54 protein-coding genes, 2 tRNA genes and 1 other annotated feature (2 of these 57 running past the window's edge) are annotated in these 57,671 nt (G+C 48.2%); of the genes, 43 read left to right on the top strand and 13 right to left on the bottom strand.

What is annotated here, in order from left to right:
* From LPW40_RS03485 to LPW40_RS03440, 10 genes are all read left to right on the top strand, one after another.
* Positions 1 to 1,302, top strand: the 3' portion of a protein-coding gene (locus tag LPW40_RS03485; RefSeq protein WP_230820830.1) for an endonuclease MutS2. The gene continues 1,029 nt to the left of window position 1, outside the view; the window shows 1,302 of its 2,331 coding nt (coding positions 1,030-2,331); its start codon lies off the left edge, out of view; it ends in the stop codon at positions 1,300 to 1,302.
* Between the two features lie 181 nt (positions 1,303 to 1,483).
* The gene (trxA, locus tag LPW40_RS03480; protein WP_097039168.1) at positions 1,484 to 1,798 is read left to right on the top strand and encodes a thioredoxin; all 315 of its coding nucleotides are present in this window, start codon (positions 1,484 to 1,486) and stop codon (positions 1,796 to 1,798) included.
* 60 nt (positions 1,799 to 1,858) lie between these two features.
* Complete coding sequence (gene uvrC / locus LPW40_RS03475) at positions 1,859 to 3,625, top strand: excinuclease ABC subunit UvrC (RefSeq protein ID WP_230820829.1); 1,767 nt, start codon at positions 1,859 to 1,861, stop codon at positions 3,623 to 3,625.
* 136 nt (positions 3,626 to 3,761) lie between these two features.
* Complete coding sequence (locus tag LPW40_RS03470; protein ID WP_230820828.1) at positions 3,762 to 4,373, top strand: succinate dehydrogenase cytochrome b558 subunit; 612 nt, start codon at positions 3,762 to 3,764, stop codon at positions 4,371 to 4,373.
* A 17-nt stretch (positions 4,374 to 4,390) separates the two neighbouring features.
* The gene (gene sdhA, locus LPW40_RS03465) at positions 4,391 to 6,160 is read left to right on the top strand and encodes a succinate dehydrogenase flavoprotein subunit (protein ID WP_230820827.1); all 1,770 of its coding nucleotides are present in this window, start codon (positions 4,391 to 4,393) and stop codon (positions 6,158 to 6,160) included.
* Entirely contained in the window at positions 6,160 to 6,927 is a 768-nt protein-coding gene (sdhB, locus tag LPW40_RS03460; RefSeq protein WP_230820826.1) for a succinate dehydrogenase iron-sulfur subunit, read from the top strand. The genes sdhA and sdhB overlap by 1 nt, the downstream gene beginning before the upstream one ends.
* A gap of 91 nt (positions 6,928 to 7,018) precedes the next feature.
* Complete coding sequence (locus tag LPW40_RS03455; RefSeq protein WP_230820825.1) at positions 7,019 to 7,462, top strand: MarR family winged helix-turn-helix transcriptional regulator; 444 nt, start codon at positions 7,019 to 7,021, stop codon at positions 7,460 to 7,462.
* On the top strand, positions 7,455 to 8,258 hold the full coding sequence (gene racE, locus LPW40_RS03450) for a glutamate racemase (protein WP_230820824.1): 804 nt from the start codon (positions 7,455 to 7,457) through the stop codon (positions 8,256 to 8,258). Before LPW40_RS03455 ends, racE begins: the two co-directional genes overlap by 8 nt.
* A gap of 2 nt (positions 8,259 to 8,260) precedes the next feature.
* Positions 8,261 to 8,857 carry an XTP/dITP diphosphatase gene (locus LPW40_RS03445; RefSeq protein WP_230820823.1) on the top strand — a complete coding sequence of 199 codons (597 nt, stop codon included), beginning with the start codon at positions 8,261 to 8,263 and terminating at the stop codon, positions 8,855 to 8,857.
* Positions 8,858 to 8,869: 12 nt separating this feature from the next.
* Positions 8,870 to 9,358 carry a YfcE family phosphodiesterase gene (locus LPW40_RS03440; protein WP_230820822.1) on the top strand — a complete coding sequence of 163 codons (489 nt, stop codon included), beginning with the start codon at positions 8,870 to 8,872 and terminating at the stop codon, positions 9,356 to 9,358.
* A gap of 42 nt (positions 9,359 to 9,400) precedes the next feature.
* Here LPW40_RS03440 and LPW40_RS03435 read toward each other — a convergent pair whose 3' ends face one another.
* A complete protein-coding gene (locus LPW40_RS03435) occupies positions 9,401 to 9,634 on the bottom strand; it encodes a hypothetical protein (protein ID WP_230820821.1) in 234 nt (77 codons plus the stop codon).
* 17 nt (positions 9,635 to 9,651) lie between these two features.
* On the opposite strand from LPW40_RS03435, the gene LPW40_RS03430 reads away from it, so the two are divergent.
* The 4 genes from LPW40_RS03430 to LPW40_RS03415 all read left to right on the top strand — a co-directional run bounded on the left by LPW40_RS03430 (position 9,652) and on the right by LPW40_RS03415 (position 11,390).
* Complete coding sequence (locus tag LPW40_RS03430; protein ID WP_330166167.1) at positions 9,652 to 10,032, top strand: thiol-disulfide oxidoreductase DCC family protein; 381 nt, start codon at positions 9,652 to 9,654, stop codon at positions 10,030 to 10,032.
* Positions 10,033 to 10,048: 16 nt separating this feature from the next.
* A complete protein-coding gene (locus LPW40_RS03425; protein WP_230820819.1) occupies positions 10,049 to 10,591 on the top strand; it encodes a GNAT family N-acetyltransferase in 543 nt (180 codons plus the stop codon).
* Positions 10,592 to 10,651: 60 nt separating this feature from the next.
* The gene (locus tag LPW40_RS03420; RefSeq protein WP_230820818.1) at positions 10,652 to 10,846 is read left to right on the top strand and encodes a CsbD family protein; all 195 of its coding nucleotides are present in this window, start codon (positions 10,652 to 10,654) and stop codon (positions 10,844 to 10,846) included.
* A 355-nt stretch (positions 10,847 to 11,201) separates the two neighbouring features.
* Complete coding sequence (locus LPW40_RS03415) at positions 11,202 to 11,390, top strand: hypothetical protein (protein ID WP_230820817.1); 189 nt, start codon at positions 11,202 to 11,204, stop codon at positions 11,388 to 11,390.
* Positions 11,391 to 11,507: 117 nt separating this feature from the next.
* Here LPW40_RS03415 and LPW40_RS03410 read toward each other — a convergent pair whose 3' ends face one another.
* On the bottom strand, positions 11,508 to 11,741 hold the full coding sequence (locus tag LPW40_RS03410; protein WP_230820816.1) for a hypothetical protein: 234 nt from the start codon (positions 11,739 to 11,741) through the stop codon (positions 11,508 to 11,510).
* 403 nt (positions 11,742 to 12,144) lie between these two features.
* Here LPW40_RS03410 and LPW40_RS03405 point away from each other — a divergent pair, with 403 nt between their 5' ends.
* Complete coding sequence (locus LPW40_RS03405; RefSeq protein ID WP_230820815.1) at positions 12,145 to 12,840, top strand: hypothetical protein; 696 nt, start codon at positions 12,145 to 12,147, stop codon at positions 12,838 to 12,840.
* 248 nt (positions 12,841 to 13,088) lie between these two features.
* Here LPW40_RS03405 and LPW40_RS03400 read toward each other — a convergent pair.
* Positions 13,089 to 13,162 (bottom strand) — tRNA-Arg (locus tag LPW40_RS03400).
* Between the two features lie 196 nt (positions 13,163 to 13,358).
* Here LPW40_RS03400 and LPW40_RS03395 point away from each other — a divergent pair.
* The 15 genes from LPW40_RS03395 (at position 13,359) to LPW40_RS03325 (ending at position 30,619) form a co-directional block, all read left to right on the top strand.
* On the top strand, positions 13,359 to 13,979 hold the full coding sequence (locus LPW40_RS03395) for an NUDIX domain-containing protein (protein ID WP_230820814.1): 621 nt from the start codon (positions 13,359 to 13,361) through the stop codon (positions 13,977 to 13,979).
* Complete coding sequence (locus LPW40_RS03390; protein WP_230820813.1) at positions 13,969 to 14,934, top strand: hypothetical protein; 966 nt, start codon at positions 13,969 to 13,971, stop codon at positions 14,932 to 14,934. The genes LPW40_RS03395 and LPW40_RS03390 overlap by 11 nt, the downstream gene beginning before the upstream one ends.
* 85 nt (positions 14,935 to 15,019) lie before the next feature.
* Entirely contained in the window at positions 15,020 to 16,366 is a 1,347-nt protein-coding gene (gene tig / locus LPW40_RS03385) for a trigger factor (protein WP_230820812.1), read from the top strand.
* A gap of 132 nt (positions 16,367 to 16,498) precedes the next feature.
* Complete coding sequence (gene clpX / locus LPW40_RS03380) at positions 16,499 to 17,758, top strand: ATP-dependent Clp protease ATP-binding subunit ClpX (RefSeq protein ID WP_230820811.1); 1,260 nt, start codon at positions 16,499 to 16,501, stop codon at positions 17,756 to 17,758.
* 57 nt (positions 17,759 to 17,815) lie between these two features.
* Positions 17,816 to 18,403 carry a ribosome biogenesis GTP-binding protein YihA/YsxC gene (gene yihA, locus LPW40_RS03375; protein WP_230820810.1) on the top strand — a complete coding sequence of 196 codons (588 nt, stop codon included), beginning with the start codon at positions 17,816 to 17,818 and terminating at the stop codon, positions 18,401 to 18,403.
* Between the two features lie 117 nt (positions 18,404 to 18,520).
* Positions 18,521 to 19,867, top strand: coding sequence for a glutamyl-tRNA reductase (hemA, locus tag LPW40_RS03370; protein ID WP_230820809.1), 1,347 nt, complete (start codon positions 18,521 to 18,523; stop codon positions 19,865 to 19,867).
* A gap of 17 nt (positions 19,868 to 19,884) precedes the next feature.
* Positions 19,885 to 20,706 carry a cytochrome c biogenesis protein CcsA gene (gene ccsA / locus LPW40_RS03365; protein WP_230820808.1) on the top strand — a complete coding sequence of 274 codons (822 nt, stop codon included), beginning with the start codon at positions 19,885 to 19,887 and terminating at the stop codon, positions 20,704 to 20,706.
* 15 nt (positions 20,707 to 20,721) lie between these two features.
* Positions 20,722 to 21,645 carry a hydroxymethylbilane synthase gene (hemC, locus tag LPW40_RS03360; RefSeq protein ID WP_230820807.1) on the top strand — a complete coding sequence of 308 codons (924 nt, stop codon included), beginning with the start codon at positions 20,722 to 20,724 and terminating at the stop codon, positions 21,643 to 21,645.
* Positions 21,632 to 22,336, top strand: coding sequence for a uroporphyrinogen-III synthase (locus LPW40_RS03355; RefSeq protein WP_230820806.1), 705 nt, complete (start codon positions 21,632 to 21,634; stop codon positions 22,334 to 22,336). Before hemC ends, LPW40_RS03355 begins: the two co-directional genes overlap by 14 nt.
* A 2-nt stretch (positions 22,337 to 22,338) precedes the next feature.
* Positions 22,339 to 23,319 carry a porphobilinogen synthase gene (hemB, locus tag LPW40_RS03350; RefSeq protein WP_097039123.1) on the top strand — a complete coding sequence of 327 codons (981 nt, stop codon included), beginning with the start codon at positions 22,339 to 22,341 and terminating at the stop codon, positions 23,317 to 23,319.
* The gene (hemL, locus tag LPW40_RS03345; RefSeq protein ID WP_230821067.1) at positions 23,319 to 24,608 is read left to right on the top strand and encodes a glutamate-1-semialdehyde 2,1-aminomutase; all 1,290 of its coding nucleotides are present in this window, start codon (positions 23,319 to 23,321) and stop codon (positions 24,606 to 24,608) included. Before hemB ends, hemL begins: the two co-directional genes overlap by 1 nt.
* A 73-nt stretch (positions 24,609 to 24,681) precedes the next feature.
* Positions 24,682 to 25,275 (top strand): c-type cytochrome, encoded by a 594-nt coding sequence (locus LPW40_RS03340; protein WP_230820805.1) that lies wholly within the window; start codon positions 24,682 to 24,684, stop codon positions 25,273 to 25,275.
* A 79-nt stretch (positions 25,276 to 25,354) separates the two neighbouring features.
* The gene (locus LPW40_RS03335; RefSeq protein WP_230820804.1) at positions 25,355 to 26,422 is read left to right on the top strand and encodes an AbrB family transcriptional regulator; all 1,068 of its coding nucleotides are present in this window, start codon (positions 25,355 to 25,357) and stop codon (positions 26,420 to 26,422) included.
* Between the two features lie 36 nt (positions 26,423 to 26,458).
* Positions 26,459 to 26,665 (top strand) — a binding site (T-box leader).
* A gap of 41 nt (positions 26,666 to 26,706) precedes the next feature.
* Complete coding sequence (locus tag LPW40_RS03330) at positions 26,707 to 29,328, top strand: valine--tRNA ligase (protein ID WP_230820803.1); 2,622 nt, start codon at positions 26,707 to 26,709, stop codon at positions 29,326 to 29,328.
* 16 nt (positions 29,329 to 29,344) lie between these two features.
* The gene (locus LPW40_RS03325) at positions 29,345 to 30,619 is read left to right on the top strand and encodes a bifunctional folylpolyglutamate synthase/dihydrofolate synthase (RefSeq protein WP_230820802.1); all 1,275 of its coding nucleotides are present in this window, start codon (positions 29,345 to 29,347) and stop codon (positions 30,617 to 30,619) included.
* Positions 30,620 to 30,685: 66 nt separating this feature from the next.
* Here the strand turns inward: LPW40_RS03325 and LPW40_RS03320 are convergent, their stop codons facing one another.
* A complete protein-coding gene (locus tag LPW40_RS03320; RefSeq protein ID WP_230820801.1) occupies positions 30,686 to 32,056 on the bottom strand; it encodes a YfcC family protein in 1,371 nt (456 codons plus the stop codon).
* A 158-nt stretch (positions 32,057 to 32,214) separates the two neighbouring features.
* Here LPW40_RS03320 and LPW40_RS03315 point away from each other — a divergent pair, with 158 nt between their 5' ends.
* A complete protein-coding gene (locus tag LPW40_RS03315) occupies positions 32,215 to 33,627 on the top strand; it encodes a YfcC family protein (protein WP_230820800.1) in 1,413 nt (470 codons plus the stop codon).
* Between the two features lie 35 nt (positions 33,628 to 33,662).
* Here the strand turns inward: LPW40_RS03315 and mscL are convergent, their stop codons facing one another.
* Positions 33,663 to 34,034 (bottom strand): large conductance mechanosensitive channel protein MscL, encoded by a 372-nt coding sequence (gene mscL / locus LPW40_RS03310; RefSeq protein ID WP_230821066.1) that lies wholly within the window; start codon positions 34,032 to 34,034, stop codon positions 33,663 to 33,665.
* 255 nt (positions 34,035 to 34,289) lie between these two features.
* Between mscL and acnA the strand changes: the two genes are divergently transcribed.
* Positions 34,290 to 36,995 carry an aconitate hydratase AcnA gene (gene acnA, locus LPW40_RS03305; RefSeq protein ID WP_230820799.1) on the top strand — a complete coding sequence of 902 codons (2,706 nt, stop codon included), beginning with the start codon at positions 34,290 to 34,292 and terminating at the stop codon, positions 36,993 to 36,995.
* Between the two features lie 73 nt (positions 36,996 to 37,068).
* Here acnA and plsY read toward each other — a convergent pair whose 3' ends face one another.
* A complete protein-coding gene (gene plsY, locus LPW40_RS03300) occupies positions 37,069 to 37,653 on the bottom strand; it encodes a glycerol-3-phosphate 1-O-acyltransferase PlsY (protein ID WP_230820798.1) in 585 nt (194 codons plus the stop codon).
* Positions 37,654 to 37,855: 202 nt separating this feature from the next.
* Here plsY and parE point away from each other — a divergent pair, with 202 nt between their 5' ends.
* From parE to LPW40_RS03285, 3 genes are all read left to right on the top strand, one after another.
* A complete protein-coding gene (parE, locus tag LPW40_RS03295; protein WP_230820797.1) occupies positions 37,856 to 39,841 on the top strand; it encodes a DNA topoisomerase IV subunit B in 1,986 nt (661 codons plus the stop codon).
* A complete protein-coding gene (parC, locus tag LPW40_RS03290) occupies positions 39,834 to 42,248 on the top strand; it encodes a DNA topoisomerase IV subunit A (protein ID WP_230820796.1) in 2,415 nt (804 codons plus the stop codon). Before parE ends, parC begins: the two co-directional genes overlap by 8 nt.
* Positions 42,249 to 42,310: 62 nt before the next feature.
* On the top strand, positions 42,311 to 43,765 hold the full coding sequence (locus tag LPW40_RS03285; protein ID WP_230820795.1) for an alanine/glycine:cation symporter family protein: 1,455 nt from the start codon (positions 42,311 to 42,313) through the stop codon (positions 43,763 to 43,765).
* A 71-nt stretch (positions 43,766 to 43,836) separates the two neighbouring features.
* Here the strand turns inward: LPW40_RS03285 and LPW40_RS03280 are convergent, their stop codons facing one another.
* The gene (locus tag LPW40_RS03280; protein ID WP_230820794.1) at positions 43,837 to 44,799 is read right to left on the bottom strand and encodes a DUF1002 domain-containing protein; all 963 of its coding nucleotides are present in this window, start codon (positions 44,797 to 44,799) and stop codon (positions 43,837 to 43,839) included.
* A gap of 143 nt (positions 44,800 to 44,942) precedes the next feature.
* Here LPW40_RS03280 and LPW40_RS03275 point away from each other — a divergent pair, with 143 nt between their 5' ends.
* From LPW40_RS03275 to LPW40_RS03250, 6 genes are all read left to right on the top strand, one after another.
* Entirely contained in the window at positions 44,943 to 45,968 is a 1,026-nt protein-coding gene (locus LPW40_RS03275) for an LCP family protein (RefSeq protein WP_230820793.1), read from the top strand.
* A gap of 98 nt (positions 45,969 to 46,066) precedes the next feature.
* Entirely contained in the window at positions 46,067 to 47,329 is a 1,263-nt protein-coding gene (locus LPW40_RS03270) for a Y-family DNA polymerase (RefSeq protein ID WP_230820792.1), read from the top strand.
* Between the two features lie 355 nt (positions 47,330 to 47,684).
* Complete coding sequence (locus LPW40_RS03265) at positions 47,685 to 48,704, top strand: TIGR04086 family membrane protein (RefSeq protein WP_230820791.1); 1,020 nt, start codon at positions 47,685 to 47,687, stop codon at positions 48,702 to 48,704.
* A 248-nt stretch (positions 48,705 to 48,952) separates the two neighbouring features.
* Positions 48,953 to 50,212: an aminoacyltransferase gene (locus LPW40_RS03260; RefSeq protein WP_230820790.1), complete on the top strand. Its 1,260-nt coding sequence runs from the start codon at positions 48,953 to 48,955 to the stop codon at positions 50,210 to 50,212.
* Between the two features lie 7 nt (positions 50,213 to 50,219).
* Positions 50,220 to 51,491 (top strand): aminoacyltransferase, encoded by a 1,272-nt coding sequence (locus LPW40_RS03255; protein WP_230820789.1) that lies wholly within the window; start codon positions 50,220 to 50,222, stop codon positions 51,489 to 51,491.
* 21 nt (positions 51,492 to 51,512) lie between these two features.
* Complete coding sequence (locus tag LPW40_RS03250) at positions 51,513 to 52,757, top strand: peptidoglycan bridge formation glycyltransferase FemA/FemB family protein (RefSeq protein WP_230820788.1); 1,245 nt, start codon at positions 51,513 to 51,515, stop codon at positions 52,755 to 52,757.
* Positions 52,758 to 53,087: 330 nt separating this feature from the next.
* On the opposite strand, the gene LPW40_RS03245 is transcribed toward LPW40_RS03250, so the two are convergent.
* Both LPW40_RS03245 and LPW40_RS03240 read right to left on the bottom strand, forming a co-directional pair.
* Complete coding sequence (locus LPW40_RS03245) at positions 53,088 to 53,279, bottom strand: hypothetical protein (RefSeq protein ID WP_230820787.1); 192 nt, start codon at positions 53,277 to 53,279, stop codon at positions 53,088 to 53,090.
* Between the two features lie 92 nt (positions 53,280 to 53,371).
* Positions 53,372 to 53,635 (bottom strand): hypothetical protein, encoded by a 264-nt coding sequence (locus tag LPW40_RS03240; RefSeq protein ID WP_230820786.1) that lies wholly within the window; start codon positions 53,633 to 53,635, stop codon positions 53,372 to 53,374.
* A gap of 214 nt (positions 53,636 to 53,849) precedes the next feature.
* Between LPW40_RS03240 and LPW40_RS03235 the strand changes: the two genes are divergently transcribed.
* Positions 53,850 to 53,921: transfer RNA gene (locus LPW40_RS03235), tRNA-Val, on the top strand.
* 40 nt (positions 53,922 to 53,961) lie between these two features.
* Here the strand turns inward: LPW40_RS03235 and LPW40_RS03230 are convergent.
* Positions 53,962 to 54,420, bottom strand: a complete 459-nt coding sequence (locus LPW40_RS03230; protein ID WP_230820785.1) for a cytidine deaminase family protein — start codon at positions 54,418 to 54,420, stop codon at positions 53,962 to 53,964.
* Positions 54,421 to 54,580: 160 nt separating this feature from the next.
* On the opposite strand from LPW40_RS03230, the gene LPW40_RS03225 reads away from it, so the two are divergent.
* Positions 54,581 to 55,975 carry a sodium:solute symporter family protein gene (locus tag LPW40_RS03225; protein WP_230820784.1) on the top strand — a complete coding sequence of 465 codons (1,395 nt, stop codon included), beginning with the start codon at positions 54,581 to 54,583 and terminating at the stop codon, positions 55,973 to 55,975.
* 93 nt (positions 55,976 to 56,068) lie between these two features.
* Here the strand turns inward: LPW40_RS03225 and LPW40_RS03220 are convergent, their stop codons facing one another.
* The 3 genes from LPW40_RS03220 to LPW40_RS03210 all read right to left on the bottom strand — a co-directional run.
* Positions 56,069 to 57,100, bottom strand: coding sequence for a threonine aldolase family protein (locus tag LPW40_RS03220; protein WP_230820783.1), 1,032 nt, complete (start codon positions 57,098 to 57,100; stop codon positions 56,069 to 56,071).
* Positions 57,101 to 57,259: 159 nt separating this feature from the next.
* Positions 57,260 to 57,454 carry a stress-induced protein, KGG, repeat-containing protein gene (locus LPW40_RS03215; RefSeq protein ID WP_230820782.1) on the bottom strand — a complete coding sequence of 65 codons (195 nt, stop codon included), beginning with the start codon at positions 57,452 to 57,454 and terminating at the stop codon, positions 57,260 to 57,262.
* Between the two features lie 154 nt (positions 57,455 to 57,608).
* On the bottom strand, positions 57,609 to 57,671 hold the 3' end of the coding sequence (locus LPW40_RS03210; protein ID WP_230820781.1) for a hypothetical protein. The gene runs 123 nt beyond the window's last position; only the last 63 of its 186 coding nucleotides appear in the window; its start codon lies off the right edge, out of view — the gene reads right to left on this strand; the stop codon is at positions 57,609 to 57,611.

Genomic DNA, 57,671 nt, shown 5'->3' with positions numbered 1-57,671 from the left:
ACGATCGGGCTGACCCAGCTGATGGCCCAGTCCGGCATCCCGGTCCCGGCAAGGGACGGCAGCATATTGCCGGTCTTCAAGAAGATCTACAGTGATATCGGGGATGAACAGTCGATCGAACAGTCGCTTTCCACATTCTCGAGCCACCTGACGAATACGAAGGTGATCATCGACAATGCAGACGATGAGACGCTCGTACTGCTGGATGAGGTCGGGGCCGGGACGGACCCGGAAGAGGGTGCGGCACTTGCGATCGGAATCATTGAAGATCTGCTCGCAAAGCGCTCGACACTGATTGCGACGACACATTATCCGCAGATCAAATCATTCAGCTACACCCGGGAAGATGTCGTCAACGCGAGTGTGGAGTTCGATGTCAATACACTCTCCCCGACATACCGGCTTCTGATGGGTATACCGGGGCGTTCCAATGCATTCGAGATCTCCAATAAGCTCGGGCTGTCCCCGTCCATCATAGAAAGGGCGAAAGAGCTCGTCAAATCGGATTCAAAAGATGTCAACGATATGATCACTGCGCTTGAAAACCATACGACGAGTGCACGTGAACATGAAGAGGAGACGGAAAAGCTGCTTGAGGATGCTAAGAAACTGCAGAACGAACTGAAGGTGCAGTACGAGCAGTATCAGGAGCATAAGGAGAAACTCTTCAAGGAAGCCCGCCATGAAGCGAACAGGCTCATCAGGCAGAGTGAGATGAAGGCGGAAGAGATCATCGATGACCTCAATAAGATGAAGGCGGACGGTGCAAGAAACTTAGAAGAGCATGAAATCATCGAAAAGCGGAAAGGTCTGCGGGACAGCTACCATCAGGAATCGCTGAAGCAGCAGGTCGAGAATGAAAAGACCGAGAATTTCGAGCCGGGTGACAGCGTCGACGTGCTGTCATACGGTCAGAAAGGTGAAATACTTTCGATCGAAAAAGATGAAGCGATCGTCCAGATGGGCATCCTGAAGATGAACATTCCGCTCAAGGAACTGAAGAAACGGAAAAAAGAGAAAATCACCCGCCCGGTTGCGAGAAGGACTGGCAAGTCAGTCGTGAAAAGCAGCCTCGACCTCAGGGGCAAGCGTTATGAAGAAGCGATGATGGAGCTCGACCGTTATCTGGACCAGGTGCTCCTAAGCAGCTACAGCCAGGTCGAGATCATCCACGGCAAGGGCACGGGCGCACTCCAGAAAGGTGTGCAGCAGCACTTGAAACAGCATCCGAAAGTGAAGTCCTACAGAATGGGGCACCCGAATGAGGGCGGTTTCGGTGTGACGATAGTTGAAATGAAGTAGGTGACGGTTTGGATAACTTTGATATGCTGAAATTGGCAAAGGTGCTGATCGCAGTGGGCATAGTGATGTTTATTGCTGGAATAATCTATTTATTGTTTTTTGCTTAAGCAATTCAATTGTGGAGTGAAGGACAATACGTTATAATCAATTTATAAATTGGAATTAATGGAGGTATATGAACATGGCATTATATGATGTGAACGATCAGAATTTTAAAGACGAAGTTGCTAACGGTGTAACATTAGTGGACTTCTGGGCAACTTGGTGTGGACCATGTAAAATGATTGCTCCAGTACTTGAAGAAGTTGCAGTTGAGGTTGAAGGCAAAGCAGACATCGCTAAGCTCGATGTGGATGCCAACGGTGCCACTGCAAGTGAATATGAAGTTATGAGCATTCCAACTCTGATTCTTTTCAAAGATGGCGAGCCTGTCGATAAAGTCGTCGGTTTCCAGCCGAAAGAACAGTTGGTTGCATTGATTGAAAAACACGCTTAATAATCTGAACCGCCAATATTGGCGGTTTTTTTGTACAGATAAGTTTAAAGAGGGATGAGTATGTCAGAATTAAAATTGAAACTCTCGGTGCTGCCGGCTGAACCGGGCTGCTATCTGATGAAGGACAAATACGGGGAAATCCTCTACGTCGGCAAATCAAAAAACCTGCGTAACCGTGTAAGATCTTATTTTACAGGTGCGCACGATGAAAAGACGATGCGCCTCGTACGGGAGATCACGGACTTCGACTTCATCGTGACCTCGACGGAAGTGGAGTCCCTGCTCCTTGAGCTGAACCTCATCAAGAAGCACTATCCGAGATACAACATTCTGTTAAAAGATGATAAGAGCTACCCGTTCATAAAGATCACGAAGGAAAAACATCCGCGCCTCCTTGTCACAAGGACGGTCAAGCCGTCCACCGGCACTTATTTCGGGCCGTATCCGAACGCCTACAGTGCCTATGAGACGAAGAAGCTGCTCGACCGCATCTATCCGCTCAGGAAATGCAACACGATGCCGGACAAACTGTGCCTGTATTATCATATCGGGCAGTGCCTCGGCCCGTGTGTCTTCAATGTGGAGCAGGAGCAGTATGAAGAGATGAAAAGAGGGATCACGCGCTTTCTGAACGGCGAAACCGATGAAATCATGGACGATTTGAAGTCCAAGATGGAAACAGCAGCCGAAGCGCTCGAGTTCGAGAAAGCGAAGGAATACCGCGACCTTATGGGGCATATAGAAAATACGATGATGAAGCAGAAGATGATGACGGCGGACATGACGGCGCGTGATGTGTTCGGTTACAGCGTATCGAAGGGCTGGATGTCGGTCTCCGTCCTCCTCATCAGGAACGGCAACCTGATAGAGAAGAAGGCGGAACTGTTCCCGATCAATGACGATGTGGAGGAAGAGTTCTACCGTTTCATCGTCCAGTTCTACGACCTGAAATCGAATCTCCTGCCGAAGGAAGTCCACCTGCCGAAAGAGTTCGATAAAGACATTATCTCGGAGATCGTCGATACGAAAATCCTGCAGCCGGTGCGGGGCGCCAAAAAAGAGATGGTGGACCTTGCCAATAAAAATGCACGTATTGCCGTCGAAAATAAATTCGACATCATCGAGCGTGATGAGAGAAGGACGGTCAAAGCGATCGAAGCACTCGGCGAAGCGCTGGATATCGAGACGCCGATACGCATAGAGGCATTCGACAACTCCAACATCCAGGGCGTCGACCCCGTCAGCGTCATGGTCTCTTTCGTCGACGGCAAACCGAGCAAGAAGGACTACAGGAAGTTCAAAATCAGGACCGTCGACAACATTGATGATTATGCATCCATGGCAGAGGCGGTCAGGAGAAGATATACAAGGGTGCTGAAAGAGGGGCTCCCGCTCCCGAACCTCATCATCGTGGATGGCGGCATCGGCCACATGAACACGGTGAAGTCGGTGCTGCTTGATGAGATGTCGCTCGACATCCCGGTTGCCGGCCTGGCAAAGAACGACAAACACCAGACGGCTGAGCTTCTGTTCGGGGAGAATGCCGAAATCGTGCCGCTCAAGAAAAATTCACAAAGCTTTTATCTTCTGCAGCGCATACAGGATGAAGTGCACCGGTTTGCGATCAGTTTCCACAGGAATCTGCGGAGCAAATCACAGTCCATGTCGGTGCTCGATGGTATAGAGGGTGTGGGGCCGAAAAGGAAGCAGAAACTGCTGAAGCATTTCGGTTCGATCAAACGGATGAAAGAAAAAGAAGTCGATGACTTCACTGAAATCGGCATCCCGAAAAAAGTGGCGGAGCACATTATAGAGAGTATTAAGTGACCAACCACGATTAAATTTTCACAATCTTTTAATAACATTGACGATATCCCTTCAAAGTGCCTTGATTTCTACTATCCATAAGCGTAAAATAGAGATTGTGAAAATGTAATGATAGTAGAGTTAGGGGGGAATTCAAGTGTCGAAACAAGATTCAAGTTTTTTAATACGCAGGATCCACTCGTTGCTTGGTGTTATTCCTCTGGGTGTGTTTTTAGTACAACACCTGGTGGTTAACCACTTTGCAACAAGGGGTGAGGAAGCATTCAACCAAGCGGCGGGGTTCATGGGCAACTTACCATTTGTCATATTCCTGGAGATTTTTGTGATTTACATCCCGATATTATTCCATGGAATTTATGGTATTTACATAGCTTTTACAGCCCAGTACAGATACGGTTTTCCAAATACTTACCGTAACATCAACTTCGTGCTGCAAAGGGTGACGGGAGTCTTATCCTTCATATTCATAGCGATCCACGTGTATCAGACGAGGGTGCAGGTGTTCATGGGTGTGGATCTGGACTTCGATCTGGTGGCGGATATCGTCGAGAATCCGTGGTGGCTCGTGTTCTATATCGTGGGTATCCTTGCGACCGTATACCATTTTGCAAACGGTTTATGGACCTTCATGATCACGTGGGGCATCACCCAATCCGACAAATCCCAGAGAATCATGGGTTATGTGTCACTGATTGTATTCGTGATAGTGAGCGTCATCGGCATCCAGGCAATATTAGCGTTTATTTAATTAGAGGAGTGTAAAACATGGCGAACAATAAAATCATCGTCGTTGGCGGCGGTCTCGCCGGCCTTATGGCGACGATTAAAGCGGCAGAAACAGGTGCTGAAGTTGATTTGTTTTCAATTGTACCTGTGAAACGATCTCACTCTGTATGTGCCCAGGGCGGTATAAACGGCGCAGTGAACACAAAAGGTGAGGGCGATTCGACTGCCATACATTTTGACGACACGGTATACGGCGGAGACTTCCTGGCAAACCAGCCGCCTGTACAGGCAATGACAGACGCTGCGCCGGAAATCATCCACCTGCTTGACCGGATGGGTGTTACATTCAACAGGACGCCTGAAGGCCTGCTGGACTTCAGACGTTTCGGCGGAACACTTTACCACAGGACGGCATTTGCCGGCGCCACGACCGGCCAGCAGCTGCTTTACGCACTGGATGAGCAGGTGCGGAGGTACGAAGTGGACGGCCTGGTCACGAAATATGAAGGCTGGGAATTCCTCGGCATCGTCCTTGATGATGAAGGCAAATCACGCGGGGTTTCCGCCCAGAAAATCGACAGCGGCGAAATCGAAACATTCAAATCGGATGCTGTCATCATGGCGACAGGCGGACCGGGAATCATTTTCGGAAAATCAACGAACTCCATGATCAATACAGGTTCGGCCGCTTCCATCGTTTATCAGCAGGGTGCAATCTATGCGAACGGTGAATTCATCCAAATCCACCCGACGGCGATCCCCGGCGACGATAAGCTGCGCCTGATGAGTGAATCTGCGCGTGGTGAAGGCGGAAGGATCTGGACGTACAAAGACGGCAAGCCCTGGTATTTCCTTGAAGAGAAATACCCGGACTACGGTAACCTTGTACCCCGCGATATCGCGACAAGGGAAATCTTCGACGTCTGTGTCAACCAGAAACTCGGCATCAACGGCGAAAACATGGTCTACCTCGACCTGTCACATAAAGATCCAAAAGAGCTTGACATCAAGCTCGGCGGCATCATCGAAATTTACGAGAAGTTCACCGGAGACGATCCGCGTAAAGTGCCTATGAAGATTTTCCCGGCCGTGCATTATTCAATGGGCGGGCTGTACGTGGATTACGACCAGATGACCAATATCCCGGGCTTGTTTGCAGCAGGCGAGTGTGATTACTCACAGCACGGCGCAAACCGCCTCGGTGCGAACTCACTGTTGTCCGCAATCTACGGCGGCATGGTTGCAGGTCCGAAAGCGATCGACTATGTCAAAGGTCTCGAGACCTCATACGAAGATCTTGACGAATCGATTTACGAGAAAGCGAAACAGGCTGAAGTGGAAAGATTCGAAAACATCCTGAACATGGACGGTGAAGAGAACGCCTATGTCATCCATAAGGAACTGGGTGAGCTCATGACCGACAACGTCACTGTTGTACGTTATAACGACCAACTTGAAGCGACAGATAAAAAGATCGTCGAGTTGATGGAACGTTATAAAAACATCAACCTCAACGATACAAGGAAGTGGAGCAACCAGGCAGCGTTCTTTACAAGACAGCTTTGGAACATGCTTGTGCTTGCGCGTGTGATCACGATCGGGGCACTCAACCGTAACGAGTCACGCGGTGCACACTTCAAACCGGATTTCCCTGAACGTAACGACGAAGAATGGCTTAAGACGACAAAAGCCTACTTCCAGGGGGACTTCGAAGCACCAAGATTTGAATATGAAGATGTTGACGTCAGCCTGATCCCGCCTCGTAAACGTGACTATACTTCAAAATCAACTGGAGGTGCCAAAAAATAATGGCTGAAAATAAAACGATAAGATTATCCATAAAAAGGCAGGAGAATCCTGAATCAAGCCCGTACTGGGAAGATTTCGAAGTACCGTACCGCGAGAATATGAACGTGATCAGTGCTTTGATGGAAATCCAGAGGAACCCTGTCAATGCCAAAGGCGATAAAACGACACCGGTGACATGGGACATGAGCTGCCTCGAAGAGGTGTGCGGTGCGTGTTCAATGGTGATCAACGGTACGGCGAGACAATCCTGTACTGCACTGATCGACCAGTACGAGCAGCCGATCAAACTTGAACCGATGTCCACATTCCCGATCGTAAAAGACTTGCAGATCGACCGTTCATTCATGTTCGACAGCCTGAAGCGCGTTCAGGCATGGGTTCCGATCGATGGTACTTACGATCTTGGACCGGGTCCGAGGATGCCTGAGAAAAAGCGCCAGACAGCCTATGAACTGTCAAAATGCATGACATGCGGCGTATGTCTGGAAGTCTGCCCGAACGTCAACGACCGTTCCAAGTTCATCGGTGCTGCACCGATTTCCCAGGTCAGACTGTTCAACCTGCATCCGACAGGCAGCATGAACAAACACGAACGCCTCGAAGCCCTGATGGGTGTCGGCGGAGTTTCCGAGTGCGGCATGGCACAAAACTGTGTTAAAGCTTGTCCGCAGGGCATTCCTTTGACCACTTCTATCGCAGCGATGCAGAGAGAGACGACTTTCCATGCATTCAAATCATTCTTCGGAAGTGACCACCAGGTCGATTGATCATATTTTAGGAAGAGCGTACAGCTCTTCCTATTTTTTTGTGCCCATTTAAGATATAATTAAAAGAAAATCAGAGTGAGGACTGGAATGAATGGCAGATAAAGATTTGATCATTTCCATAGAAAAATCTATCAGGTATATTTCAGTGCACGTGAGAGCTCATGGCCGTGAAATATTGAATGAATACGAAATATCCCCGCCCCAGTTTGTCGCGCTGCAGTGGGTCGGTGACAAGGAAGGCATTACGATCGGGGAACTGTCCAGCAGGATGTATCTGGCCCATTCCACAACCACCGACATCGTTGACAAACTCGAAAACCAGAATCTCGTCAAACGCTATAAATCCGAGAAAGACAAGCGCCTTGTGCTGGTCAAGATGGAGCCGAAAGGCAAAGAGGTCATACGTAAAGTGATCGATAAGCGCATTTCCTATATACGTGATATCACTGCACATCTGGATAAGGATGAGATGGAACTGCTTCCGGAATTGCTCGAGTCCATCCTGCGGGAAAGTGAAAAGAGGACGCATGGATAGGCCGATCGGAGTGATGGATTCAGGGGTCGGGGGAATGACCGTCGTTAGGGAGATCACGCGGCAGCTGCCGAACGAACGGATTTTGTACTTCGGGGACATTTCAAGATGTCCCTATGGCGAAAAGGACCTGGAGACGGTGAGGGCATACACCATCCAGGTGGCGGAATATCTGGTGGCAAAAGACATCAAAATGCTTGTCATCGCCTGTAATACGGCAACGGCAGCCGCCCTGGAGATATTAAGGGAAAGACTGGAAATACCGGTCATCGGCGTGATCGGCCCCGGCGCAAGGAGTGCCATCCAGCACAGCCGCAATGGGAAAGTGCTTGTCCTTGCGACTTCAGGCACCGTCAAATCCAATGCGTATCCGGACGCAATCATGAGGCTGAACCAGAATTTCGAAGTGACCAGCCAGGCATGCCCGGCCTTTGTTCCCCTGGTGGAGGAATTGCGCTACAAGGATGATATCGTCACCGGCATCGTCATCCATCAGGCACTGAAAGCCCATATGCACAGTGATGCGGATACTGTGATATTGGGCTGTACGCATTATCCCCTGCTGAAAGAAAGCATCAGACGGTATTTTGAGGGCAGGAAAGCGGTCATAGATTCCGGGTATGAAACGGCACGTGAGGTGAGTTCGATGCTGAACTACCAGAAGATCCTCAGGCCGCCTGCCGGTGAGGTGACGCATACGATATTGATCAACGGGGACAGCAGCCGTTTCAAGTATATCCTGCGGGACTGGCTGCCTGAATTGAAGTATGACATGAAAGAAATAGAATTGAAGGTGTAGATATGACAGGGAAAATTGTTATCGCAACAGGGAATGCAGGAAAAATCAACGACTTCAAGGCCGTATTCAAAGGTTATGAAGTGGTCGGCATAAAAACACTCATACCGGATTTTGAAGTGGATGAAACGGCGGATACTTTCAGCGGCAATGCCGTTCTGAAATCCGAGGCGGCGTCACAGGCGCTCGGACTGCCCGTCATCAGCGACGACTCCGGCCTGTCGGTTGATGCACTTAACGGGGCACCGGGTATTTATTCGGCAAGGTATGCGGGTGAGTATGCGACGGATGCAGAAAATAATGAAAAGCTGCTTAAAGAGATGGCCGGTGAGACAAACAGGAAAGCACACTTCACATGTGTCATCGCACTCAGCATACCCGGTGAGGAAACAAGGACTTACACGGGTATATTGAGCGGGGAGATCCTCGAAGAACCCCACGGGACGGAAGGTTTCGGCTACGATCCTTTGTTCAGGACGGATGAGGGCATCCACCTCGGAATGATTAACAGTGAGGAAAAAGGGGAAATCAGTCATAGAAGCAAGGCTTTGAAGCAATTGATGAATGATGAGGAAGTCTTTGAAAAATTAACTTCATATTAAAGGAGAATGTCAATGAGAGTCTTAATCGTCAGTGACAATCATGGAGAAGAAGGCATCGTTAAAAGTGCATTGGACCATAATGGCGGCGACTTGAACATCCACCTGGGTGACAGCGAATTCACTTATGAAAATGAAGAACTGAAGGATTTCAATACAGTGCGCGGCAATGTGGACAATGACAGCAGATTCCCCGTCGAGTCCTTTGATGAGGATACGAACATCTTCCTGACCCACGGTCACCTCTACAACATCAAGCCGGACAGGGAAGTGCTGAGCGAGCGTGCGCTGGAATTCAAGGCGAAATATGCTCTTTACGGCCATTCGCATATCGCCCTCGCCGAAAACATCAACGGCGTCTACTGCATCAACCCCGGCAGCATCTCAAAGCCGAAGGGCGAGTGGGAAGCGAGCTACTGCGTACTGGACACTGCTGATGACAGGGTTGAATTCTACAACAGGGAACACGAGAAGTTCGAAGAAGTCAATCTTCTGGAACTGTGAAACCGGGAGGGGAAATAACACCATGTTATTTTCCTTCTTTTATTATACGGCGAGGCTGAGCATCATCAATACCGGCAGGACGACGATGCTCACCGTGAAGATGTCGGGCTCGATTTGACCTTTCACATAAAGTATAATCACTGCAATGATGAGCAGTGAGGCCATGAGTGTATACAGGATCGGGTTCATGCTGAATGTGCTGTAACGCATTGCGAGATAAAGCAGCGCAATGAAAATGAAATATGTCGACAGGAAAATACGGATGGACTGGTTCATGAAATCACCTGCTAACTTTGAGATTGAGGGGTGTTATTATCAATATTTTATATTTTGATGACGACTGCATAATGTGCAACACGTTTGCGAAAACAATCGTCAGGCTTGATAAAAAAGAGCGGATTTATTTTGCGTCCATAAAAGAACTTGATGATATTCTACCAGAAGAAATCGATTCTGTAGTGTATTATTCGGATGATTTATATATGAAAAGCAATGCGGTCATCGAAGTGATGAACGATGCGGTCGGTTTTAAAGCCTTCAGCATCTTCAAAGCCGTGCCGGTCTGCTTCAGGAACCGCCTGTATGATTTCATCGCACGAAACAGGTACCGTGTGAACAGGGGAGATTCCTGCGAAATCAATCCGACGGTGAGAAAAAGAATTATTTCATCATAAGAAAGTAAGTGAGGCAATGATAAGGATAAGAATAGATGATGATCTCGAACTGAGGGAGATTCATCAAAGGGACCGCAAGAAGATATATGATGTGGTGGATGAAAACAGGGTGTTCTTGAAAAGATGGCTGCCGTGGCTGGATTACACGAAATCGCCGCACAGTTACCTGTCAGTGATCAAATCATGGCAGCAGAATATTGAAATGGGGACGGGGATGGAACTCGGGCTGTTTTATCATGACGAGTTCATTGGCATGTGCGGATTCACGACCATCGAACCGAACTCGAGGCGCGCACAAATCGGCTACTGGCTCGCGCAGGAATATGAAGGCAAAGGCCTGATGATGAAGACGGTGAAGGGGCTCACGGACTACGGCTTCAAGGAAGTCGGGCTGAACCGCATTGAAATCATCTGCGGTGAGAAGAACCTGAGGAGCCGGAAACTGCCCGAGGCCCTCGGCTTCACCCCGGAAGGCACCATGAAGGAATACGAATTCCTGTATGATCACTACCACGACTGCATACTGTACCGCATGCTGAAGAGCGAATGGCCGTACTGAATGTTTCATCCCCTCTGATTGGTGGTATTGATACTTAACTTAAACAGAGGGGTGTATAATATGGCAGAAGACAGCAAATTCGATCAGCAAAAAGGCAATATAAAAGAAACGATCGGCAACGCGACAGGTGATAAGGATATGGAATCCGAAGGCAAGAAAGATAAAAACGCCGGTAAAGCGAAAGAATTCGTGGATAAAGCCAAGAACAAGACGAACGAAACAATCGATAAATTCACCAAAGGTGATAAAAAGTAATGGAAATGATTGAAGGCCGCTGGAATGTAAAATTTCGGCGGCTTTTTTCTATGGCGGCGGGCTCGTGGTGAGGCAGGGGACGAGCATATTCAAGTTTTGAGGGGATATGCTCGTTTTTCTTATTGTGAATCCGAGCAACTCTGTGTATATGGCTGTTATACTCGTTTTTAACAGGCTGAATACGAGCATCCATGACAATATGTAAGAGTTGCTCGTTTCCGAGAGGGGAAATTCGAGTATCTCTGGATTTCGGCGAGACATGCTCGTTTTTCTTGTTGGAAATACGAGCATAAACGAAATTTTTACAGTTAGGCTCGTCCGTCAATTGGATCGCAATTAATTTAGGAGTGACTATATGGATGAATTGGAAAAGAAAGCAGTCGAGGAACTGAAATCATTAATCGGGAAAATTGAAGCAGGGGAGTATAATATTTCTGAATGCGGCTACGATGTCCATGTGGAAGAGACGAACATCAGTACAGATGAAGGCGCAGTGACGCATGTACTGTTGCAATACAATATCAAACATACAATCATAGAATAATAAAAAGCTTAAGCTCACAAAAAGAAAAACCCTGATAAATAAAAATTTACCAGAGTTTGAAAAAATCAAATATAAATGAAGAAGTCACACCTGTAACTTCTAATATCAGTCATTCAGTTATTCGGCCCCAAGGATCACAGGGTCATATTGCTCAACCAGACCGCAGTGATTACATTTTATCGTCATCATATCCATACCGATGATTTGTGATTGGTCGGTCTTTGCGATCAGCTGTGTGATCTCCGGCATCACTTCTTTATCCGGGGTTTCACAGCATGGGGTTTTATTGATGCTTTCCAGCTTTTTGGTTGCTTTGGTTATTTGAGATTTGCTGTATTGTTTTAAATGCATTGCTCACACCACCTTCCTAATGAGAGTATAACAAAGAAAAAGGGGGTGATATCATTGATTACTATATAAAGTAGCCTTTTATCTCCGATTAAATGAAAAGACATGAAAAGACACGAAAAGACACATTGATAGTTTGAGATTATAATTGCTGTATGTCCGTAGCTCGTCCCTTAACTTGCCAAAGAGATATACATGTTCTTGAAAGACTAGATAAACTTGAAATATTAGAGTTTCATAATGCGATTCACCCCCGGTCTGTAGAATTGCAGGTAAAACGTTGTGGTATATGCACTTCATCCTCTCGACAGATTCCAGCATGAATGTGTCCTCCTAAATTAGATTAAGCCATCCAACTGGGGCAGCTTTTTTGATATGATTGGGAGTGTTAGGGGGAGAGGGCACTATGGAGGTACTGTCAGAACTATTTGGGCCAGCGGGTTTAGCCGGAGCTTTAGGAGCAACATTAGTGTTCATTGGTAAAACTTTATTCAAATCATTTATTAGTAGAAGTGATAAAAGGGTATCAGAAAAAATCGAATTACAATCTTATAAACAAAAAGCTCTTTTTGACAGTAGGTTTGAAGTTTATTCAGATATATACGCAAAAATGAAAGAGTTAGAAGGTACTATAAAATCATTCGAAAATCCAGAGTGGCTAGCTACCACTAAGATTGAAGAAGCTTTTCACTCAAAAGACAATTTGCAATTCTTTGAAAACCTTAGCGATGAAGAGTTCAAACAAGTTAAAATGGCCTACGATGTAAACTCTGATAGAAGGTGCACGGTCAATTTCAATCATTTTATTAATTTGATGCTAGAAAGAAAAATCGATTTAAATAATTATGTGTCGAATAGAGAGAGGTTACTAAGTGATGATGAAGGTAAGCTATTTGCTGATTTGATACGAAAATCAGAAAGCTTAATTGATAAAATTGATCACTCGTATTATAAAGCTGTTAGTAATGGTGAAAACGATTGCTATAAAATATATACTGGTCTAGAAAAAGAGTTAAGTCATTACTTCGAAAACGACTTAAAAGAAATCAATAATATCATTCGTGAAATAGATAATAAATTTAGAGAAGAAATTTATTCATGACACCCACCAATGATTCCTTACCAATATACCTACTAAACTCAAAGCTGCTTTATTATATAATATCTAGGAAGTAGTTTTTGGTTATTAATGACTTTATTTTACAAGTTAAATTCCAATACTCCGCTATGGTATAAGTTATATTGACAATCACACTCACCTTTAATCACTTTAAGTCATTTCTGAAAACATAAGAAAACCCCGCCAAACCAAAGTTTGACGGGGATTAAATTCATTCAATATATAAGTAGCGTCCTGGGAGGGATTCGAACCCCCGACCGATGGCTTAGAAGGCCATTGCTCTATCCGGCTGAGCTACCAGGACTTAATTAAGACAAATTCTATTATAATCAAAGTCGGTTATATAAGTCAAATCAATTTTTAATTTTAAAGGTGTTTTATTACATCATCCCATTATGCTTTACAAAACGCCGCCGGTCGATTATCCTCATTATTTGATTTACAAGTAATGGTGACTTTAATAGAATGATTGTGAGTGAAATATAAATAGGAGAAAGTATATGAGTAAATTTGATGAACAGATTCTAGTAGTGCCGCGGGAAGAGTTGTTTAACTCTGAGGAGAATGCCTTCAACGGTTTCATCGGTAAGAATGACGGGCGTTATCAGCCGATCGTTGGCACTTTCAATAATTTCGAAGTGAAACGCCGCGGTGATATGGAGGAGGACCCTTCCTACAAGCAGCTGATCAGCTATGTGATCATATCTTCCGAAGGCGGTAAAGAGACGCTGGTCTATGAGAGACTTGGCGGCGGTGGTGAAGAGCGGCTGCATGGTCTTCTGTCGATCGGTGTGGGCGGTCATATGAATGATATAGAGGATGCGGATGATATTGATGAGAAGTTATCCATCAATGCCCGGCGTGAGCTTGAAGAGGAAGTGGGCCTCTCCGGTGATGATATCAGGAACATTGAAATCATGGGTCTGATCAACGACGACGATAACGAGGTCGGCAGGGTGCATATCGGGCTGGTGCTGAAAGTCTCGGTGGATAAAGGGAGTGTTTCCAACATGGAGGCCGACACGTTATCCCTGAAGTGGATCAGCAATGATGATCTGCCGGATCTGTCGCCTTATGAGTCGTGGAGCGAACTGATCATTCGTGATGCTTATGGCAGATAAGATAACTACCCACCATCGTTTTCTGAAGAAGGCTGAGAAGGATCTGGTCAGGATGTTCAAAGACGGAGATTTCGAAGCTTTCCGCGAAAACTACCATCATTTCATCAAAATGGCCCCGCCAGAAACCAGCCTGGAAGAGATGTTCTACGAAGCCATGGATGCGCTCGGCGAGCATGATGACGTCGTGGATTATTCACTGATGCAGCTGAATAAAGGGTCGGGCGACTATGAAACTCATATGATTGAATTGCTGAAGGCGCTCAGCAGGCAGGAGAGGTATTACGAAGTCATCAACTTCTCAGACCATCTGATGGAGGAGAAATTGCCACAGGGCTTCCGGATCGAGATTGCGGCCATCAGGCATCAGGCGAAAAAAGCGATCGATGAACTCCAGTACAGGCGGAGCGGGGATGTGGATGATGCAGAGCGGTCCTCTCAGGAGGATATCAATCTCGATGAGATGTCGCACCAGGAGATACTCCGGATGTTCAGTACTTTTGCTGATGAAAAAGACATCAGGTATAAGGATTTCGTCCTGGAGCAACTGGAGAACATCAGTGATAAGGATATCGTCACCTTCATGCTGCTTTATTTGAAGGAGATCGGTTACAACAAGAAGGTGCGGCACCATAAGTTCGATGAACCTGTTGAGGTCGTGCCTGCCGATCTGCCGTCGCTTGAGGAAATCACATTGATGAAGGATGTGGAACCTGAAGTGATCGATGAGCTTGAATCAAGGGCGCCGCAGATCGTCAGCGAGGCGGCGCTGCTGATGACGAGCCACGCAATATTCAGTTATCCGAAAGAGCCGGATTTCGAGGCGGAAGAGTTGGTTGAAGGCTATCTTCAGTATATACTGGATTTGCTGAATATGAATCATCCGTACACGGCAGGAAGTGACGTCTACCAATGGATAGACGAGATGGAACGCCTCGTCACGACGAGTGAAACATAAAAATAAGTCAATTGTTGGATAAGGAAAACTATTGTGTTATACTAAACTGGTTATGAAAAAAATGTATTAACGGAGGAATTACACTATGTCTCAAAAATGGGAAAAGCAAGAAGGTAATGAAGGAATTCTGACGGTCACAGTACCTGCAGAGGAATTCAATCAGGCATTGGATGAAGCATTTGCGAAAGTTTCCAAGGATGTTTCACTTCCAGGTTTCAGAAAAGGGAAAGTTCCGCGTCAAATGTTTGAAAGTCGTTTTGGTGTAGAGTCCTTATACCAGGACGCACTGGATATCGTCCTTTCACCAAACTATGCTAAAGCTGTTGATGAAGAAGGTATTACTCCTGTTGATCAGCCTGAAGTGGATATCGTTGAAATGGAAAAGGGCAAAGATCTTGTATTCACGGCGAAAGTGACTGTCGAGCCTGAAGTCAAACTCGGCGAGTACAAAGGTCTTGAAGCGACTAAACTGTCGACGGAAGTGACTGAGGCGGACGTTGACCATGAAATCGGTCATATGCTCGAGCATCAGGCGGAAATGGTCGTCAAAGATGACGGCGAAGTGGAAAACGGCGACACAGTGAACCTGGACTTCGACGGCTATATGGACGGCGAACAGTTCGACGGCGGAAAAGCTGAAGGATTCGACCTTGAAGTTGGTTCCGGCTCATTCATCGGCGGCTTCGAAGAGCAGCTCATCGGCCTTAAAGTCGGAGATGAGAAAGATGTTGAAGTGACTTTCCCTGAAGATTACCAGGCTGAAGAGCTTGCTGGAAAGCCTGCGACGTTCAAAGTTAAGATCAACTCCATCAAAGTGCAGGAAACACCTGAACTTGACGATGATCTTGTAAAAGAGCTGGACCAGGGTGTTGAAACTGTGGATGAACTGAAAGCCAAAGTTGAAAAAGACCTTAAAGAAGCTAAAGAAAACCAGGCGGATGTCGCCATGAAGGAAGAACTTCTCCTCAAAGCGAGTGACAATGCTGAAATCGACGTTCCGGAGGCAATGGTCAACACTGAGCTTGACAGAATGCTTCAGGAGTTCGAACAGAACTTGTCCCAGCAGGGCATCAACCTTGAAATGTACCAGCAGCTGTCCGGCCAGGATGAAAATGCACTTCGCGAGACAATGAAAGAAGATGCGGAGAACCGTGTTAAAACGAACCTCACACTGAAGCAGATTGCAGCTGATGAAAACATCGAAGTTGCAGAAGCAGACCTTGATAAAGAGCTTGAGAAAATGAGCGAACAGTTCGGCATCAAAGTTGAAGACATCAAATCAACTTTAGGCGACCTGTCAATGCTTGAGAATGATATCAAAGTCCAGAAGGCGCTCGATGTACTTGTGGACAATGCCAAACTTGTAGAACCAACAGAAGGTGAGGCAAGTGAGTCAGAAGAGACCGAAGAATCAACTGAAGAAGAAAAGTAAAACCGCCTGAATGAAAATAGCTCTGCAACGTCCAGTTGCAGAGCTATTGGCATCAGTGCCTGCAAGTTCATTCATTTGATTTCAAGCCTGAATTCTAGTATAGTTTACGACAATGATAAAAGAGGTGTTAAGATGATCAAATTTAATGAAGATGATACAAATTTAACATGTTCGTTCTGTGGTAAAGATCAGGAACAGGTAAAGAAACTGATCGCAGGCAGCGGCGTGTACATTTGTAATGAATGTATAGAATTATGCTACGAAATTATAGAAGAAGAGCTGAAGACCGAGCATAAGGCGATTTTCACGGAGCTTCCGAAGCCTCAGCAGATCCTTGAAGCTCTGAATGACTATGTCATCGGGCAGGATAAGGCGAAACGTGCTTTGAGTGTTGCAGTTTATAACCATTATAAACGCATCAACCAGGAAAGCAGTGACGATGATGTGGAAATTTCCAAGAGTAATATCGCATTGATCGGCCCGACCGGCAGCGGTAAAACACTGCTGGCCCAGACGCTCGCACGCACTTTGGATGTACCATTTGCGATTGCGGATGCGACAAGCCTCACAGAAGCAGGTTATGTCGGTGACGACGTGGAGAACATACTGCTGCGCCTGATCCAGGCTGCAGACTTTGATGTGGAACGTGCCGAACAGGGCATCATCTATGTCGACGAAATTGATAAAATCGCACGCAAGAGTGAGAATACTTCAATTACACGTGACGTTTCCGGTGAAGGTGTACAGCAGGCGCTCCTTAAGATTCTTGAAGGGACGACTGCAAGCGTGCCGCCTCAGGGAGGCAGGAAGCACCCGAACCAGGAATCGATCCAGATCGATACGAAAAACATCCTGTTCATATTGGGCGGTGCCTTCGACGGCATGGACGAGATCATCAAGCGCAGAGTCGGTGAGAAAGTGATCGGCTTCGGCGGACCTTCATCGACCCTCGATGACAAAGATGCGATACTATCCAATGTACGTCCGGAAGACCTTCAAAGCTACGGTCTCATACCGGAATTCATCGGACGTGTGCCGATCATCAGCCACCTTGAAGAACTTGATGTGGATGCACTCAAATCCATCCTTACAGAGCCGAAGAACGCACTCGTCAAGCAGTACAAGAAAATGCTTGCAATCGATGAAGTGAATCTGGAATTCGACGATGATGCACTCGATGCAATCAGCGAGCTTGCCATCGAACGTAAAACAGGTGCACGCGGCCTCCGTTCCATCATTGAAGAGCGCATGGTCGACATCATGTTCAGCGTACCTTCCAATGAAGAAATCAAAACAGTCAAAATCACCAGAGATACGATCATGGATGAAAGCGATCCGCTGCTTTATGATGCAGACGGCAAAGAAGTCTACATCGATCGTAAAAGTGCATAATAGAAATAGAAGAGCTGTCTGACTCCCAGACAGCTTTTTTCATGAGGAGTACAGATTATGAAAATAAACCCGAACAATATCGAATTCATGTATTCGGCGATGGATCCTTCCCAGTATCCGGACGGCAATATGAAGGAAATCGCGCTGAGCGGTCGTTCGAATGTTGGTAAATCATCCTTCATCAATGCGGTCTGCGGGCGTAAAGATATAGCGAGGACCTCTTCAAAGCCGGGGAAGACGGCGACGCTGAATTTTTATGATGTGGACTCACAGTTCATCTTTGTCGATGTCCCGGGCTACGGCTATGCCAGGCAGTCCAAGACGAGCCGCGAGAAATGGGGGCAGCTGATCGAATCCTACCTCGCTGAGAGGGAAGAACTCCAGGCGGTGGTCCAGCTGGTCGACCTGCGGCATAAGCCGACGCAGGATGACATATTGATGTATGATTTCCTGAAACACCTGGAAATCCCGGTCATCCTCATCTGCACGAAATCCGATAAGATTGCGAAAAGCAAAGTGCAGAAGCATTTGAAGGTCGTGAGGGAAACACTTGAAGTCGAACCGGAAGATATCATCATCGATTTCTCCGCCGTCGATAAAAAGAACCTGCCGAAAGTTTATGAAGCATTGAGCAATTATGTCTAGATTAGAACAATTTTAAATAATATAGGATTTCAGCCATGTTATATAGAAATGACATGGTTTTTTTGTTACAATTAGTATTATTATTGCTTACGTATAATGGTGGTAGGAGGAAATTTGATGCACGTAATATCGCTGAGTTTAAATTATAGAAAAGCGACAGTTGAAGAACGTGAAAAAGTCCAGTTCAATGAAGTGGAACTGACAGACGCGCTGCACAAACTGCGGTCGGAAAAAAGTATTTTGGAAACGGTGCTTCTGTCCACATGTAACAGGACCGAAGTCTACATTGTGAGTGATCAGGTGCATACAGGTAAATACTATGCCCAGAACTTCCTCGCTGAATGGTTCGAAGTGGACCTTGAGACGATCAAGAAGATCATCGATGTGAAAGTCGGGGAAGAGGCGGTTGAGCATCTGTTTTATGTGACGGCAGGTCTTGATTCGATGGTTCTCGGGGAGACCCAGATACTTGGCCAGATACGCGATGCATTCATCAAAGCGCAGAATGAAAAGACGACCGGGACGATATTCAACAAGTTATTCAAAGAGGCGATAACTGTGGCTAAAAAAGGGCACAATGATACGGATATCTCAAAAAATGCGATCTCGACGTCCTATGCTGCTGTACAGCTGATCAACAAGATCATCGATCAGAAAAGGGATACGAAAGCCCTCGTCATCGGTGCAGGCGAAATGTCCGAACAGTCGGTGATCAACCTGACTTCGAACGGCATTAAAGACATCACGATCGTCAACCGCTCCCTTGACAATGCAAAAAAACTCGCTGATAAATATGACTGCACATACGATACCATCGAGCATCTCGAAGCTTATTTGATGGATGCGGATATCGTGCTTTCAAGCACTTCCTCGAGGAATTACGTCATCACTGAAGATCTCATCGACAGTATCCAGAAGAGAAGGGCGAACCGTCCTCTGATACTGATCGACATTGCGATGCCCAGGGATATCGAACCTGCGACCCATCAGTATGAAAATGTCTACATGTACAACGTGGACGACCTGCAGGGACTGATCGATTCGAACCTCGAAACCCGCCAGCAGGAAGCGAAGAAGGTCGAGGCAATGATCAGGAAAGCACAGGATGACTTCGAAAGCTGGATCAACATGCTCGGTGTGACACCGGTCATCCAGGCGCTCAGGACGAAGGCCCTCAACATACATGAAGAGACCTTCAAGAGTGTGGAGCGTAAGATGCCTGATATGACGGACCGTGAACGCACGGTCATCAGTAAGCATATGAAGAGCATCATCAACCAGATGCTGAAAGATCCGATCATCTACACGAAGGAAATCGCAGATGATAAGCAGGCAGTGAAGAAACTTAAGGAAATCGAAACGCTGTTCGGCATTGAAGATGAAGTCAGCGAAGTGAAAGAAAGAGAAATGAAGAAATACCAACAGGAGACTCAAAAAAATAATACAGAACTCGCATTCGAATAGTATGGGTGGGGACCAATATGGATATTGTCTTCCGCATCAATGAATTTATAATGCTTTTATACTTTACGGGCCTTTCTGTGCTGGCGTACGATTTAGCTTTAAGAAATCGCCAAGCCAGAAAGGTTTCCTTTTATATAATCGCCGGAGCAACGGCACTGCATCTTTTGACCTACATCAACATCATCATAAGCCTTGGGAGGATACCGGTATTCACCACTTACGAGGGCATGTTCACTTTATCCCTTGTGTTATCGATCGTCGGGATCAGCTATTATTACAGGAATGAAAGCGAACAGGTGTTTTTTGGATTCATATTCTTCAGTTTCCTGTTCTTTTCGATATTCACATTCCAGCCCGAGCCGCTTTCAAGGGAAGTCGAAGTATCGGTATTGATGAATGAACTGCTGGTCATCCATGTCGGGCTCGCACTGCTTGCCTATGTGCTGTTCTTCATGTCGGCCCTGCATTCGCTGATCTACCTGATACAGTACGACAATTTGAAGAAAAAGCGCTTCAACCGCACATTCTTTTCATTGTTCAGTATAGAGACCGCAAAGAAGGTCATGATCAGAAGCCTTGTGATCGGGCTTTTGACGATGACGGTCAGCATTCTGCTCGGACTGCATTGGGGCATCCAGATCATCGGGGTGGATATCATGTGGGACATTAAAGTGATGGGCACTTCATTTGTGGTGCTTTTATATGCCGCGCTCTTCATTCATTTGAAAAAAGTGCGCAATACTTATATATTTGCTATGTTGAACATTGGATTGTTCATATTTTGCATGATCAATTATCTGTTTGTATCACAATTTTCCAATTTCCATATTTGGACTTAAAAAAGGAGTATTTTAATGAGAAAGTTTATCGTTGGATCCAGGCGTTCGGGACTTGCCATGACCCAGTCAAAACAGTTCATCGCATCACTTGAAGAGAAATTCCCGGAAGCAGAATTTGAAATCAAGGAAATCGTGACGAAAGGTGACCGCATCGTGGATGTGCAGCTGTCAAAAGTCGGCGGCAAAGGCCTCTTCGTCAAGGAGATTGAGCTTGCGCTTGAAAATAAAGAGATCGATATGGCGATCCACAGCCTGAAGGATGTGCCGAGCCAGCTGCCCGAGCAGTTCAAAATCGGCTGCATACCTGAACGGGAAGATATGCGGGATGCCTTCCTCTCCAACAACAAAGTGCTGTTCAAAGATCTTCCTTCCGGAAGCATCGTCGGTACGAGCAGCCTGAGACGCGCCGCCCAGCTGAAATCGATGCGTGATGATATCACCGTCAACTGGGTGAGGGGCAATATCGACACCCGCATCAAAAAGATGGAATCCGGTGAATATGACGCGATCATCCTTGCAGCTGCCGGCCTTAAACGGATGGGGTGGGGCGACAGCCGTGTGACCGAGTACTTTGATGCCGAAGAGTTCATCCCGGCGATTGCACAGGGTGCACTCGGGATTGAGATCAGGAAAGACGACCATGAACTCGCTGAAATGCTTGCGGCGGTCCATTCGAAGGAGGATGCCATCTGCACGTCGGCAGAAAGGACGTTCCTGCGCCGCATGGACGGCAGCTGTCAGGTGCCGATCGGCGGTTATGCGACACTTGAAGACGGCGAACTTTATTTGACCGGGCTGATCATGTCGGAGGACGGCAATGAGAAGTACCTCGTCAAAAAATCCGGCACGGACCCTGAAGCGCTCGGCAATCTGGTGGCTGACGAAATGGAAAAGATCGGTGCCAAGGAGATCATTGATAAAATCAATGAAGAAAAATAATGCAATGAAGAAGACGGTGCTGGTCACACAGACGAAGCTCAATGTGACCAGTGACCGCTTTAATGTCATGCATGCCCCTTTGATTTCAATCCAGCCGCTTGATGTTGAAGAAGCGTTTTTAAAGCATGAATATGACTGGCTGATACTGACGAGCAAAAATGCAGTCAAGCTCTTCTTGCCGTATATGGAAGACCTTAAATTCTCCAAAATAGGGAGCATCGGCGAGAAGACGACGGAAGTCCTCGTCAATAACGGCTATACCGTGGACTTTGAACCTTCCGTCTACACACAGGAAGGATTCATAGAAGATTTTCCGCTGCATGATGAAAGGGTCGAACGGGTACTGTACCCTACAAGCAGGGCCGCAAGGCCCCATCTTAAGGATTATCTGGAATCCCACGGGGTGACTGTGGATAAGCTCTCCATATATGAGCCCGTCGATAATGTCGGGTCCATGGAAAAAATCCGGGAAGAGATGGATGACATCGATATCCTGACTTTTTCAAGCCCTTCCGGTGTGAAAGTGTTCATGAAGTACATTGAACCGGAACTGCTGAAGGAGAAGCCCGTCATATCGATCGGTGCGGTCACGAAGGAAAAGCTGGATGAGTACGGTGTGCCGTCCATCTCCCCGGAAAAGGCGACGCTTGAGAGCATGTATGAATTAATCAATGAAAAATTTGAGGTGTAAAAATGAATTTTGACCGTCACAGAAGACTGAGGCGCACGGCGAATATGAGGGATATCGTGAGGGAGACCCATCTCCATAAGGAAGACCTCATCTATCCGATATTCGTAGTGGAGAAAGATGATGTTAAGAAAGAAGTCCCTTCAATGAAAGGGGTTTATCAGATTTCATTGAACTTATTGAAGGAAGAGCTGGATGAAGTCGTGGATCTCGGCATCAAGTCCGTCATCTTCTTCGGCATACCGAATGAAAAGGATGAAGTCGGCAGCGGTGCGTATCATGATCACGGCATCGTCCAGGAAGCGTGCCGTCTGTCGAAAAAGCATCATCCGGAACTGCTCGTCATCCTGGATACATGTCTGTGTGAATACACGGACCACGGCCATTGCGGGCTGATCGATCCGGAGACGGAGGATGTGGACAACGATTCGACGCTGCCACTGCTTGTACGGACCGCCGTGTCACAGGCACGTGCGGGCGCTGACATCATCGCCCCGAGCAATATGATGGACGGCTTCGTCACAGAGATCAGGAAAGGCCTGGACGAGAACGGCTTCAGCCATATACCGATCATGAGCTACGGCATCAAGTATGCCTCCAAATTTTACGGCCCGTTCCGTGATGCGGCGGAATCGACGCCGTCATTCGGCGACCGCAGGACGTATCAGATGGACCCTGCAAACAGGCTTGAGGCCCTGCGTGAACTCGAAAGTGATGAAATCGAAGGTGCGGACATGATGATCGTGAAACCTGCGTTGTCCTACCTGGACATCATCCGCGATGTCAGGAACAGTTCCGACCTCCCGGTCGTTGCATACAATGTCAGCGGGGAGTACGCGATGACGAAGACAGCCATCGATATGGGGCTCGTCGATGAAGAGGTCATCATTGAACAGATGATTTCCATGAAACGTGCCGGTGCAGACTTAATCATCACTTATTTTGCAAAAGATATTTGTAAGAAAATTGATCGAGGAGAGGTATAATCATGTTTGAAAAATCCAAAGCACTATATGAAGAAGCAGTCGAACTGATGCCGGGCGGCGTGAACTCGCCTGCACGTGCATTCAAGTCCGTGGGGGATCACCCGTTGTTCATCGAACGTGCAAAAGATGCGCGCCTCTATGATGTGGACGGCAATGAATTCATCGATTACTGTCTGAGCTTCGGCCCGCTGATACTCGGCCACAGTGATGACAAAGTGGTATCTGAAGTCGCGGAAACCGCTAAAAAAGGCACAAGTTTCGGTGCGCCGACCGAGCTTGAAAACAAGATGGCCGAGCTTGTCATAGAAAGGGTGCCTTCAATCGAGATGGTCCGGATGGTATCTTCCGGTACGGAAGCGACGCTTTCTGCACTCAGACTGGCAAGAGGCTACACAGACCGCAATAAAATACTTAAATTCGAAGGCTGCTACCACGGCCACAGTGATTCACTGCTCATCAAGGCAGGTTCAGGCGTGGCGACGCTCGGCCTTCCGGACTCCCCGGGTGTGCCTGAAGGCACGGCCCTCAATACAATCACTTTACCTTACAATGATCCGGAGAGCCTGAAAGAGGCTTTCGACAAGTACGGGGAAGATATCGCAGGCGTCATCGTCGAGCCCGTTGCCGGCAACATGGGTGTCGTGCCGCCGGTCGAAGACTTCCTTAAATACGTCCGTGAGATCACCGAAAAGAATGGCACTGTGCTGATTTTTGATGAGGTCATGACCGGTTTCAGGGTCGGCTTCAACTGTGCCCAGGGTCATTATGACGTCATGCCGGACCTTACATGCCTTGGAAAAGTGATCGGCGGCGGCATGCCGGTCGGTGCATACGGCGGCAAGAGGGAAATCATGGAACACGTCGCACCTGTCGGTGATATTTACCAGGCGGGGACGCTTTCGGGTAACCCCCTGGCAATGGCGGGCGGCTATCATACGCTGAGCCAGCTGTCGGAGGAGAGTTATGAGTACTTCAACGAACTTGCCGACCTGCTGGAAGATGGCCTGAAGGAAGTGTTCGGAAAACATGAGAGACCGATCACGGTGAACCGTGCAGGTTCGATGATCGGCTTCTTCCTCACTGAAGGACCGGTGACGGATTTCAACAGTGCGAACGAGAGTGACCTGGTCTTATTCAAAGCGCTCTTCCAGGAGCTGCTGAAAGAGGGCATTTATCTCCCGCCGTCCCAATTTGAAGGGATGTTCCTGTCGACCAAGCACACCAGAGATGACATCAAGGCGACGATCACGGCGTTTGACAATGCTTTGACCCGCCTAAGTAAAAAGTAACCAAAAATTATGCTTCATAGTTAAGCAATTAAGTGTATAATAGGTATGAATAATATTTGGGGGGTCACAGTGAATGAGTGATAAAAAAGATCAAAACCTTACAGATAAGGAAGTCAACATGGAGGGCGTCAGAGATGAAGGCAAGACCTATATCGAGGGTCAGGGCCGTGAAATGATTATTCATTCTAAGGAAGATAAGAAAAAAGACAGACGTAATCCATTAGTATGGCTGATTCCAGTCCTGGTGATCATTCTAATTATTCCATTAATGATTTTCCATATTGGCGGTGACGGTGAAGGCAGTGAAGAAACTGCAGACACAGGTGCCGGCACTGAGGAATCAAGCGATGATTCAGCTGAAACGGAAGAGCCTGTCGAAGGCGAAGAAGGTGCCGAAGAACAGGCTGCCGAAGAGGATGGTGCTGCAGAAGGAAATGGCGCTTCTTCCGGTGATGTGGACGCTGAAGGCGTTGCCCAGAACTCATGTGCTTCATGTCACGGTGAGGACTTTTCAGGAGGAATGGGGCCGGCACTTGCAGGCACAGATCTGAGTGAAGAGGAATTCACCGACATCGTAAGGAACGGCCAGGGTTCAATGCCTGCGTTTGATGAAGATCAGGTCAGTGATGAAGAACTGACTGCAATGTATGACATGTGGTCTGAATAATTTATGACTAAGGACTCCCTGATCCAGGGAGTCCTTATGTTTTTCAATGAACCCTCAACTTAAGGAAAGGTTTTTCTTTATGAAAATAATCCGGTTAACCGCTCTTCTGCTGCTGGCACTCGGCATATCTTCGATCTTGAACGCTGCAGGCATGGTGCTTCCCTGGCTTTTCGGGTCCATGGCCGCCACATTCCTCTTCATACGGTTTGTGACGGATGATTTTTATTTTCCGAAATGGATGGGCAATCTCGGCGTCTTTGTCATCGGTTTTGAAATCGGTTCGACATTCACGACGGATGCAATGCAGGAAATGATCGGGGATATATGGAACATTTTCTTCATCAGCCTGCTGGTCATTTCATTAAGCCTCGGCCTCTCAAGGATCTTCATGAAGCTGACGGGCTGCACGCCCGAGACCGCCTTACTCTCATCGGTCCCGGGGGCCTTGAGCCAGATGCTGATCCTCGCTGAAGAGGACAAAAAGGCGGATTTGATGCTTGTGACGATTACGCAGATGTCGAGGATCATTCTTGTCGTCATACTGGTCCCTTTCATCGCGAGCTTATTCGCAGCGGATCAGACTGTATCTTCCGAAGCAGAGGAGCCGGCACCGCTTCTCTCCGAAGTTTTTGAGCCTTCTATGCTCCTGATTGTGGCGGGGGCCTTTATACTGATGTACATATTCAGGCTGATCAGATTCCCGGTCCCGTTCCTGCTCGGTCCGATCATCGCCGTATTGATCTGGAATATCACGACGGGCTACCATTTTTCGCTGAACATCGGATTTATGAACGTGGCGCAGATATTGTTCGGCATACGGATCGGCAGGCAGATTGCTTCTCTTTTGTATCAGCTGAACCGCCGGATGATCGTCTCCATGCTGATTCAGAACATACTGCTGATCGGCGGCACATTGTTGATTACGGGCATTTATCAAATGTTCACCGTGCATTCCTTCAACAATCTGTTCCTGAGTGCAGCGCCCGGGGGCATCGGCCAGCTGATCATCGTGGCAGTTGAGATGGGTGCGGATATCGCGATGATTTCGAGCTACCATATCTTCCGCATATTCTTCATCATACTGATCGTGACCCCGCTCGTCAGCTGGTACTTGAGGTACAGAAGGCGGAGGCAGGGCCGGACTTGACAGCATATGCAGATTTGTATAAGATATATTTAATCAAATAACGAGGTCAGAAGAGTAGTCCTGAACGGGTCTTTAGAGAATGTGTGGCAGGTGGGAACACATCGATGTCCAGGGTGAAAGTAGTCTGAAATCAATCTAATCTGAAAATGGCAGTAGGATTGGACGTAATTATGCGTTAAATAATTTTAAGTGCAGCAAGTGATTGCTGAATTTAGGTGGTACCGCGGAACTCCCGTCCTATTTTACAGGACGTGGAGTTTTTATTATGGAAGGAGAAATCATTTATGGAAATGCCGAAGAAGTATCATCCAGCGAGTGTTGAGGAAGGTAAATATAAGAAATGGGTGGAAGAGGGATATTTCAAATCAGATGCTAAGTCTGAAAAGGAGCCGTATTCCATCGTCATCCCGCCGCCGAACGTGACCGGCAGGCTGCATCTCGGGCATGCATGGGACACGACGCTTCAGGATATCATCACACGCATGAAGCGCATGCAGGGTTATGAAGTGCTTTATCTGCCGGGAATGGACCATGCAGGCATCGCCACACAGGCGAAAGTCGATGCACGTCTGCGCGAGGCGGGCATCAAGCCCCATGAAATCGGGCGCGAGAAGTTTTTGGAGCACGCATGGAACTGGAAGGAAGAGTATGCAGACTTCATACGTGACCAGTGGGCGAAGCTCGGCCTCGGCCTGGATTACGATAAAGAGCGGTTCACGCTTGATGCCGGCTTGTCCGAGGCGGTCAGGAAAGTGTTCGTCGACATGTACAATAAAGGCCTGATATACCGCGGCGAGTACATCATCAACTGGGATCCGAAAACGGAGACGGCACTGTCGGATATCGAAGTGATCCATAAGGAGGTCGAGGGTAAATTCTATCATGTGAAATATCCTTTGAGCGACGGTTCGGGGCACCTTGAAATCGCAACGACGCGTCCGGAGACGATGCTCGGTGATACGGCGATCGTCGTGCATCCGGATGATGAGCGCTACAAGGACCTCATCGGCAAGACGGCGATCCTTCCAATCATGGAGCGGGAACTGCCGATCATCGCAGATGAATATGTCGATAAGGATTTCGGCACCGGTGTCATGAAAGTCACACCTGCACATGACCCGAACGACTTTGAAATCGGCAACAGGCACGACCTCGAGCGCATCAACGTGATGAATACGGACGGGTCCATCAACGAGCTCGGCGGGCCGTATGCGGGGCTTGACCGCTTCGACTGCCGCAGACAGCTTGTGGAGGATCTGAAGGCACAGGATCTGATGATCAAAATCGAGTCGCATGTACACTCCGTGGGCCATTCGGAACGGAGCGATGCGGTCGTGGAACCGTACTTGTCCACACAGTGGTTCGTCAGCATGGACTCCCTTGCCAAAGATACGCTGGACAATCAGAAGACGGATAACCGCGTCGAATTCGTCCCGCCGAGATTCGAGCAGACATTCAACACATGGATGGGCAATATCCGCGACTGGGTGATTTCGAGACAGCTGTGGTGGGGCCACAGGATACCTGCCTGGTACCACAATGAAACAGGCGAGATCTATGTCGGCATGGAGGCGCCTCACGATGCCGAAAACTGGACCCAGGACGAGGATGTTCTGGATACGTGGTTCTCGAGTGCATTATGGCCTTTCTCAACGATGGGCTGGCCGGAAGAGACGGACGATCTGAAGAAGTTCTTCCCGACGAATGTCCTGGTCACAGGTTATGACATCATCTTCTTCTGGGTGGCGAGGATGATTTTCTCCTCCCTTGAACATACGGGACAAAAGCCGTTCTCCGACGTGCTGCTCCACGGCCTCGTCCGGGATGAGCAGAACCGAAAGATGTCGAAGTCACTCGGCAACGGCGTCGACCCGATGGATGTCATCGAGAAATACGGTGCCGATGCATTGAGGTACTTCCTCTCCACAGGCACGACACCGGGACAGGATCTGCGCTACAGTGATGAAAAAGTGGAATCCGTCTGGAACTTCATCAATAAGATCTGGAATGCATCGAGGTTCGCCCTCATGAACATCGGTCCGGACTTCAAGATGTCCGACATCAACCTGGAAGGCAGGAAGTCACTTGCAGACAAGTGGATACTGACGAACCTGAACAATACGATCAAGGAAGTGACGAGGCTTTCCGAGAAATATGAATTCGGTGAAGTCGGCCGCCTCCTGTACAACTTCATATGGGATGATTTCTGCGACTGGTACATTGAAATGGCCAAAGTGCCGATGGCGGAAGGTACGGATGAAGAGAAGCACATGACACGCTCCGTACTCCTTTACACACTGGATAAAATATTGAAGATGCTGCACCCGTTCATGCCGTTCGTCACAGAGGAAATCTATCAGACGATCGAAGGCGGACGTACGATCGTCACAAGCGACTGGCCGGAGGCTGATGACAGCCATATCGATGAGTCGGCGGAAAAAGAGATGGCACTGCTTGTTGAAATCATCAAGTCTGTACGCCAGACAAGAAGCGAAGTGAACACGCCGTTATCCAAACCGATCGACATCAAGATAGAGGTGAAGGATGATGCAAGGCGTAAAGCAGTGGAAGCGAACAGGCATTACATCGACCGCTTCTGCAATCCGGAAACGCTGGAAATCGCATCCGCTATTGAAAAGAACGACGATGACAAGACGAGTGTCATCACCGGTGCCACAGTGGTCCTGCCGCTCTCCGGGCTGATCGACAAAGCGCAGGAAATCGAACGCCTGAGCAGGGAGAAAGCGCGCCTTCAGGGTGAGCTTAAGCGTGTACACGGCAAATTGAACAACGAAAAATTCGTTGCGAATGCACCGGAAAGTGTGGTGCAGGAGGAAAGAGAAAAAGAAACCAAGTATCAGGCGCAGTACGATGAAGTGACAGCGCGTCTGGAAAGCTTGTCTTAAAAGGGGTCTTTAGTTAATGAACTATGAGGAAAGTTTGAACTGGATTCATGATCAATTGAAGTTCGGCATCAAGCCCGGACTTGAGAGGATGCAGTGGATGCTTGAGCGTCTCGGCTCCCCTCAGGAAAAGATCAACGGGATCCATGTAGTGGGGACGAACGGCAAAGGCTCCACGCTGAATTATATGAGAAGTGCACTGAACGCGAACAACTATACAGTAGGGACCTTCACATCCCCTTACATCGAGGTGTTCAATGAACGCATCGCCGTGGACGGCAAGCCCATACCCGACGAAGCGATAGCCGAGCTTGCGACGATGGTGCGTCCGGTCAGTGAATTGATGGAAGAGGAGACGCCTTTCGGGAAGGCCACTGAATTTGAAATTATCACGGTGATGATGTTCGTTTATTTCGGAAAGGTGAACCCTGTGGATTTTGTGATTGTGGAGGCGGGCCTCGGCGCCACCTATGACTCGACAAATGTTTTCCGTCCTGTCATGACGCTTCTTACAAGCATCGGGCTGGACCATACGGAAATACTCGGCGACACACTGATTGACATCACCAGGGACAAATCCGGCGTAATCAAGGAAGGCATTCCGCTCGTCTACAACATCGCCGATGACCATTCGAGGGAATATGTGCGAGGTGTACTGGAGGAAAAGAATGCCAAAGGTGTCGAAATGCACCGGGATATCATCATTTTTCACCGTTCCGACGAGTTCGACTTCAAATATGGCGTCTACGACTTTGAAAATATCCAGCTGAAGATGATCGGTGCCCATCAGCATGAAAATGCATCGCTTGCCATGGCCGCCCTGCTTGAACTTAAAGAAAGGGGGCGGCTCACACTGGACTTGAACAAGATGGTCGATGCGATTGAAGAGACTTCATGGGGCGGACGCATCGAAGTGCTTCAGGAATCACCGCTCATCATCGCTGACGGTGCGCATAATAATGAAGCTGTCGATGCGCTCGTCTCCGCGATGGAAGAATACTACAGCGATAAAAAGATCACCGTACTGTTCTCAGCAGTGAAGGGCAAACCGATCGGTCCGATGGTCGATAAACTGGCTGTAATTGCGGACGAATTCAAGGTGACGGAATTCGAATTCTTCAAATCCCGGCCGGTTGAAGAGATTTATGAGGCAGTGAGCCACCCGAAAAAAGAGAAGGTTTCCGACTACAGGACTTTCATAAAGGAATTCGACGGGGAGATGCTTCTGATCACCGGCAGCCTGTACTTCATCAGCGACATAAAACAAACCTTCAAAGGCCCTTCCGGTCCGTGATGCAAAAAAGACTCAGATCTGTCGATCTGAGTCTTTTTTATGCCGTAAATATTTGAATCCGTGCCTTTAGAAAGGACCGTAGCCGATCATGATGCTCAAAGCCATGAAAAATCCGCTTGCGATGATCCACACCAGCATGAGCGGCCATACGAACCGCAGCCATTTTTCATATGGTATGTTCGCAATCGACAATCCGGCCATCAGGACAGCAGATGTCGGGAAGAGGTAGTTGGACAGACCGTCACCCATCTGGAAGGCGAGGACGACCGACTGCCTCGGGATACCCACGATGTCACCGATCGGTGCCATCAACGGAATTGTCGTTGCAGCCTGCCCGGAACCTGACGGGATGAAGAAGTTGATGATGAACTGTGTCAGGAACATGCCGATCGCTGCGATCGTCGACGGCAGGCCTTCAAGCACAGAGCTCACTGCAAAGATGACGGTGTCGATGATCGTCCCGTCCTCCAGGACGAGAAGGATGCATCGTGCGAGCCCGACGATCAATGCACCGAAAGTGACATCTTTCGCCCCTTTGATGAAATCATCCGCAATGCCGTTCGGTGTATTGCCTCCGACAAGGCCTGAGAATATCCCCATGGCGAGGAATATTGCCGCGAGCTCCGTTCCGGTGGACCAGCCCTGGACGACCCCGTAAATGATCAGGGCAAGTCCTGCAAAAATGATGAGGAGCACTGCAATGTGCCTGCCGGTCAGTTCCTTGAAATCATAGCCGCCTGATTCGGACTCGGCTTTCATTTCAAGGTCATATACATAACTGTTCCTTTTGTCCCTCTGCACCCGCTTGCCATATCTGTAGACGAAGAATGCAGCGATCGCCACAAAGACGAGCTGGACGATGATGCGGAAGCCCATGCCTGAGAACAGGGGCAGTTCTGCGATTTCCTGTGCAACCCCGACGGTGAATATGTTCATGAATCCGCCGGCAAAGCCTGCCGCCGCCCCGAGCGCCACCATGGACATCCCGGTCATTGCATCCATGCCGAGGGAACGTGCGAGTATGACACCCATCGGGATGAATATCAGGGTCGATTCGGCCATGCCGAATGTCGCGCCCCCGAATGAGAAGATCAGCATCGTGAGCGGGATCAGTACAATCTCCTTATCCTTCAGTAAGGATACCATCTTGTTGATCCCGGCCTCGATTGCTCCCGTGCCGTTGATCATGCCGAAGGCACCGCCGATGATGAAAATCAGGAAGATGATGCCTGCAGCATCCACCATGCCTTCGGGCACGACTGTGAATATCTGGGTCAAGGCGACCGGATCCTGTTCAACATATGTAAAACTGGCCTGATCGACAATTTCCCGGCCTTCCGAGTCCTCGAACCGGTCATACTGCCCCGCAGGGATGATGTAGCTTGCCAGGACAGCCAGGATCACAATGGAATAAATCAGGACAAAAGCATGTGGCATTTTAATATCTTTTAATATAGTGATCAACCTCCCTTATACATGTGAATCAATTATAGCTTAATGATTTGGCAAATTACAGGACATTTTATAATTATGTAACAATTCTGTCATTTTATGAGTTATACTGATACTATAAAAATAAAAAAGGGGAGAATAAAATGTCATCACAAGGCACAGAAAGTCCTAAAGATATCAGCCAGAAGTTCCCGCATACTTATGCAATACTTTTGGCAGTCGTCATCATCGGGGCCGCCCTCAGTTACATCATACCGGCAGGGGAGTATGAGCGTACGGAGGTCGACGGCCAGACGGTGGTCGTGAGCGGCAGCTACTCGGCAGTCGAACAGAGCCCGGTCGGGATTTTCGAGCTGTTCATGTCGATACCGAACGGCCTGATCGAAGCTTCCAGCATAATCTTCTATATCTTTCTGATCGGCGGGGCGTTCGGGATCATCCGGGCGACGGGGGCGATCGAGGCGGCGATACAGAAAGTGATGGATGTCGTCAAAGGCAATGAGAAGCTCATGATACCCGTGATCATGCTTGTCTTCTCGATACTCGGCTTCACTACGGGCATGGCGGAGGAAGCCATCATCTTCGTGCCGATCGGCATCGTGCTTGCAGTTGCGCTCGGATATGATGCGATGGTGGGGACAGCGATGGTCACGCTTGGGGCGGCCTCGGGTTTCATCGGAGGGATGTTCAATCCCTTCACCGTCGGTATTGCCCACGGTATTGCGGAACTCCCGATTTTCTCAGGCTGGGGATTCAGGACGATCATTTACGCACTCGTGCTCGGACTCGCGATTTTATATGTCATGCATTATGCAAAAAAAGTGAAGAACAGCCCTGAAAAGAGTCTGATATATACTGAGAACAAAGCCGGGCAGATCAACTTCACCGAAGATGTCTTCGAATTCGAACAGCTTAAGAAAAGGCATATCTTCATTCTGGCTGTTTTCCTTATCGGTATCATCGTCAATATTTACGGCATCTTCCAGCATGGATGGTTCCTGACTGAACTGTCCGCAAACTTCTTTTTGATCGGGCTCGTCGCCGGCCTCATCGGCGGAATGAAAGTCAACGCCATCTTCGATGCATTCATTGACGGCATGAAGCTCGTCGTATACGGTGCAATCATCGTCGGTTTCGCCCGTGCAATCCTTGTCGTCCTCGAGTCAGGGGTGATCATCGATACGATCATCCATTCGATGAGCAGCGTGCTGGACCATATCCCGAATGCATTGACGGCAATCGGCATGCTGGTGATCCAGGTCATCATCAACTTCTTCATCCCGTCTGGCTCCGGCCAGGCTGTGACGACCATGCCGATCATGGTGCCGATTGCAGATCTGCAGGAGATACCGAGGCAGATTGCGGTGCTCGCTTTCCAATACGGTGATGCGATCACGAATACGATCATTCCGACGTCCGCTTCCCTGATGGGGGTGCTCGCTGTAGCAGGCATACCATACTTGAAGTGGGTCCAGTTCGTCTGGAAGATCACCCTTCTGTGGCTTTTGGTTGCCGCTGTTGCACTTGTTGCGGCGACGCTGATAAATCTGCAGTAAGGCAGAAAAAAGCCGGCGGCCGCCGGCTTTTTTCTTTATATTTTCTTTTCACTTTCCTCGACCAGCGCATCCCTGATCTCCCGGAGGAGCACCAGCTGCTCGTCTTCTTCCTCTTCAGCGACGAAGCGTTCCCTCGTCAGCTTGTTGACGACTTTAATGAACACGAAGATTGCAGCTGCAATGATCAGAAAGTCGACGACGGCCTGGATGAATACACCATAAGTGATGCCCATATATGACCAGTCCGAGGCGAAATCCGTATCCCCGAAGAGCAATGCGATGGATGGCATGATGATGTTCTCCACCAATGAATCGACAATCCTTCCGAAAGCAGCCCCGATGACCACTGCCACTGCAAGGTCGAGCACGTTCCCACGTAATATGAATTCCTTGAATTCCTGCAGCATCAATTTTACCTCCACATAATCCGACTCACTTGAAATCACTTTATAAATATATCATTATTTGATGGATAAGGGTGATGTCATGCAGAATATAAGGCATTTTACATAATAAATCTTTATGCTATGGAATCATCAACATAAGTTTTAGTTATCATCATCCGTTGTTTTTTTGTATCATCATTTGGAATGGCAACCGTTTACAAGGTTTTATTATCCGGTATACTGTATATAAGACTAATTTTAGGGGGCAACATCAATATGGGGCAAAATTATAAAGCTGATGCTAAAAAGACGTTTAGTTTAAATGATAAGACATATAACTATTACAGTCTTCAGACATTGGCAGAAAAAGGTTTTTCAGATCCAGAGAAACTGCCGTATTCAATTCGTGTATTGCTTGAATCGGTTTTAAGGCAGCATGATGGCAAAGTAATTAAAGATGAGCATATTGAAGCACTGGCAAATTGGGATAAAGGCGATTTCGGCAACTCAGAAGTGCCATTCAAACCATCACGTGTCATCCTTCAGGACTTCACCGGCGTACCTGCAGTCGTCGACCTCGCATCTCTCAGAAAAGCGATGGATGACGTTGGCGGGGATGTTCAGAAAATCAACCCGGAAGTACCTGTCGACCTGGTCATCGACCACTCGGTGCAGGTTGATGAATATGGGACACACCAGGCACTGCAGAAAAACATGGAGCTCGAGTTCGAAAGGAACGAAGAGCGTTATGAGTTCCTGAACTGGGCAACGAAGGCATTCGACAACTACCGTGCCGTACCGCCTGCGACAGGCATCGTCCACCAGGTGAACCTGGAGTACCTTGCGAATGTGGTCCATGTAAGGGAAGAAAATGAAGAACTCGTCACTTATCCGGATACACTTGTCGGAACCGACTCACATACGACCATGATCAACGGTCTCGGTGTTTTAGGCTGGGGTGTCGGCGGTATCGAGGCGGAAGCAGGCATGCTCGGACAGCCGTCCTACTTCCCGGTGCCTGAAGTCATCGGTGTACGCATGAAAAACTCCCTGCCTGAAGGTGCGACGGCGACCGACCTCGCGCTCAGGGTGACGGAATTACTCCGTAAACACGGTGTAGTAGGGAAGTTCGTCGAGTTCTTCGGCCGCGGTGTGACTGAGCTGCCGCTCGCCGACCGTGCGACGATTGCGAACATGTCGCCTGAATACGGTGCGACGAATGCGTTCTTCCCTGTCGATCAGGAAACGCTGGATTACTTGAAACTGACAGGACGCAGCGAGGAACATATCTCCGTCGTCGAAACATACCTGAAAGAGAACGACATGTTCTTCAACCCGGATGTTGAACCGACATATACGGACATCGTGGATCTGGACCTCTCGACAGTCGAACCTTCACTTGCAGGACCGAAACGTCCTCAGGATCTGATCCCACTTTCAAAAATGAAAGAAGAGTATCAGAAATCGGTCACGGCTGAAAGCGGCAACCACGGTCATGGAATGGACGAGAGTGAATTCGATAAGAAAGCACAGATCAATTTCAAGGACGGTTCGACTGCAGAGCTCAAGACCGGGGACCTTGTCATTGCGGCAATCACATCATGTACGAACACTTCCAACCCGTATGTGATGCTCGGTGCAGGACTCATCGCGAAAAAAGCTGTTGAAAAAGGGCTTAAGGTGCCGCCTTATGTCAAAACTTCACTGGCTCCGGGATCCAAAGTGGTCACGGGCTACCTTGAAGATGCAGGTCTTCAGCCATACCTTGATGAACTGGGCTTCAACCTGGTCGGTTACGGCTGTACAACATGTATCGGAAACTCAGGGCCTTTGCTTCCTGAAATATCCGAGACGATCGTGGACAATGATATGCTCGTTTCTTCAGTCCTCTCTGGAAACCGTAACTTTGAAGGACGTATCCACCCGCTTGTGAAAGCGAACTACCTTGCCTCCCCGACACTTGTCGTGGCATATGCACTGGCTGGCACAGTGGATATCGATCTGAACAAAGAGCCGCTTGGACAGGATAAAGAGGGCAACGATGTATTCATGAAGGACATCTGGCCGTCCATCCAGGAAGTCAGGGATGCAGTGATGAGCAACGTCACACCGGAACTGTTCAGAAAAGAGTATGAGAACGTATTTGATTCCAATGAAATCTGGAACAATATCGAAACGACGGATGCACCTATGTACGACTTCAATCCGGAGTCCACTTACATCCAGAACCCGACCTTCTTCGAAGATCTCTCAACGGAACCGGGTTCAATCAACGACTTGAGCGGCCTCAGGGTCCTCGGGAAATTCGGCGACAGTGTCACGACAGACCATATTTCCCCGGCAGGCGCCATCGGTAAGGATACGCCGGCAGGTAAATGGCTGATCGAGCAGGGTGTATCGCCGCGAGACTTCAACTCATACGGTTCCCGACGCGGTAACCATGAAGTGATGGTGAGGGGTACATTCGCAAACATCCGTATCCGCAATAAAATTGCGCCGGGTACAGAAGGCGGTTATACAACCTACTGGCCGACAGGCGATGTAATGAGCATCTACGATGCAGCCATGAAGTATCAGGAAGATAACACCGGCCTTGTAGTCATCGCAGGCGATGACTACGGCATGGGATCGAGCCGTGACTGGGCAGCAAAAGGGACTAACCTTTTAGGTGTCAAAGCAGTCATCGCAGCAAGCTATGAAAGGATCCACCGCTCGAACCTCGTGATGATGGGCGTCCTGCCGCTGCAGTTCGTGGAAGGGCAGAATGCTGAAGATCACGGCCTTGACGGCAGTGAAACATTCGACATCAAAGTGGGCGAAGAAGTGAAGCCAGGCGATGTCCTTGATGTGACTGCCACAAGCACCGACGGTGAAGTGAAGGAATTTAAAGTCAAGGCACGCTTCGATTCTGAAGTGGAAGTCGACTACTACCGCCACGGCGGCATACTCCCGCTCGTATTGAGAAAAAAATTAAAAGAGTAAATGAGCATTCAAGCCATTTAAAAACCCGGTGAAATCTTAGGATTTCACCGGGTTCCCTTTTTTAAAAAGCGCATCACATGAAAGTGATTTTGGATTCAGTCCCATTGAGGATTCTTTTGATGTTGGATATATGCCTGATAATGATCACAAGTCCCAGTATCACCGCAAAAGCGATGATCAGAGGATCCTGCAGAAGCAGTGAGATACCTATGAAAGTCAGTGCTGCAACGATACTCGACAAGGAAACATACTTGCTTAATTTTAATGTGATTAAAAATGCAGATAATAAAATTATGAAGACAATCGGATTATAAGCAAGTACTGCGCCTGCGCCCGTCGCTACAGCTTTTCCACCCCTGAACTTTAAAAAGACCGGATAGACATGACCGATGGCACTGACCAGGCCCGGAATGAAGACGTGCATATCCACAGCCATCAACATCGCGATGTAGACCGGTATTGCGCCTTTCAAAATATCCAGCACGAGCACCATGATGCCCGCTTTCTTCCCCAGTATCCTGAAAGTGTTGGTCGTCCCGATATTTCCGCTTCCATGCTCCCTTATATCCACTTTATAAAAAATCTTACCTATCAGAAGGCTGAATGGAATGGCTCCGATCAGATAACTGATGATGAGCAAAATTATTATATCCGTCATTTTACGGCCCCCTTTATTATCAGGTACTAATAGTTTACCATACAAATTACGATTTATAAATTGATAATAATATTAGTTTACTATAATATTATTATGTAAACTATTGAGTATGGAAAGAATTTACTTGCAAAGATGAGGATTTTATATAAAAATAGTAAGGTAGATAAAAAATTCGAACATATGTTTGTAGGAGGTTGACTCTTTGTCTAAAACGAACACATACAGTGATGACTCGATTCAGATATTGGAAGGGCTGGATGCGGTACGCAAGCGTCCAGGGATGTATATAGGCTCGACCGATGTCAAAGGACTGCATCATCTGGTTTATGAAATTGCAGATAATGCGGTTGATGAAATATTGAATGGTCACGGTGATGAAATCACCATCACGCTGAATAAAGACTCAAGCATCACGGTCACCGACAACGGCCGCGGGATGCCGACAGGTATGCATTCATCCAAAAAGCCCACACCGGAAGTCATCTTCACGGTGCTTCATGCGGGCGGCAAGTTCGGCGGCGGCGGCTACAAAACTTCGGGCGGTCTGCACGGCGTCGGCGCTTCCGTCGTGAATGCACTGAGTGAATGGATGGAACTTGAAATCTTCAGGGATGGAAAAGTGCATACAATGTCCTTCAAGGACGGGGGTGCCGTCGACCAGAAGCTGACGGTGACCGGCAAGACGAAAAAGACCGGCACGTCCGTGACTTTCAAGCCGGATCCCGATGTATTCAAGCTCGGCACTTCATTTAACTATGAAATGATCGTTGAAAGGATGCGGGAATCCGCATTCCTCCTGAGCGGTCTTAAAGTGACGATCACGGATGCGCGGGGCGAGGAAGAGAAAGTCGAAGAGTTCCAGTACGAGGACGGGCTGAAATCATTCATCGACTTCCTGAACGAAGGTAAAGATTCGATCGGAAACATCGTCCAGTTCAAAGGCGAGTACCAGGGCATCGAGGCGGAGGTCAGCTTCCAGTACAACGACCAGTATACCGAGACGATACTCTCCTTCGTCAACAACGTCCGTACAAAAGACGGCGGGACCCATGAGGTCGGCTTCAAAACCGGCTTTACAAAAGCTTTCAATGAATATGCACGGAAGATCAAGGAATTGAAGGATAAGGATAAAAATCTTGAAGGCAATGATATACGCGAAGGCCTGACCGCGGTGGTCTCGATTAAAATACCGGAAGAACAGCTTCAGTTCGAAGGGCAGACGAAGAGTAAGCTAGGCACCAATGAAGCCCGCGCTGCAGTCGAATCGCTGCTCGTGGAGAAACTGCCGTTCTATCTGGAAGAAAACGGCGCGCTCAGCAGCCAGCTCGTGAAAAAGGCCATTAAAGCGAGGAATGTCCGGGAAGCTGCGAGAAAGGCACGGGAGGAAGCCCGCAGCGGCAAGAAGAACAAAAGAAGGGACACCCTCTTATCCGGTAAACTGACACCGGCCCAGAGTAAAAACGCAAAGAAGAATGAACTGTTCCTCGTCGAAGGGGACTCGGCCGGCGGTTCCGCCAAGCAGGGCAGGGACCGGAAATTCCAGGCCATACTGCCGCTCCGGGGCAAAGTGATCAATACCGAGAAGGCCAAGTTTGAAGATATCTTCAAAAACGAGGAGATCAATACGATCATCCATACGATCGGTGCCGGTGTCGGCACGGAGTTCAAGGTGGAAGATGCCAACTACGATAAGGTCATCATCATGACCGATGCGGACACCGATGGTGCCCATATCCAGGTGCTGCTGCTCACGTTCTTCTTCAATTATATGCGCCCGCTCTTTGAAGCAGGAAAGATTTATATCGCATTGCCGCCTTTATTCCAGCTGAAGAAGAAATCGAAGAAAAAGGATATCGTCAAATATGTATGGACCGAGGAGGAACTGGAGGCAGCCCAGGAAGAGATGGGCACCAACATCGAACTCCAGAGGTATAAGGGTCTCGGTGAAATGATGGCAGAGCAGCTCTGGGAAACGACGATGAACCCGGAGACGCGGACATTGATCCAGGTGTCGATCGATGATGAGGCGCTGTCATTGAAACGCGTGACCACCTTAATGGGTGACAACGTTGAACTCAGACGGAAATGGATCGAGTCCAACGTGAGCTTTACGCTCGAGGAGCAGAATTCCATTTTAGAAAACGATGAAATCGACCATATGGATGAGGAAGGTGAAGGTAATGGCTGAGACGATTCAGAATTTGAAACTTGAAGATGTGCTCGGCGACCGCTTCGGCCGCTACAGTAAGTACGTCATCCAGGACCGTGCCATACCTGACGTAAGAGACGGACTGAAGCCGGTTCAGAGGCGCATACTTTACGCGATGTTCCGGGAAGGGAATACATTCGATAAAAACTACCGTAAAAGTGCAAAGGCAGTCGGCAACGTGATCGGCAACTACCATCCCCACGGGGAATCCAGCATATACGATGCGATGGTCCGCATGGGCCAGGAATGGAAGATGCGGGAAGAGCTGATCATGATCCACGGCAACAAAGGCAGTGTGGACGGCGACCCGCCGGCCGCAATGCGTTACACCGAGGCGAAGCTTGCGGAACTTTCAAACGAGATGCTTCGGGACATCAACAAGAACACCGTCACATTCATGAACAACTTTGATGATACGGATGTCGAGCCGACTGTACTGCCGGCAAGGTTCCCGAACATCCTCGTGAACGGCTCGACCGGGATTTCTGCAGGTTATGCGACGGATATCCCGCCGCATAACTTAAGTGAGGTCATCGATGCGACACTGAAAGTGATCGATAAGCCGACTGTCGGAATCGATGAACTGCTTGAAATCGTCAAGGGGCCGGATTTTCCGACCGGTGGCATCATCCAGGGCAAAGATGAGCTGAAGAAAGCCTATGAGACCGGAAAAGGCAGGGTGGTCGTGCGTTCCAAAGTCGAAACCGAGGATCTGCGCGGCGGCAGGAAGCTGATCGCGATCACTGAGCTGCCGTATGAAGTCAACAAGGCGAACCTCGTCAAAAAAATCGATGAGATCCGTGCAGAAAAGAAAGTCGACGGCATCCTCGAAGTCCGGGACGAAACCGACAGGCAGGGTCTCAGGATTGCGGTGGAACTGCGTAAGGATGCGAATGTGGAAGGCATCATCAACTACCTCTATAAACGGACGGAACTGCAGGTGACCTACAACTTCAATATGGTCGCAATCAGTGAACGGGCACCGAAGCTGCTGGGCTTGAAGGAGATCCTGACCAGCTACATCGCCCACCAGAAAGAAGTGGTGTACAAACGCTCGGAATTCGATCTGGACCGTGCCCAGAAGCGCATGCACATCATTGAGGGCCTGATGAAGGCATTATCTATCCTCGACGATGTGATCCGCGTCATCAGGGAATCGAAAAACAAGAAGAACGCAAAAGAAAACTTGATGGAGGCGTACCATTTCACCGATGCACAGGCGGAAGCCATCGTCATGCTCCAGCTGTACCGCCTGACCAACACGGATATCGTCGAGCTCGAAACCGAGCACAGCGAACTGGAGTATACGATCAACCAGCTGAATGAGATCCTTTCCGATGATAAGAAGCTGCTCGGTGTCATCAAAAAAGAGCTCCGTGATACTAAGAAGAAATACAAATCCGACCGGTTGACGGTCGTTGAAGATGAGATCGAAAATATAGAGCTGGATAAACATGTGCTCATCCCACAGGAAGAGACCATCCTGTCGCTCACAAAAGACGGCTATGTCAAGCGCACGAGCCCGAGGAGCTACAATGCGAGTGCACTGGAAGAAATCGGCATGAAGGAGGATGACTTCCTGATCTTCACAGCGGAATCCCATACGCTCCAGCAGATGCTCGTCTTCACGAACCTCGGGAATTACCTGATCATACCGGTCCATGAAATACCCGAAATACGGTGGAAGGATCACGGCGTCCATCTGTCCAGCAGATTCAACATCGATTCCGAGGAGATGCCGATTTTCGCCACGGCCATTGATGACTTCAAGGCACCCGTCACCGTCGTATCGACGACCAGAGGCGGGCAGATCAAGCGCAGTGAGCTGTCTTTATTCGAGGCGGTGCGGATTAAAAGGCCGCTCGCCTATATGAATCTGAAGGCGGGTGACGAAGTCGTTTCCCTGGAGATTTCAGAAACCGGTACTGAGGATATGCTGTTCGTCACCGCAAAAGGACTCACGCTGAAATATCCGGTCGACTCCGTCAATACGAGCGGACTCAGGACCCAGGGGGTCAGGGCGATGAACGTCAAACCGGATGATGAAATCATCTTTGCCGGCCTCATCCGGGATGAGAAGTATTTACTGACCGTATCGAACAGAGGTGCGGTCAAACGCACCGATCTCTCCATATTCGATGCAGGGGCACGCGCCCAGGTCGGCACGATGCTTCTGAAGGAAATCAAATCGAAGCCCCACAGGCTGGTTGGTGCTGTGCTGTTCGCCGACGATATCAATGCAGTGATCATGTCGGAATCGGAAAGCTCGACAGTCAGAGGCAAAAGCATCCGCGTGACAGGCAAATATGTGAACGGCTCTTTTGTTGTGGATGAGGATGAATTCGGCGAAGTCACTGATGTGCATTTTGATGTTATAAGTGAATAAAAAAATAGTTCTAATTTCAGCCCCCGGTGTTATAATATTTTAACATGAAGGGGGCTTTTTCAATGGAAGATTTTACAAGCATGTTTGAAAACATCATCGGAGTGATGAATGAGCTGCTATGGGGGGATTTCCTCATCGGGATTCTGATTGTCGCGGGTCTTTATTTTTCTTTATCCTCGAGATTCGTCCAGCTCAGATGGTTTAAGCAGATGTTCACCGTCCTCCGGGACAAACCGGAAACACTGCCGGACGGCACGAAGGGTATTTCGGCGTTCAAGGCATTCACCATCAGTGCCGCTTCGCGCGTCGGTACAGGGAATGTCGCGGGTGTCGCCACAGCCATCGTGCTGGGGGGCCCCGGTGCGGTCTTCTGGATGTGGGTCATTGCGTTCATCGGTGCAGGTACTGCATTTTTCGAATCGACGCTCGGCCAGTTGTACAAAGTGAAAGATAAGGAGGGCGGTTTCCGCGGCGGCCCGGCATACTACATGGAAAAAGGGCTGAATCAAAAATGGCTTGCCGTGTTCTTCGCGATTCTGATCACCGTCACTTTCGGATTTGCATTCAACGGCCTGCAGGCGAATACGATTGCTGCGGCATATAACGGCGCCTTCGGCATCGACCGAAACATCATCGGCATCATCCTCGCCATATTCACCGCCATCGTCATATTCGGCGGGGCGAAGAGGATTGCGAATGTCACCGGCTACATAGTGCCGATCATGGCGGCGATTTATCTTGCGGTCGTGTTCGTGCTGCTGATCATCAACTATGACATGATACTGCCGATGATCGGGCAGATCTTTGCAAGTGCATTCGGCCTGCAGGAGGCATTTGCGGGTGCGGTCGGCGCCGCGATACTGAACGGTTTCCAAAGGGGGCTGTTCTCGAATGAGGCCGGCATGGGTTCCGTGCCGAACGCAGCCGCATCAGCTGCAGTCAGCCACCCCGTGAAACAGGGCCTGATCCAGTCGCTCGGCGTCTACTTCGATACGATGGTGGTGTGTACGGCCACTGCCGTGATCATACTGATGTATTCAGATTTGAGCTTTGGGGAGGATGCGACCCAGGGCATCGAAGTCACACAGGCGGCGATGTCTGCACAGATGGGTGACTTCGGCGCAATCTTCATAGCGGTCGTCATACTGCTCTTCGCCTACAGTTCAATTCTCGGAAATTATTTCTACGGCCAGAGCAACCTTAATTTCATCAAGGAGCATCCGGTGGTGCTGCTCGTGTTCAAACTCCTCGTCATCGGGATGGTCTACATTGGTGCAGTCATGGATATCACACTCGCATGGAACACTGCGGATGTGTTCATGGCACTGATGGCCGTGACCAACATCGTGGCGATCATCGGCCTGAGCGGGACCGTCTTCAAAGTATCCAAAGATTATGCCGATCAGCTGAAGGCCGGCAGACAGCCCGTATTCTACATCGATAATGTCGATATCGACAAAAACGGAATCGGGGAATGGGACAGCGACCGTTATGACAAAGGTAACAGGAAAGTTTAATAAGGTAATTGGCTGCTGCGACGGGAACCGATAAAAAATGACCGCATACATATGTATGCGGTCATTTTCATTTAAAACAGGTTTCTTACAAAGTCGGCGACACGGCTGAAGAAGTTGCGGAGGGCGTCGACGAAGGATTGCCATGCACCAGATTCCTGTATCTCCTGTCCGATTTCTCCGGCCCTGTCGCGGGCTTCACCGAATGCGTCGCTCGAAGTGATCTGGTCGACCAGATCTCTTGAAGATTCCATCAGCCTCTCCGCTTCTTCACCGGAAAATATGCCGGAGTCGCGGATATCCAGCAGGATGCCGACGATGCGGTCGATCTGCTCCTGGGACAGGATGCCGTCAAGGCCGTTTTCCTGCATCTTTTCATCAACGATGCCCCTGACGTCCTCTTCTGTCACATCACCGCCGTAGTTATTGACGATCTCAATCTTGATTTCGGTGATCATCTTGTTGAGCTGGACTTGTGAAAACCCTTCGACACCGCTGTTTTCCTCTGCGATGTCTGTAATGGCTTCAAGCTCTTCCTGTGCATTCCGGGTGCGTTCCTCCGGAATCTCCTCACCCTGCACTTCATACGCCTTGTAGATACCCGACAAAGCACTCTCACCCGTCACGTCTTCCGCTGCGGCGATGGTGACATCGGCATCGGTGACGCCTGAAGTGATCAGTGCGTTCTGATATGTCTCTTCCGTGATCTGGGTGATCTCACCCATCTCTTCATTGAGTGTGATATTGAGGCCGTGGCCCGGGTCCCTCTGGATGATGCGGATGCTTGATTTCAGCACACTGTCATCATAATAGACATCCAGGTAATTCTGAAGGTCTTCCGAGTACACGTATCCGGTCTCATCACCGTCTTCTGTGCCCAGCAGACTGCTGGTATCCTCCCTCAAACCATCATCATTCTCCAGGGCCGCGCCGTAGATTGTCACGGCATTTTCCCATTCCGAAGCCGCCTTCAAAGTGGCGGGCAGAAGGGATATGAATAACACCGCAACAGCGAGCAGTGTAAACTTTTTATACATAGTGATCCTCTTTTCTTATGATTTTCATTCATATTACTATATCGGTGTCTGTAAGACAATTTTAAACATGCGCTGTATATTTGCTTTATTAATCTCTCTTTTAAGAGTAGAATATCTGTTAGAGAATTTTTAGGAGCTTGAATATGGAAAATGAATATAAACGCGTAAACAGGAATGACACTGTCACACGCAAAAAGTTTAAATTGAAGAAGAGGGCATACATACCGCTCATACTGCTCATTTTACTGATCGGTGCGGTGATATATATATTTGCTTCCTACCAGTCCGGCCTGAACACCGCAAAGGAGGACGGTGTGGAACATGAAGAGATGATTTTCAACAGTACGGACAACAATGACGGCAGGAAACTGTTCCTGCTGCTCGGTGCCGACCGGGAAGAGGACGGTGCCACACGGACCGACGTCGTGATGCTCGGACAGTATGATTATATGCAGAAGGACTTGAAGCTGGTGTCAATCATGCGGGATATCTATATGGATATACCGGGTTATCAGAACTACAAGATCAACTCGGTCTTTTCTTTGGGCGGCGTCGAACTGCTGAGGCAGACGATTGCCGAAAACTTCGGGGTGCAGGTCGAGGACTATATCGTGGTCGACTATCAGGCATTCGAATCGGTGGTGGATGCGATCAATGAAGACGGGATCACCATCGATGTGGAAAAGGACATGTCGGAGAAGATCACCACCGAGCTGTTTGCAGGAGAGCAGCAGCTGAACGGTGAGGATCTGCTTGAATATGCACGCTTCCGCCAGGATGCCGAAGGTGATTTCGGTCGTGTCAGACGCCAGCAGCAGGTCATATCGGCCATAAAAGATGAGGTGCTGACCGTCGGGGGGATCTTCAATCTGCCGCATGCCATGGGCACGGGCATGGGTTATGTGAACACGAGCATGGGCAATGCCGAGCTCTACCGCATGGCCGCTTCATTCCTGGTCCGGGGGGATAAGGACATCGATTCACTGACCCTCCCTGTGGATGGGTCATACCAGTTCATGGATACGTATCATGCAGGTAACGTGATCGATATGGATTTCGAACGGAACCGCGAAGTGCTGCATCAATTTTTGAATGATGAACTGGATGAACCTGAAGCGCATGCACCTGAAGAGAACCTGGAAGAAAATGATGAAATTTCACATGAATGATTTAAAAGGCGTCTTTTGACGCCTTTTTTTGATGACCTGACGGGCGGAAGCATGCTATATTATATACGAACACAAGTTCGTATATAAGGGGTGATGGTATGTATGATTATTATATCTGTCCGCACCGTCATATTTTGTGCGTCGATCTGAAGAGCTTTTTTGCAAGCGTTTCATGCATTTTGAAGGGACTGGATCCAAAAACGACGAAGCTCGCCGTGGTCGGCGATACGAAAAGCATCGGATCGGTGGTGCTCGCTGCGACACCGGAACTCAAGAAGCTCGGCATCAAGACAGGCTCCAGGCTGTTTGAAATACCGGCCCGGAGCGACATCTACATCATCAATCCGTCAATGAAGACCTATCTCGACTATTCGTCGAAAATAACGGAAATTGCACTGCAGTATACGGCTCCTGAGGATTTCCATCAATACTCCATCGATGAATTCTTCATGGACATCACGGAAAGCTACCGTCTGTTCGGGAAAACGCCGTATGATGTGGCCAAAAGGGTCCGGAAGGAGATCCATGAAGCGACAAAAATAGACAGTGCCATCGGCGTCGGGGAAAACCTGCTGCTCAGTAAACTCGCACTGGATATCGAAGCGAAAAGGACGGATGACGGCATCGCCGAATGGAGATACCATGATGTACCGGAGAAGCTTTGGCCGATTACGCCGCTTAAGGCCTTCTGGGGAATCAACCGGCGGAGCGAGGTGAAGCTCAATGAGCGCGGAATCTTCAGCATCGGGGATCTTGCACATTACAACCCGGCCCATTTGAGGCGTGACTTCGGAATCATCGGCGTCGACTGGCATCTCCATGCGAACGGCATAGATTTCAGTGTGATACGGGAGAAGCACACGGTCCATTCGCCCTCCATCGCAAAGAGCCAGATTCTGATGAGGGATTACAGATTCGAAGAGATATATGTGGTTTTATTCGAACAGTTCGATGAAGTGGCGCACCGTCTGCGTCTCGCACACCGGCTCGCCAGGACGGTGCAGTTTTCGGTCGGCACAAAAGACGGCAGGATCTTCCGCAAACAGTATACGGTCAAAGAGGGGACGAACAATGAAAGTGACATGATGAAGGCCACCTGGGGGCATCTGAGGCAGATTGCAGATCCTTACGCCTTGTACCGGACGATCAGCGTCTCGCTCACAAACTTCATACCGGACAGTGCAAAGCAGGTCTCCCTGTTCGAGGATATGGAAAAGGTGCTGAAGGAAGAAGCACTGATGAAGACGGTGGATGAATTAAAAGTGAAATACGGGCAGCTCGCCGTCATGCGTGCCCTCAGCCGGACGGATGCTTCCACGCTGAAGCTCAGGGAAGGGCTGATTGCGGGGCATAAAAGATAGAAGAGAACACCCCATATGGATAAATCAAGATTTTATAAAACAAACTACAAAAAAGAACGATTCAAAATGAAACTCAAAACCAAATATTAACTTATATAGAAAAAATGTTGAATTTTTCTACTTTCAATCAAAAAAGACTTTTATTAATTTTTTATATGGGTAGAGACTTCATATGCAAAAGATATACAACGATAATCAAGAGGGGAAGGTGATGACGACTCGTACCGGATGATTGTTTGTATATGAAGAGTAATGTGTTTGTCATATCCGTTGAAGAAGTTATGCTGTGCAGGGCCGATTTGGCCCGGAAGTGCAGTTTTAATATCAAGTCGATGAAATTGAAAGGATGTTTGGAATGAGAGAACGTTTTGTAAGATATTTGAATACAGAGGACGAAAGAGACAGGAATGAAAAAAGGGCTGGATTCAATTTATCATGGGGTGCCATATTTGCCGGAATCCTGACTTTCCTGGCGCTGTACATCGTACTGTCCACACTGGGCTCTGCAATCGGCCTGGGTGCGATCGATCTGATGTCGAGCAACCCGCTTAACAACATGGGTACAGGTGCCATCGTCTGGATGATCATCACAATGCTGATTTCCTTCTTCGGCGCAGGATTTGTCGCAGGTATCGCAGCGAGACGTGTCGGACTGCTGCATGGCTTTGTGACATGGGCCGGGGGACTGGTCATACTTACGATACTTATGGTATATATGATCGCCTCACTTCTGTCTGCTGCAGGCAGTGCGGTGAGCACAGCCGGGGAGGCGGTTGCTTCAGGCGCTGATGCTGCAAGTGATGCTATAGTCGAAGGCGGAGATCAGATCGCCGGAGCCATTGATGGCATCGATATGCAGGGCGCACAGGAGGATGTCAGGGAAATCCTGGCAGATACTGGAGTCGAAGAACTGCAGCCGGAATATCTTGAAAGTCATATGGATGGAGCAGGAAATGATATCATGGCGGCCGGCCGTGAACTTCTCCTGAACCCTGAGAATTCGGAGCAGATTTTAAATGATCTGCAGAATCAGCTCGCTGCCCGTGCACAGGATGTGGAAAGTGCAGTTGATGAAGACGCCATTTCCAACTCCGTTGCACGGAATACAGATCTGAATGAACAGGAGGCAGAGGAAGCGACACAAAACATCGTACAGGGTGTCGAACAGGCTGAACAGGAAGCGCAGAATGCCTTGAATGAAGCCGAGAACCAGCTTCACGACCTTCGTCAGGACCTGGATGAAGCGACTGATATAAGCGCATGGGCGTTGTTTGGACTGTTCATCGGTCTGCTCCTCATGGCGGTCGTTGCTTCACTTGGTGGTCTGATGGGATCAAATCTGGTGAAGAATTCACCACGCGAGCATGAAGTATAAGCCATAATCGAATAAGAAAGATTCATTGAAGGCACTGGGTGATTCCGGTGCCTTTTTTAAGTGAAGACTTCATGGCGAATCAGGATAACATACTTATCACTTCCTCGTTTAATGATATAATGGTCGATGAGTGCCCTGATTGAATGCGTTCAAATGAACGGGGCAGTACTAAAGAATAGATAAAGATGAAATTCATGCGAAACTCTGCTAATATACTAAAAGTGAAAAATATGGACAGGAGTGCCAAAATGGAATTTACAGAATTGACAATTGAAGAGTTCAATCACTTCACATATCATAATTTCAGTCATTTCACCCAGACGGAGGAAAATTACCGGCTGAAAAAAGAAGGCGGGACGGAGACCTATCTGGTCGGGGTCAAACATGAAGACGCAGTCCGTGCGGCTTGTTTGATCACACTGACGCCCGTGATGAAAGTGATGAAGTACGCCTATACAAACCGGGGGCCGGTGATGGATTACAGTGACAAGGAAGTGTTCGACACTTTCTTTTCCGGCCTGAAGCAGTTTTTGAAGCCGAAAAATGTGCTGCATCTTAGAGTGGACCCATATGAGGTCATCAACGAACGCAATCATGACGGGGAAATCACTAAAGATATGGGCAACCGGTATATCTTTGATTATTTCAAGGCACACGGTTTCGAACATGAAGGGTTTTCCACAGGCTTCGACCCTGTCATCCAGATCCGCTGGCATTCGGTGCTGGACCTCTCCGGCAAGACGGCGGAAGACGTGCTGGATGGGATGGACAGCCTGAGGAAGAGGAATATCAAAAAGGCTGAAAAACACGGTCTCGGCATCAAGTTCCTCGATCTCGACGATATCGATGTCTTCCGTAAATTCATGAAAGACACTTCCGAGAAGAAGGAATTCGTCGACAGGGATGATGAATACTACATCAGCCGCAAAAAATACTTCAAGGATAAAGTGATGATCCCGCTTGTCTATGTCGATCTTGAAAGCTATAACGAAACGACGCAGAAGGACATCGATAAGCTTAAGAAGAATATCGAGAAGGCAGAAAATGCAGTCGAAAAGGATCCTTCCAATGAAAAACAGAAAAAGAAAATCGTGAATTTGAGCGAGCAGCTCTCCAACATCGAGGATAAACTTGAAGAAGGGCAGGAACTTCTCAAGAAGCACGGCAGGGAACTGCCTGTGGCGAGTGCATACTATTTTGTGACACCGCATGAAGTCGTGTACCTTGCAGGCGGCAGCGATAACGACTTCAGGCATTTTGCCGGAAGCTACCTCATCCAGTGGAAGATGATCAACTATGCGCTTGAAAATGATATAGACATTTACAACTTCTACGGCATCAGTGGTGACTTCATGCCGGAGGCGGAAGATTACGGTGTCATCCAGTTCAAGAAAGGCTTCAATGCGAAAGTGAATGAATATATCGGCGATTTCATACAGCCGATCAACCGGCCGGCGTATTTGCTGTACCAGTCATTAAATAAAGTGCGTGAAAAATTGGGAAGGTAGGATGAAGATGATCTTTACAGAATTAACTGACTCGGAATATCAGACTTATATCGAAAAAGGGGAGGAATCCGCTTTTTTTCAAATGATCGAGAACAAGGACAACCGTGAGCTTGAAGACGGTCAGACCGTCAGGCTGCTCGGCGTCAAGGACGATGCGGGTGAAGTCATTGCAGCCTGCCTGTTCACTTTGAAATCAACAGGGCTCGGGCAGTACTTCTATTACTCCAACCGGGGTCCGGTGCTGGATTACCACAACCATGAGCTGGTGCGGTTTTATTTCCAGGAACTGACCCGGTATCTCAGGAAAAACAACTGTTCATACGTGAAAGTCGATCCGAACTGGATCTACAAGAAGTATGATAAGGACGTCAATGAAAAGACGGATTACCCGGCCCAGGACGAACTGATCAAAATCCTTGAAGAGGAAGGGTATGTGCATCAGGGATTCACCCGGGGTTATTCAAAGACATCACAGGCACGCTGGATGAGTGTACTTGATGTGGGTGGATATGATGATGTGAAGGCACTGGTGAAGACATTCGATTCACAGCGCAAAAGGAACATTAAAAAGGCGCAGAAATACGGCGTGAAAGTCAGGTTCCTTGAAGTGGACGAGCTGGATAAGTTCATGAAACTATATCTTGCGACCTCGGAGAGGCAGGGCTTCTTCACCCATCCCGACCCGCTCAAATATTTCACGCACTTCAAGATGACTTACAAGGACAAACTGCTGATTCCGCTCGCTTATATCGAGCTTGACGAGTATATTGAAAACCTGTCGAAGGAGCACGCTGACCTTAAGAAGCGCCATGAGCAGCAGAATGCCAAAGAGAATAAGAATGATAAGACGATCAACAAGATCAGGGAAATGGAGAAGCAGATCAGCAAGATCGAAGAGGACCTGGAAGAGGCGCGTGAAATCCAGAAGGTCGAAGGCAACACCCTGGACCTTGCTGCAGGCATCTATTTCGAGACACCGTATGAACTGGTCTACAACTCCGGTGCAAGCACAAGCAAATATCCGCAGTTCGTCGGCCCTTATATGATGCACCTTGAAATGATGAAGTACTGCATCGACAACGGCATCGACCGCTATAATTTCTACGGCGTCAGCGGGGACTTCAGCGAAGAGGGCGAAGATTACGGCGTCTACAGGTTCAAACGCGGATTCAATGCTGAGATAGAAGAGCTTGTCGGGGACTTCGTGAAAGTCATCAAACCGCTGCCTTACAACGTTTATAAAGTGAAAGCGAAACTGAGCCAGATCATTTCAAAGTAATTACAGAAAGGCTGAAACTGAATGCATACAGCGACTATAAACGAACAAACTTTCAAGCAGTTCATCAGCGGATATGACAGTTATATGCATTATCTGCATGATGACCTCTACTATGACTATATATCCGGCATGTATGAGACGCACCTCCTCGGCCTGTATGAAGACGAGGCGCTGATCGGGGTCTCGATGCTCAGTGCGACATCCGTCCTGAAGAAGTACCGTCTCTTCACTTCCCATACGGGGCCTTTGATCAAAGACTTCAATAATGAACGCCTTGAGTTCTTCCTTCGTGAAATCGATGAATATGTACAGAAAAAGGGCGCGCTCCAGCTGATTCATTCCCCGTACCATATTTATCAGATGCACGACAAGGACGGCAATGAGATCGAAGATGAAAGGAACAACCCGGATATCATAAAGATTTATGAAAATCTCGGCTACAACCATCACGGGTTCACAAAACAGCTGGTGACAGAAGAACTGCTCAGATACCAGGGTGTACTGGACATCACACCGAGTGAAAAAGAACTGATGAAGAATATGGATTCGACCACCAGATACAACACCAAACAGGCGGAGATCATGCCGGTCAGGCTGAGGTATCTGGATGAGGACGAGTATGATTCTTTTATAGAAATCTATAAAGAGACTGAGGAAAGGATCGGTTTCGACCCGGTCCCGTCCCAAAAAATCAAAAACCTGCTGAAGACGTTGAAGGAGAAAATGTTCCTCGTCATGACATATGTCAATGTCGATGAATACCTCGATCAGCTGGCAGATGAACGTGACGCATTGCTTCGGGAGAAAGAAGAGATACTCGAGAAGGAAAAACAGGGCAGGGCGACGAAGGGCCAGAAAAAGAAGCTCGAGCAGATTGAACAGCAGCTTGACAGCAAGTACTCGAGAATCGAAAAAGTCGAAGGCTACAAAGCGGAATTCGGCACGGACCTGGACCTCTCCGCAGCAATGTATTACTATAACAACCATGAAATGGTCTATTTATTCAGCGGCAGCTATCCTGAACTGTCATTCTTCAAAGGCACAAACTATGCAACATGGGAAATGATCAAGAAGGCAAAAGAACTCGGCTTGAAACGATTCAATTTCTTCGGCCTGACCGGGGACTTCACGGAAGATGCCAAGGACTACGGTGTCTACCGGTTCAAGAAAGGCTATAATATCGAGATCGAAGAACTGCCGGGAACATTCGATAAAGTATTCAACAAATTAATTTTCAATATAGCACGCAAACTCAAAAAAATATGATTGACGATAGGGCGGAAATTAGTGTAATTCCGCCCTTTATTCATTGTTTATATTATTGAATATTCTGATAATTTAAAGTGAAAAAATAATAGGGGTTTCAAAGAAGGAAAATCATGTTGGAATACCATGAAATGAGCAGTTTATTAAATAATGAATTAAAAAATCATCCTTAATAATATAAACTGTAATGGACATGGCGATAAAGCTGAATATCCGGGCAATGTAAGGAATACAGCCGGAAAAGCATTTCACAGCAGTAAACCAGACAAAGTACAGTTTACAGAAGGATGATTTCATAGAAATAATATAGTAATGGATGAAACTATGGAATTAAAGGTAAATGAACGCCACAACAAATACTATAAGCAGGAATACGAATGAACCAATGACTGTAATCATAAAACGTTTGCTCAATTTATATCTTTCTTTCGGATTGTCGGAATCCGATTCAGCTTCCTTGGCATTTTGAAAGATGACGAACGCCGAGATGGCAATAATAAATACTAAAAGGATCAGGCCCACAAATAATCGCTCCAAATATCAGATTAATACGGTTATAATACCATAAAATAACCGCCCTTTCGAAATATACCCTAAAGTTTACATAACATATATTATAGGAAGTTATATATTATCGGGAAATCCGGGAGCCGGTATGCCCTTGCATGCGGCCTTTGTCCATTATTGCACATTTTCAAAAGCTCGGGGTTCAGGTTGATTATCCAGCCTGTCGGGTGCTGCCTCGCTTTATGAATTTCCACCCTGCAGCCGCGTGCATCCCCGGCTGTGGACATCACTCCTGCGTCTTTCAGCCCGGCAGCACTTCCGAGGTAATGCATGCGGCCTCCACTGAGTACTGAAAAGAATGGTTGTATCAATCCGCCCTCTTATAGCCATACCGGAGGGGTGACACATCATCCTCTTATGAATCGATAAGTGTTGTAAGCCGGCCTATTTACCGATCCGCAATTTAATTTTTGTCACTTCACCCTATAGAAGTAATATTATACTTTTATCTTTATTTCCCCTGCCATATCGGTTTGACATATTTTCTGATTCAGTATATATTATTAACCAGACATTAAAAATTATGACTCCGTAGCTCAGCGGGAGAGCGCTTGCTTGACATGCAAGAGGTCGGTGGTTCGAAACCACTCGGAGTCATCATAATGAAAGTGCCGGGGAAGAAATTCCCCGGCACTTTTTATATTGTATCGGATTCAACGAGCTTCCAGTCATATGGGAGCAGATCCCCGATTGTAAGGACCCTGTCCCTCCCCACCATCACTTCAGTATCCATGTTCCCAAGGTGGATCTGGCTGACAAACTCGCGGCAGCGCCCGCATGGCGGTAAAACAGCAGCATTCTTCCCCACTGCGACCATCTTTAGGATTCTGCTTTCCCCGGCGGCGATCATCGCAGCTGCAGCGGCGTGTTCCGCACAAAAACCCATCCCGCAGTCGGTGGCGATGGACACGCCGGTATAGACTTCCCCGTTCTCTGCGAGGAGTGCTGCGCCGACGCTGCCGGCTTTCGCATAATCTGTAAGTTCACGGCGATTCCTGATTCCGTTTGCCCGTGTATAAAGTTCTTCGAATGACATAGCTTCAGTTCCTTTCCAGCGGTGTTTCAGTACTTTTCCATAGTCCCCTCTTACTTTCAATTATACTCCTAAAAGGCATTTCAAATGAACCATGGTGCTCCGTGATGAATTAAAATTGTCCCTTTCACTTCAATTTATTTTGAATATTCCTACTATTGATAGTAAGATTATTGTAATCATAGTTGAATTCAAAAACAATATAAGGGGGATCAGCATTCATATGTATACCATATTGGTTTTGGTTTACTTAATCATCGTAGTAGGAATCGGGGTATATTTTGCAAAGCATACGAAAAACATCGAGGACTTCGCCCTGGCAGGCAGAGGTCTGAACACGCCGGTGCTGCTGGGTACACTGTTCGCCACCTATATCGGCGGTGCGACCGTCGTCGGCTGGACAGGGAGCTTCTATACGATGGGGATCGACTGGTGGTTCAGCGGGCTCGGGGCCATTCTCGGCATTGCCGCGGCGACTTTCCTGCTTGCCGAACGGTTCCGCAACCTGGAACAGTTCACCGTGCCCGACATGCTTGCGCTCAGATACAACAACAGCACGAGATACGTGAGTGCCGTCATGATCATCATCGGGGATGTTGCGATAGTGACAGTGCAGATTCTTGCGTTGACGGGGATACTGGTTACATTTACGGATCTTGACCGGATGCCTGCGATGATCATCAGCATCGTCTCCTTCACACTGATTTCCCTGTTCGGTGGAATGAAGGGTGTGGCCATCACCGATGCCATACAGGCGATCCTGATTTTTGGCGGTCTGTTGTTCGGTGTCATTGTGGTGTTCAACATCGGTGACGGCCCGGGTGCAGTGTTCTCCGCCCTGCCGGAAAATTATTTCACACCATTTACAGAGGTCACTTACCTCGGAGCTCTGGGTCTTGCGATCGCCTCGTTCGGTACAACCGCCGTGTCACAGTCCATGATCTTCACCAGGGTGTTTTCAGCTAAAAACTCCAAAGTGGCCAAGCGCGGATTGATTTGGCTCATACCCACTGCATTGATCGGCTACGGACTTGTTGCGCTGCTCGGTTACAGCGGCCAGGCGATCCTCGGCCCGGATGTCCCGGAAGCGGATGTTTTCGCGGTGGTGGTCACTAATCTGATGACGCCATTCGTCGGCGGCCTTCTGCTTGCGGTCGTGATGGCTGCGATCGTCACATCCACGAACTCCATCCTGCTCAGTTCCAGTGTGAACCTGACGAGGGACTTTTACCAGCAGCTGGTGAAACGCGATGTGGGTAATGTTGAATTGATGCGTGTCGGACAGCTTTCGGTCATCACTTTTTCGATCCTCGCATTCATACTTGCTGTCGTCATGCCGGATATCGTCACTGCGATCGTCTTTGCTTATACGATGTACAGTGCAAGCCTGCTGGTTCCGCTCTATGCAGGTTATCTCTGGAAAGGTGCGACTGCAGCTGCAGGTACGTCCGGTGTCATCGCAGGCGGCGGTACGGCTCTGATATGGTACCTGCTGCAGGAGCCATTCGGACTGCCTTCAATGATTCCGGCCATCGTCGTCTCACTCATCGTGGTTTTCGGCGTCAGCATGTTCACCAAAAAGCCGGATGCAGAACAGCTGAAGGTGTTCAATAAATAAGAGTGCAAGGTATATAGATATTAAAAATGAGAGTCTTGCCCATATGGGCAAGACTCTCATTTATTGATAACTGATATTTGATACGGATTCCTTCTACAGATCATTGATGTCCTCAATCAAAGCTTCGACATCTCCCAATCTGGTCGACCAGCTCGTGCAGAAGCGGACCGCCTTTTTCGTCTCATCGATATCCTCCCAGACATGGAATGCATATTTTTTGCTGAGCCTCTCTATCTGCCCGGTGGTCAGTACAGGGAATATCTGATTGGTCGGAGATGGAAAATGCATTTCTATCCCGTTGCCTGTGAAAACTTCAGTCAGAGTACGGGCCATTTCCAGTGCATGACCCGCAATCTTCATGTATAAATCATCTTTGAACAACACTTCGAACTGGATGCCGAGGAGCCGCCCCTTCGCAAGCATCCCGCCCTTCTGTTTGATGATGTACCGGAAATCTTCCTTGATGTTTTTATTGGAGATGACGATGGCTTCCCCAAAAAGGATGCCGGCCTTGGTGCCGCCGATGTAGAAGACATCGCATATACTTGCATAGTCAGCCAGGGTGAGATCGTTCTCCTCTGATGCGAGGGCATATGCAAGCCTCGCCCCGTCCACCATCAAATAAAGCCCCTTCTCATCACATACGTGTCTGATCGCCTCAAATTCCTCCCTTGAGTACAGCGTCCCTGACTCCGTCGGCTGTGATATATATACCAGTTTCGGCTGGGACTTATGTTCACGCTCAATACTGTTCCAATGATCTTCCACATAGCCGGAAATCTGCCCGGCATCGATCTTGCCGTTTACTGCCTTGATTTCCAGCACTTTATGACCTGTGGATTCAATCGCTCCGGCTTCATCCGCGGCGATATGCCCGGTATCCGGTGCGATGACGCCCTGGTGCGGCCGCAGTACAGAAGAAATGATGGTGAGGTTTGCCTGCGTGCCGCCCATGACGAAATGGACATCCACCTCCTCACCACAGAGACGGCATATAAGGGCTTTTGCGGCTGCAGTATGGTGATCCTTGCCATACCCCGGCAGCTGTTCCTCGTTTGTTTCCATAAGGCGCTGAAGGACCTTTGGGTGTGCACCTTCAGTGTAATCATTATCGAATCTGATCATCCGTATCCCCCTTCCGGATTTAAAATACTGCGTGCAGTTGTCTTCATCCATATTGTACTCCTTTTCCGGGATAAGATTGAAGTGATAATGCCACCAATGAAAAACCCGGCCATTTAATGGCCGGGTTTCCAACGCTTATTTTTTTATCGTATCTTCGGATTAGTTGTTGTTGTTTGAAGCATTGCCGCCTTTTTCGCCGATATCTTCATAGAATTCCTTGCCGTGTTCGCGGGAAGTCTTGTTTCCGCCTTTTTCACCGATATCCTCGAAATGCTCCTTGCCATGCTCTCTTGCCGTCTTGTTTCCACCTTTTTGTCCTGCTTCTTCGCGTGACATCTTGTTCTGTTCTGCCATTAGTAAAATCCTCCTTAAAAAATTTTATTAATGTAGACAAAACATAAAGGTTTATGTCTTTGTCTAGAACACTTCTTACCACTTCCCATCACTTCTAAACTTAGAAGTGTAATAAGTAACTTATTTTTCCCTTCAGTTGCTGTTTATTTTTGTTTTATTCATCTTCCATTGCTCTGTATTCATGTTTTTCCTTTTCAGCCCGCCGTTTCCGGACAAG

Source organism: Salinicoccus halitifaciens (assembly GCF_021026095.1).
GTDB lineage: Bacteria > Bacillota > Bacilli > Staphylococcales > Salinicoccaceae > Lacicoccus > Lacicoccus halitifaciens.
The sequence above is the reverse complement of the archived record's forward strand: the minus strand, read 5'-3'. Positions and strand labels throughout refer to the sequence as shown.

Bases quoted from the DNA above. Each gene is read 5' to 3' on its own strand.
- LPW40_RS03220 (WP_230820783.1), bottom strand. From the start codon at position 57,100: ATGATCAGATTCGATAATGATTACACTGAAGGTGCACACCCAAAGGTC.
- hemA (WP_230820809.1), top strand. From the start codon at position 18,521: ATGCACGTAATATCGCTGAGTTTAAATTATAGAAAAGCGACAGTTGAA.
- LPW40_RS03440 (WP_230820822.1), top strand. From the start codon at position 8,870: ATGAGAGTCTTAATCGTCAGTGACAATCATGGAGAAGAAGGCATCGTT.
- trxA (WP_097039168.1), top strand. From the start codon at position 1,484: ATGGCATTATATGATGTGAACGATCAGAATTTTAAAGACGAAGTTGCT.
- LPW40_RS03250 (WP_230820788.1), top strand. From the start codon at position 51,513: ATGCATACAGCGACTATAAACGAACAAACTTTCAAGCAGTTCATCAGC.
- hemC (WP_230820807.1), top strand. From the start codon at position 20,722: ATGAGAAAGTTTATCGTTGGATCCAGGCGTTCGGGACTTGCCATGACC.
- LPW40_RS03405 (WP_230820815.1), top strand. From the start codon at position 12,145: ATGGAGGTACTGTCAGAACTATTTGGGCCAGCGGGTTTAGCCGGAGCT.
- LPW40_RS03340 (WP_230820805.1), top strand. From the start codon at position 24,682: ATGAGTGATAAAAAAGATCAAAACCTTACAGATAAGGAAGTCAACATG.
- clpX (WP_230820811.1), top strand. From the start codon at position 16,499: ATGATCAAATTTAATGAAGATGATACAAATTTAACATGTTCGTTCTGT.
- LPW40_RS03280 (WP_230820794.1), bottom strand. From the start codon at position 44,799: ATGTATAAAAAGTTTACACTGCTCGCTGTTGCGGTGTTATTCATATCC.
- LPW40_RS03315 (WP_230820800.1), top strand. From the start codon at position 32,215: ATGTCATCACAAGGCACAGAAAGTCCTAAAGATATCAGCCAGAAGTTC.
- LPW40_RS03265 (WP_230820791.1), top strand. From the start codon at position 47,685: ATGAGAGAACGTTTTGTAAGATATTTGAATACAGAGGACGAAAGAGAC.
- LPW40_RS03390 (WP_230820813.1), top strand. From the start codon at position 13,969: ATGGCAGATAAGATAACTACCCACCATCGTTTTCTGAAGAAGGCTGAG.
- LPW40_RS03325 (WP_230820802.1), top strand. From the start codon at position 29,345: ATGAACTATGAGGAAAGTTTGAACTGGATTCATGATCAATTGAAGTTC.
- LPW40_RS03330 (WP_230820803.1), top strand. From the start codon at position 26,707: ATGGAAATGCCGAAGAAGTATCATCCAGCGAGTGTTGAGGAAGGTAAA.
- LPW40_RS03225 (WP_230820784.1), top strand. From the start codon at position 54,581: ATGTATACCATATTGGTTTTGGTTTACTTAATCATCGTAGTAGGAATC.
- LPW40_RS03420 (WP_230820818.1), top strand. From the start codon at position 10,652: ATGGCAGAAGACAGCAAATTCGATCAGCAAAAAGGCAATATAAAAGAA.
- LPW40_RS03255 (WP_230820789.1), top strand. From the start codon at position 50,220: ATGATCTTTACAGAATTAACTGACTCGGAATATCAGACTTATATCGAA.
- LPW40_RS03435 (WP_230820821.1), bottom strand. From the start codon at position 9,634: ATGAACCAGTCCATCCGTATTTTCCTGTCGACATATTTCATTTTCATT.
- LPW40_RS03215 (WP_230820782.1), bottom strand. From the start codon at position 57,454: ATGGCAGAACAGAACAAGATGTCACGCGAAGAAGCAGGACAAAAAGGT.
- LPW40_RS03275 (WP_230820793.1), top strand. From the start codon at position 44,943: ATGGAAAATGAATATAAACGCGTAAACAGGAATGACACTGTCACACGC.
- sdhA (WP_230820827.1), top strand. From the start codon at position 4,391: ATGGCGAACAATAAAATCATCGTCGTTGGCGGCGGTCTCGCCGGCCTT.
- LPW40_RS03425 (WP_230820819.1), top strand. From the start codon at position 10,049: ATGATAAGGATAAGAATAGATGATGATCTCGAACTGAGGGAGATTCAT.
- mscL (WP_230821066.1), bottom strand. From the start codon at position 34,034: ATGCTGCAGGAATTCAAGGAATTCATATTACGTGGGAACGTGCTCGAC.
- parC (WP_230820796.1), top strand. From the start codon at position 39,834: ATGGCTGAGACGATTCAGAATTTGAAACTTGAAGATGTGCTCGGCGAC.
- LPW40_RS03395 (WP_230820814.1), top strand. From the start codon at position 13,359: ATGAGTAAATTTGATGAACAGATTCTAGTAGTGCCGCGGGAAGAGTTG.
- LPW40_RS03320 (WP_230820801.1), bottom strand. From the start codon at position 32,056: ATGCCACATGCTTTTGTCCTGATTTATTCCATTGTGATCCTGGCTGTC.
- ccsA (WP_230820808.1), top strand. From the start codon at position 19,885: ATGGATATTGTCTTCCGCATCAATGAATTTATAATGCTTTTATACTTT.
- sdhB (WP_230820826.1), top strand. From the start codon at position 6,160: ATGGCTGAAAATAAAACGATAAGATTATCCATAAAAAGGCAGGAGAAT.
- LPW40_RS03455 (WP_230820825.1), top strand. From the start codon at position 7,019: ATGGCAGATAAAGATTTGATCATTTCCATAGAAAAATCTATCAGGTAT.
- racE (WP_230820824.1), top strand. From the start codon at position 7,455: ATGGATAGGCCGATCGGAGTGATGGATTCAGGGGTCGGGGGAATGACC.
- uvrC (WP_230820829.1), top strand. From the start codon at position 1,859: ATGTCAGAATTAAAATTGAAACTCTCGGTGCTGCCGGCTGAACCGGGC.
- LPW40_RS03410 (WP_230820816.1), bottom strand. From the start codon at position 11,741: ATGCATTTAAAACAATACAGCAAATCTCAAATAACCAAAGCAACCAAA.
- LPW40_RS03270 (WP_230820792.1), top strand. From the start codon at position 46,067: ATGTATGATTATTATATCTGTCCGCACCGTCATATTTTGTGCGTCGAT.
- LPW40_RS03355 (WP_230820806.1), top strand. From the start codon at position 21,632: ATGAAGAAAAATAATGCAATGAAGAAGACGGTGCTGGTCACACAGACG.
- LPW40_RS03260 (WP_230820790.1), top strand. From the start codon at position 48,953: ATGGAATTTACAGAATTGACAATTGAAGAGTTCAATCACTTCACATAT.
- tig (WP_230820812.1), top strand. From the start codon at position 15,020: ATGTCTCAAAAATGGGAAAAGCAAGAAGGTAATGAAGGAATTCTGACG.
- LPW40_RS03285 (WP_230820795.1), top strand. From the start codon at position 42,311: ATGGAAGATTTTACAAGCATGTTTGAAAACATCATCGGAGTGATGAAT.
- LPW40_RS03415 (WP_230820817.1), top strand. From the start codon at position 11,202: ATGGATGAATTGGAAAAGAAAGCAGTCGAGGAACTGAAATCATTAATC.
- yihA (WP_230820810.1), top strand. From the start codon at position 17,816: ATGAAAATAAACCCGAACAATATCGAATTCATGTATTCGGCGATGGAT.
- LPW40_RS03445 (WP_230820823.1), top strand. From the start codon at position 8,261: ATGACAGGGAAAATTGTTATCGCAACAGGGAATGCAGGAAAAATCAAC.
- hemB (WP_097039123.1), top strand. From the start codon at position 22,339: ATGAATTTTGACCGTCACAGAAGACTGAGGCGCACGGCGAATATGAGG.
- acnA (WP_230820799.1), top strand. From the start codon at position 34,290: ATGGGGCAAAATTATAAAGCTGATGCTAAAAAGACGTTTAGTTTAAAT.
- LPW40_RS03335 (WP_230820804.1), top strand. From the start codon at position 25,355: ATGAAAATAATCCGGTTAACCGCTCTTCTGCTGCTGGCACTCGGCATA.
- plsY (WP_230820798.1), bottom strand. From the start codon at position 37,653: ATGACGGATATAATAATTTTGCTCATCATCAGTTATCTGATCGGAGCC.